General features: G+C 61.8%; 47 protein-coding genes, 1 tRNA gene and 4 pseudogenes. 26 read left to right on the forward strand and 26 right to left on the reverse strand.

Going from position 1 to position 56871, the window contains the following annotated elements; genetic code table 11:
• Positions 1-116: 116 nt before the first annotated feature.
• Positions 117-515, forward strand: a complete 399-nt coding sequence (locus QE395_RS02190; protein WP_306987431.1) for a hypothetical protein — start codon at positions 117-119, stop codon at positions 513-515.
• A 139-nt stretch (positions 516-654) separates the two neighbouring features.
• Here the strand turns inward: QE395_RS02190 and QE395_RS02195 are convergent, their stop codons facing one another.
• A complete protein-coding gene (locus QE395_RS02195; protein ID WP_306987432.1) occupies positions 655-1548 on the reverse strand; it encodes a LysR family transcriptional regulator in 894 nt (297 codons plus the stop codon).
• 112 nt (positions 1549-1660) lie between these two features.
• On the opposite strand from QE395_RS02195, the gene QE395_RS02200 reads away from it, so the two are divergent.
• The 8 genes from QE395_RS02200 (at position 1661) to QE395_RS02235 (ending at position 7345) form a co-directional block, all read left to right on the forward strand.
• Positions 1661-2719, forward strand: a complete 1059-nt coding sequence (locus QE395_RS02200; protein ID WP_306987433.1) for an alpha/beta hydrolase — start codon at positions 1661-1663, stop codon at positions 2717-2719.
• Positions 2716-3924 (forward strand): MFS transporter, encoded by a 1209-nt coding sequence (locus tag QE395_RS02205; protein ID WP_306987434.1) that lies wholly within the window; start codon positions 2716-2718, stop codon positions 3922-3924. Before QE395_RS02200 ends, QE395_RS02205 begins: the two co-directional genes overlap by 4 nt.
• Positions 3925-4061: 137 nt before the next feature.
• Positions 4062-4409: a cyclophilin-like fold protein gene (locus QE395_RS02210; RefSeq protein WP_306987435.1), complete on the forward strand. Its 348-nt coding sequence runs from the start codon at positions 4062-4064 to the stop codon at positions 4407-4409.
• Positions 4410-4451: 42 nt separating this feature from the next.
• The gene (locus QE395_RS02215) at positions 4452-4892 is read left to right on the forward strand and encodes a cupin domain-containing protein (RefSeq protein ID WP_306987436.1); all 441 of its coding nucleotides are present in this window, start codon (positions 4452-4454) and stop codon (positions 4890-4892) included.
• Position 4893: 1 nt separating this feature from the next.
• Positions 4894-5385 (forward strand): cupin domain-containing protein, encoded by a 492-nt coding sequence (locus QE395_RS02220; RefSeq protein ID WP_306987437.1) that lies wholly within the window; start codon positions 4894-4896, stop codon positions 5383-5385.
• Positions 5363-6151 (forward strand): carboxymuconolactone decarboxylase family protein, encoded by a 789-nt coding sequence (locus QE395_RS02225; protein ID WP_306987438.1) that lies wholly within the window; start codon positions 5363-5365, stop codon positions 6149-6151. Before QE395_RS02220 ends, QE395_RS02225 begins: the two co-directional genes overlap by 23 nt.
• Positions 6152-6200: 49 nt before the next feature.
• Positions 6201-6578, forward strand: coding sequence for an antibiotic biosynthesis monooxygenase family protein (locus QE395_RS02230; RefSeq protein WP_306987439.1), 378 nt, complete (start codon positions 6201-6203; stop codon positions 6576-6578).
• Between the two features lie 311 nt (positions 6579-6889).
• Positions 6890-7345, forward strand: a complete 456-nt coding sequence (locus tag QE395_RS02235) for a BLUF domain-containing protein (RefSeq protein WP_068852063.1) — start codon at positions 6890-6892, stop codon at positions 7343-7345.
• 372 nt (positions 7346-7717) lie between these two features.
• Here QE395_RS02235 and QE395_RS02240 read toward each other — a convergent pair whose 3' ends face one another.
• From QE395_RS02240 to QE395_RS02260, 5 genes and pseudogenes are all read right to left on the reverse strand, one after another.
• Positions 7718-8614 carry a plasmid partitioning protein RepB C-terminal domain-containing protein gene (locus QE395_RS02240; protein WP_068852060.1) on the reverse strand — a complete coding sequence of 299 codons (897 nt, stop codon included), beginning with the start codon at positions 8612-8614 and terminating at the stop codon, positions 7718-7720.
• Positions 8611-9528, reverse strand: coding sequence for a ParB/RepB/Spo0J family partition protein (locus QE395_RS02245; protein ID WP_306987440.1), 918 nt, complete (start codon positions 9526-9528; stop codon positions 8611-8613). Before QE395_RS02245 ends, QE395_RS02240 begins: the two co-directional genes overlap by 4 nt.
• Positions 9525-11093, reverse strand: a complete 1569-nt coding sequence (locus QE395_RS02250; protein WP_306987442.1) for a recombinase family protein — start codon at positions 11091-11093, stop codon at positions 9525-9527. Before QE395_RS02250 ends, QE395_RS02245 begins: the two co-directional genes overlap by 4 nt.
• 171 nt (positions 11094-11264) lie before the next feature.
• Positions 11265-11432, reverse strand: a pseudogene (locus QE395_RS02255) (dehydrogenase); the annotation flags it as partial.
• Positions 11433-11636: 204 nt separating this feature from the next.
• A pseudogene (locus QE395_RS02260) lies at positions 11637-11993 on the reverse strand (DUF4126 domain-containing protein); the annotation flags it as partial.
• Positions 11994-12170: 177 nt separating this feature from the next.
• Between QE395_RS02260 and QE395_RS02265 the strand changes: the two are divergent.
• Complete coding sequence (locus QE395_RS02265) at positions 12171-13334, forward strand: zinc-dependent alcohol dehydrogenase (RefSeq protein WP_306987443.1); 1164 nt, start codon at positions 12171-12173, stop codon at positions 13332-13334.
• Between the two features lie 99 nt (positions 13335-13433).
• Here QE395_RS02265 and QE395_RS02270 read toward each other — a convergent pair whose 3' ends face one another.
• Positions 13434-13928 carry a hypothetical protein gene (locus QE395_RS02270; protein ID WP_306987444.1) on the reverse strand — a complete coding sequence of 165 codons (495 nt, stop codon included), beginning with the start codon at positions 13926-13928 and terminating at the stop codon, positions 13434-13436.
• Between the two features lie 327 nt (positions 13929-14255).
• Between QE395_RS02270 and QE395_RS02275 the strand changes: the two genes are divergently transcribed.
• The 3 genes and pseudogenes from QE395_RS02275 to QE395_RS02285 all read left to right on the forward strand — a co-directional run.
• Complete coding sequence (locus tag QE395_RS02275; protein ID WP_306987445.1) at positions 14256-14546, forward strand: hypothetical protein; 291 nt, start codon at positions 14256-14258, stop codon at positions 14544-14546.
• Positions 14547-14604: 58 nt separating this feature from the next.
• The gene (locus QE395_RS02280; RefSeq protein ID WP_306987446.1) at positions 14605-14781 is read left to right on the forward strand and encodes a DUF3606 domain-containing protein; all 177 of its coding nucleotides are present in this window, start codon (positions 14605-14607) and stop codon (positions 14779-14781) included.
• A 13-nt stretch (positions 14782-14794) separates the two neighbouring features.
• Positions 14795-15072: pseudogene (locus tag QE395_RS02285) on the forward strand (DNA polymerase ligase N-terminal domain-containing protein); the annotation flags it as partial.
• Positions 15073-15283: 211 nt separating this feature from the next.
• Here the strand turns inward: QE395_RS02285 and QE395_RS02290 are convergent.
• The 3 genes and pseudogenes from QE395_RS02290 to QE395_RS02300 all read right to left on the reverse strand — a co-directional run bounded on the left by QE395_RS02290 (position 15284) and on the right by QE395_RS02300 (position 17126).
• Positions 15284-15832: an isochorismatase family cysteine hydrolase gene (locus QE395_RS02290; protein WP_306987447.1), complete on the reverse strand. Its 549-nt coding sequence runs from the start codon at positions 15830-15832 to the stop codon at positions 15284-15286.
• Positions 15833-15847: 15 nt separating this feature from the next.
• A pseudogene (locus tag QE395_RS02295) lies at positions 15848-16486 on the reverse strand (DUF6766 family protein).
• A 142-nt stretch (positions 16487-16628) separates the two neighbouring features.
• Positions 16629-17126 (reverse strand): DUF892 family protein, encoded by a 498-nt coding sequence (locus QE395_RS02300; protein WP_306987448.1) that lies wholly within the window; start codon positions 17124-17126, stop codon positions 16629-16631.
• Positions 17127-17736: 610 nt separating this feature from the next.
• Here QE395_RS02300 and QE395_RS02305 point away from each other — a divergent pair.
• Positions 17737-18159, forward strand: a complete 423-nt coding sequence (locus tag QE395_RS02305) for a BLUF domain-containing protein (protein WP_306987449.1) — start codon at positions 17737-17739, stop codon at positions 18157-18159.
• Positions 18160-18683: 524 nt separating this feature from the next.
• Positions 18684-19148: a BLUF domain-containing protein gene (locus QE395_RS02310; protein WP_306987450.1), complete on the forward strand. Its 465-nt coding sequence runs from the start codon at positions 18684-18686 to the stop codon at positions 19146-19148.
• Between the two features lie 497 nt (positions 19149-19645).
• Here QE395_RS02310 and QE395_RS02315 read toward each other — a convergent pair whose 3' ends face one another.
• Entirely contained in the window at positions 19646-20407 is a 762-nt protein-coding gene (locus QE395_RS02315; RefSeq protein ID WP_306987451.1) for a hypothetical protein, read from the reverse strand.
• An 883-nt stretch (positions 20408-21290) separates the two neighbouring features.
• Complete coding sequence (locus QE395_RS02320) at positions 21291-25406, reverse strand: autotransporter outer membrane beta-barrel domain-containing protein (RefSeq protein ID WP_306987452.1); 4116 nt, start codon at positions 25404-25406, stop codon at positions 21291-21293.
• Positions 25407-25830: 424 nt separating this feature from the next.
• On the opposite strand from QE395_RS02320, the gene QE395_RS02325 reads away from it, so the two are divergent.
• Positions 25831-27372, forward strand: coding sequence for an arylsulfatase (locus QE395_RS02325; protein ID WP_306987453.1), 1542 nt, complete (start codon positions 25831-25833; stop codon positions 27370-27372).
• 1025 nt (positions 27373-28397) lie between these two features.
• On the opposite strand, the gene QE395_RS02330 is transcribed toward QE395_RS02325, so the two are convergent.
• The 3 genes from QE395_RS02330 to QE395_RS02345 form a co-directional block, all read right to left on the reverse strand.
• On the reverse strand, positions 28398-28751 hold the full coding sequence (locus QE395_RS02330) for a hypothetical protein (RefSeq protein WP_306987454.1): 354 nt from the start codon (positions 28749-28751) through the stop codon (positions 28398-28400).
• A gap of 923 nt (positions 28752-29674) precedes the next feature.
• A complete protein-coding gene (locus QE395_RS02335) occupies positions 29675-30694 on the reverse strand; it encodes an AAA family ATPase (protein WP_306987455.1) in 1020 nt (339 codons plus the stop codon).
• A 3653-nt stretch (positions 30695-34347) separates the two neighbouring features.
• Positions 34348-34440 (reverse strand) — tRNA-Ile (locus QE395_RS02345).
• 658 nt (positions 34441-35098) lie between these two features.
• Between QE395_RS02345 and QE395_RS02350 the strand changes: the two genes are divergently transcribed.
• The 5 genes from QE395_RS02350 (at position 35099) to QE395_RS02370 (ending at position 39853) form a co-directional block, all read left to right on the forward strand.
• Positions 35099-36157, forward strand: a complete 1059-nt coding sequence (locus QE395_RS02350; protein ID WP_306987457.1) for a TIR domain-containing protein — start codon at positions 35099-35101, stop codon at positions 36155-36157.
• A gap of 923 nt (positions 36158-37080) precedes the next feature.
• Positions 37081-37833, forward strand: coding sequence for a HipA family kinase (locus tag QE395_RS02355; RefSeq protein WP_249833174.1), 753 nt, complete (start codon positions 37081-37083; stop codon positions 37831-37833).
• Positions 37818-38669 carry a DUF3037 domain-containing protein gene (locus QE395_RS02360; protein ID WP_093534722.1) on the forward strand — a complete coding sequence of 284 codons (852 nt, stop codon included), beginning with the start codon at positions 37818-37820 and terminating at the stop codon, positions 38667-38669. Before QE395_RS02355 ends, QE395_RS02360 begins: the two co-directional genes overlap by 16 nt.
• Positions 38670-38911: 242 nt before the next feature.
• Complete coding sequence (locus QE395_RS02365; protein WP_176472595.1) at positions 38912-39391, forward strand: hypothetical protein; 480 nt, start codon at positions 38912-38914, stop codon at positions 39389-39391.
• Between the two features lie 192 nt (positions 39392-39583).
• Positions 39584-39853, forward strand: coding sequence for a DUF333 domain-containing protein (locus QE395_RS02370; RefSeq protein ID WP_095363109.1), 270 nt, complete (start codon positions 39584-39586; stop codon positions 39851-39853).
• A 191-nt stretch (positions 39854-40044) separates the two neighbouring features.
• Here the strand turns inward: QE395_RS02370 and QE395_RS02375 are convergent, their stop codons facing one another.
• From QE395_RS02375 to QE395_RS02385, 3 genes are all read right to left on the reverse strand, one after another.
• Positions 40045-40824 carry an alpha/beta hydrolase gene (locus QE395_RS02375; protein WP_306987459.1) on the reverse strand — a complete coding sequence of 260 codons (780 nt, stop codon included), beginning with the start codon at positions 40822-40824 and terminating at the stop codon, positions 40045-40047.
• Between the two features lie 138 nt (positions 40825-40962).
• Positions 40963-41745, reverse strand: coding sequence for an SDR family oxidoreductase (locus QE395_RS02380; RefSeq protein ID WP_095363033.1), 783 nt, complete (start codon positions 41743-41745; stop codon positions 40963-40965).
• A complete protein-coding gene (locus QE395_RS02385) occupies positions 41742-42071 on the reverse strand; it encodes a nuclear transport factor 2 family protein (protein ID WP_095363032.1) in 330 nt (109 codons plus the stop codon). The genes QE395_RS02380 and QE395_RS02385 overlap by 4 nt, the downstream gene beginning before the upstream one ends.
• 101 nt (positions 42072-42172) lie before the next feature.
• Here QE395_RS02385 and QE395_RS02390 point away from each other — a divergent pair, with 101 nt between their 5' ends.
• Together QE395_RS02390 and QE395_RS02395 are read left to right on the forward strand one after the other, a co-directional pair.
• Positions 42173-43117, forward strand: a complete 945-nt coding sequence (locus QE395_RS02390; RefSeq protein ID WP_095363031.1) for a LysR family transcriptional regulator — start codon at positions 42173-42175, stop codon at positions 43115-43117.
• The gene (locus QE395_RS02395; protein ID WP_249833173.1) at positions 43114-44079 is read left to right on the forward strand and encodes a hypothetical protein; all 966 of its coding nucleotides are present in this window, start codon (positions 43114-43116) and stop codon (positions 44077-44079) included. Before QE395_RS02390 ends, QE395_RS02395 begins: the two co-directional genes overlap by 4 nt.
• Before the next feature lie 247 nt (positions 44080-44326).
• Here the strand turns inward: QE395_RS02395 and QE395_RS02400 are convergent, their stop codons facing one another.
• Positions 44327-45280, reverse strand: a complete 954-nt coding sequence (locus tag QE395_RS02400) for an alpha/beta hydrolase (protein ID WP_249833172.1) — start codon at positions 45278-45280, stop codon at positions 44327-44329.
• Positions 45281-45398: 118 nt separating this feature from the next.
• Positions 45399-46319, reverse strand: a complete 921-nt coding sequence (locus QE395_RS02405; protein ID WP_068854140.1) for an MBL fold metallo-hydrolase — start codon at positions 46317-46319, stop codon at positions 45399-45401.
• 173 nt (positions 46320-46492) lie between these two features.
• On the opposite strand from QE395_RS02405, the gene QE395_RS02410 reads away from it, so the two are divergent.
• The 3 genes from QE395_RS02410 (at position 46493) to QE395_RS02420 (ending at position 48282) form a co-directional block, all read left to right on the forward strand.
• Complete coding sequence (locus tag QE395_RS02410) at positions 46493-47263, forward strand: oxygenase MpaB family protein (RefSeq protein ID WP_095363027.1); 771 nt, start codon at positions 46493-46495, stop codon at positions 47261-47263.
• A 445-nt stretch (positions 47264-47708) separates the two neighbouring features.
• A complete protein-coding gene (locus tag QE395_RS02415; RefSeq protein WP_306987461.1) occupies positions 47709-48029 on the forward strand; it encodes a BrnT family toxin in 321 nt (106 codons plus the stop codon).
• Complete coding sequence (locus QE395_RS02420) at positions 48022-48282, forward strand: BrnA antitoxin family protein (protein ID WP_217977531.1); 261 nt, start codon at positions 48022-48024, stop codon at positions 48280-48282. The genes QE395_RS02415 and QE395_RS02420 overlap by 8 nt, the downstream gene beginning before the upstream one ends.
• A gap of 53 nt (positions 48283-48335) precedes the next feature.
• Here the strand turns inward: QE395_RS02420 and QE395_RS02425 are convergent, their stop codons facing one another.
• The 6 genes from QE395_RS02425 to QE395_RS02450 all read right to left on the reverse strand — a co-directional run bounded on the left by QE395_RS02425 (position 48336) and on the right by QE395_RS02450 (position 56868).
• Positions 48336-50894 carry a TonB-dependent receptor gene (locus QE395_RS02425; RefSeq protein WP_306987462.1) on the reverse strand — a complete coding sequence of 853 codons (2559 nt, stop codon included), beginning with the start codon at positions 50892-50894 and terminating at the stop codon, positions 48336-48338.
• 344 nt (positions 50895-51238) lie between these two features.
• Positions 51239-51433 (reverse strand): hypothetical protein, encoded by a 195-nt coding sequence (locus QE395_RS02430; protein WP_093534700.1) that lies wholly within the window; start codon positions 51431-51433, stop codon positions 51239-51241.
• Positions 51434-51448: 15 nt separating this feature from the next.
• On the reverse strand, positions 51449-53842 hold the full coding sequence (locus tag QE395_RS02435) for a hybrid sensor histidine kinase/response regulator (RefSeq protein WP_210131127.1): 2394 nt from the start codon (positions 53840-53842) through the stop codon (positions 51449-51451).
• Positions 53835-54308, reverse strand: coding sequence for a response regulator (locus tag QE395_RS02440; RefSeq protein WP_217535648.1), 474 nt, complete (start codon positions 54306-54308; stop codon positions 53835-53837). The genes QE395_RS02435 and QE395_RS02440 overlap by 8 nt, the downstream gene beginning before the upstream one ends.
• A complete protein-coding gene (locus QE395_RS02445; protein ID WP_306987463.1) occupies positions 54305-56542 on the reverse strand; it encodes an ATP-binding protein in 2238 nt (745 codons plus the stop codon). Before QE395_RS02445 ends, QE395_RS02440 begins: the two co-directional genes overlap by 4 nt.
• Before the next feature lie 161 nt (positions 56543-56703).
• Positions 56704-56868 carry a hypothetical protein gene (locus tag QE395_RS02450; protein ID WP_167693307.1) on the reverse strand — a complete coding sequence of 55 codons (165 nt, stop codon included), beginning with the start codon at positions 56866-56868 and terminating at the stop codon, positions 56704-56706.
• Between the last annotated feature and the right edge of the window lie 3 nt (positions 56869-56871).

Here is a 56871-nt window from a genome sequence, read left to right on the forward strand (position 1 = left end):
CCTAGCCCGAGACGTCCGCTTCTGGCCGAAAGCGGACGCCCCGCTTGGGACGGGGTCGCTGGTCCCGTGGTAACGTCCGCTTCCGACCCAAAGCGCACTTATGGACTCGTAGACTCATGGAGCCAAGCAAGATCGATCCGGCGTGGCCAAATGCCCTTCGTTGGTTTCTCAGTCAGGGACTGGCCCGGTTCACGCCATGGCACTTTTTGTCCGACGCTTCTGATTTTGCATTCGCTTCCCGCGCATTCCAGCGCGAGGACGTAAGCGGCGGAGAAGTCTTTGTTTTCGCCAGTCGACAGGATTGCGACGACTTCGCGGGGCTACTAATAGTTGATGGCCGCATCACAGATCGGGTCGTGTACTTCCATCCTGTTTTTGCCGACAGCAGCCAGCCATCGCCTAGGACATGGAACATCGTTTGCGACGCCTACGAAGACGTGTTCGAGTTCGTCAAGGCGAGGGTGATTGAGGATATGAAAGAATGGGCGCTGTTCGAAGACGCTGCGGATCTTTGAGCAACGTCCGCTTCTGGCCGAAAGCGGACCTTGGAGGGCGTGGCATTAGGGATGCATCGTGGGTAGGGCGGGTGTCCATTTCCAGCCGAAGTAAGACACATGCGGGGAACTAGGGTCGCACCCCGCATCGTCCTGCACATCAAACATCCAGCTTCAGCCAAGCTACCAGTGCCGTGAATGCGGGCGAGGGCTGCCGGCGGTTCGGGTAGTAAAGATGGTAGCCGGGGAAGGGCACGCACCACCTGTCCAGCACAGCCACCAGCCTGCCCTGCGCAATGTGCTCGGCTACCATCGGCTCCGGCGCATAGGCCAAGCCCAGGCCGTCCAGTGCGGCATTGATTACGTGGGTCATGCTGTTGAAGACCAACGGTCCGTCGCCGCGTACGGTGAATTCCTTGCCCTTCTCTTCGAACTCCCAGGCATAAATGGCGCCGTTTGGGCGATGCCGGATGTGCACGCAGCGGTGTCGGGTGATGTCGGCGGGCTTCCTGGGCTTGGGATGCTTCTGGAAGTAGCCGGGAGATCCAACCACCACCAAGCGCCAATCCGGTCCGACCCTGACAGCGATCATGTCCTTGCTCAGCGCTTCTCCGAGCCGGATGCCGGCGTCGAAGCGCTGCTCCACCACGTTGGTAAAGCCGTAATCCACGTAGAACTCAAGCGTGATGTCCGGGTACTCGGCCAGGAACCCGGCAAGCCGTGGCCGGATGATGGTCTCCATCGAATCATCCGTGCAGGAGATCCGCAGCGTTCCCGCCGGCCGGTCGCGCAGGTCTCCCAGCGCTTCCACGCTGGCACCGATAGCCTCGAAGTGCGGCGCGATGGAGCGCATAAGGCGCTCGCCCGCCTCAGTGGGAGAGACGTTGCGGGTGGTGCGGGCCAGCAGGCGAATGCCCAGGCGCTCTTCCAGCAACCGCATCGAATGGCTCAGCGCAGAGGGCGTTACCCCAAGGCGAACGGCGGCCTTGGTGAAGCTCTGCTCCTGGGCCACCACCAGAAAGGCTTGCAGATCATTGGTCTTCACGGCGCTCATGGACCAATTGTGAGCTCAACTCAACAATGCTTCAACTTTCAGCCGGCTTATCGCGGTAGCGGGCGGAGCCTATCGTGGCGACCTCAGTCCCCCCAAACGAGGCCGCACTCGCATGAAACCGACCACGTTGCTGCTGGCGCTGCTTGCCAGCTACGTACTTCCGCTTCCCGCCATGGCTGCCGATACGCCTGGGGCAGCACGTCCCGCCGGGGCAGACAACTTCTACCGCAGCCCCACGGTCACTGGTGAGCGCGTCAGCTTCCACAACCAGTACCAGATGGAAGTGGTGGGCACGCTGTACCGCCCTCAGGGCCTGCCTCGCGGCAGCGGCGCCCCCGCCGTGGTGGTTGGCCATCCAATGGGCGCGGTGAAGGAGCAGAGCTCGCAGCTCTACGCGCAGAAGCTGGCCGAGCAGGGCTTCGTTACGCTGACAATCGATCTTTCCTTCTGGGGAGAGAGCGCCGGTGCCCCGCGGCACCTGGTCGCGCCGGAAATCTATTCTGATGACATCAGTGCGGCCGTGGACTTCCTCAGCACGCAGTCCTTTGTGGACCCGGATCGGATCGGTGGCCTGGGTATCTGCGGCAGCGGCAGCTTTGTGATCAGCGCCGCCAAGATCGACCCGCGCATCAAGGCCATTGCCACGGTGAGCATGTACGACATGGGGGCGGCGGCACGGCAAGGGCTGAACAACGGGCAGTCGCTGGAACAGCGCAAGACGGTAATCCAGTCCGCCACCGACCAGCGCTTGGCCGAGTTCAAGGGCGGGGCAGCCGTGTACGTGCCTGGCACGGTGAACAAACTCGATGCCGATACACCTGCCATCCAACGCGAGTTCTTCGACTTCTACCGCACCCCGCGCGGCGCCCATACGCCAAAGGGCGAGACGGCCGAGCTGACGACCCAGCCGCTCTTCAGCAGCCTGGTCAAATTCATGAACTTCTATCCCTTCAATGACATCGAGACCATCTCGCCCCGGCCGATGCTGTTCATTTCTGGCGACGCCGCGCATTCCCGCGAGTTCAGCGAAGACGCATACCAAAGGGCGGGCCAGCCGAAGGAGCTCTACTGGGTGAAGGGTGCGGGGCACGTGGACCTGTATGACCGTACCAACCTGATTCCCTTCGAAAAACTGACGACGTTCTTCCAGCACGGTCTGGCCGGGAAATGAGCCGCACCCACGTGAACGCAGATCGCGCCAACTGGGGGGGCGTGCTCGCGATGACGCTGTGCGTCTTCGCGTTGATCGCCTCCGAATTCATGCCGGTGAGCCTGCTTACTCCCTTGGCGGCAGACCTGGGCGTGACCGAAGGGCTTGCCGGGTACGGCATTGCCATCTCGGGAGCCTTTGCGGTGCTGACCAGCCTTTCGATCTCCCGGTTGGCGGGCAACATGAACCGACGAACGTTGCTGCTGATCCTCACCGCGTTGATGGCGGTGTCGGGTGTGGTGGTGGCCCTGTCTCCGAACTATCTCGTCTACATGACGGGGCGTGCACTGATTGGCGTGGTGATCGGTGGGTTCTGGTCACTGTCTGCCGCAACGGCCATGCGGCTGGTGCCCGCCCCAAAAGTCCCGCGCGCCTTGGCGATATTCAACAGCGGCAACGCGCTTGCAACGGTAGTTGCGGCGCCATTGGGCAGCTATCTAGGCGGCATGATCGGCTGGCGCGGTGCTTTCCTCTGCCTTTTGCCGGTAGCTGCCATAGCCCTCGCCTGGCAGTGGGTTTGTCTGCCCTCCATGCCCGCGGAGAGGGGGCGTTCACAAGGCGGGCTGGTCGCGCTGTTCCGGCGGCGTGTTGTGGTACTTGGCATGCTTGCCTGCGGTGCCTTCTTCATGGGGCAATTTGCCCTGTTTACCTACGTGCGGCCGTTCCTGGAGCGTGTGACCAGTGCGGGAACGTCTGCTGTACCGCTGGTGCTGCTGGCTATCGGCGTAAGCGGCTTCGTGGGCACGCTCGTCATTGGCGTGTTCATCAGGGGTGGGCTTTACCGAACGCTGGTGACCATTCCAGCCTTGATGGCGCTCATTGCTGTGGCCTTGGTTCCACTGGGGCCCGAACTTTGGCCGACCGCCGCACTGCTCTCGGCATGGGGCCTGCTGGCAACGGCCGCGCCGGTGGGCTGGTGGAGCTGGCTGGCCCGCACTTTCACTGACAACGCAGAGGCCGGCGGCGGGCTGATGGTGGCGGTGGTGCAGTGCTCCATCGCACTCGGTTCGACCGTGGGCGGACTGCTGTTGGACAGTCTCGGCTTTGCCAGTACGTTCCTGGCCAGTGCTGGCCTGTTGCTGTGCGCCGCGCTGCTCGCTTATGCCACGGCGTCCTACCGGACGACCACGTCGGGGCCGGTGGTCGCTGTGGAGGCCCGGGGCTGATGAGGTGCGTTACATCGATCACAGGAACGCTGCTTTGCCTCCTGCTGGCATTCGGGGCAGTAGCGGCATGTTCTGCCGAGCCCATTCATCACGCCATTGCAGCCAGAAAGGTAGAGTCAAACCCGGAGATTCATTCAATGAAGATTCGACTGATCATCAACGATCAGATGCTGTCGGCCACCATGGAAGACAGTATCCCGGCCCGCGAGTTCATCGCCCAGTTGCCACTGACGCTGCAGCTTGAGGACTACGCCGCGACCGAGAAAATCGCGCAGCTTCCCCGCCGTCTCAGCGTGGCGGGTGAGCCGGAGGGAGTTACGCCGGCGGCGGGCGACATCGCCTTTTATGCGCCGTGGGGAAATCTGGCGATTTTTCACAGGCCCTTTGCGTACTCGAAGGGTCTGATCCGACTGGGTCGAATCGAAGGAGGACTACAGGTCCTTCGCACGGAAGGGCCGCTCGCGGTTCGGATTGAGTCCGACTAGCCGTTGTTTGCATACCCAACACACCACAAAGAGGTGAGCTACATGGAAATCAAACGCCTTGGCACCCAAGCGTCCATCAAAGGATCGACGGACTGGTTTACGGGCACGGTCCGCGTCGATCCGCTCAATGCCGCCCCTGCGCCATCGAGGGTATCCTGCGCGGCAGTCACCTTCGAGCCGGGCGCGCGCACTGCGTGGCACACCCATCCGTTAGGGCAGACGCTTATCGTTACTGCCGGCTTCGGTTGGACACAGTGCGAAGGCGGCCCGATCGTAGAGATCCGCGGGGGGGACGTGATCTGGTGCCCGCCGGGTCACAAACACTGGCACGGTGCATCGCCCACCACCGCCATGACACACATCGCAGTCCAGGAGGCATTGGATGGCAGGAACGTTGACTGGCTGGAGCATGTGACCGAAGAGCAGTACCTAGCCGGACCTCCCGCTGCTGACGCACCGGCCCGCTCCGACGGAGGCGGCTGACATGTTGGTTCGATCTGCGGTTCGCGGGCTCTTGGCCCTCTCTGTCTGGGCGCTGCTTGGCCTTCCCCATAATGCTCAAGCTGCGGCGCCCGAACAGCAAATCACCACAGCCGAGAATCAGGCTTCGATGAATGGTCCTACGGAGTACTTCACCGGCAGAGTGCGCATCGACCCGCTCTGGCCCGCGGACCCGGGCATCACCGCCTCCGGCGGGCTGGTGACGTTTGAGCCGGGTGCACGATCGGCGTGGCACACCCACCCTGCGGGCCAGCGGTTGGTGGTCACCTCTGGCGTCGGGCGCGTGCAGGAGTGGGGTAAGCCCATTCAGGTCGTTCGTTCCGGCGATGTAGTGTGGTGCCCGCCGGGGGTGAAGCACTGGCATGGAGCTGCCCCCGGTATGGCGATGACCCACCTCGCCGTAACCGGCGTGCGCGATGGTCAGAACGTAAACTGGTTGGAGAAGGTGACCGATGCCCAGTACCAAGGCGATTGATTGGAAACGGCGGTCCAGTCGTCTCGCCTGTCTGATGGGTGCGGCGATGTTTGCCTCCGGTCCGGGACAGATGGCTTTCGCCTACGAAGGAGCAGCTATGAACGTCAAATCAAACGGGGGTTCTACCACCGAACTGGACACCCGCCAGCAAGCCATTATTCCGATCAGCGCCTCAGCAGCGGCCGGCAACATGGAGAGCCTTCGGGGCGCGCTGAATCAAGGCTTGGACGCGGGACTGAGTCTGGCCGAAGCACGAGAGATCCTCGTGCAGGTTTACGCCTATGCGGGCTTTCCGCGGAGCCTGGACGCATTGAGCGAACTGATGAAGGTGGCGGAGGCACGCAGGCAGAGGGGCATCCAGGATGAAGCCGGGCGCGAGCCCGGCAAGCCGATTCCCAAGGGCGACGCGTTGCTCGCTGCAGGCACCGCGAACCAGACCAGGCTGGCTGGTGGTCCGGTCTCAGGGCCATTGTTCGATTTCGCACCGCAGGCAAATGAGTATCTGCGTACGCATCTCTTTGGCGACATCTTCGAGCGCGACAACCTTGATTGGCAGAGCCGCGAGCTGGCCACGGTCAGCATGCTGGCTGCCATGTCCGGGGTGGAACCCCAGTTGCATTCTCACATACGAATCAGCATGAACATAGGCGTACGCCCTGAGCAGTTGTCCAGGCTGGCCGATGTTCTCGAAGCCCACTCCAGCGTGGAGGCTGCCGAACGTGTCCGCGTTGGTATTCAACGCCAGCTCAACGCTCAGCAGGATTGATCTTCGGGAAAACTCTGCGCCGAGCGGCACGCGCACATTGGAGGGTTGATTGAAAAGGATACTCATCGGAATCTTGATCGGCATGGCTGCGTGCTCCTTCAGTGTTGGAGCTGAGGAGGTGCAGATGACACGGCTGTCAATGATCACCGTAAACGCGGAGCATCTCCCTGCTTATCGAGACGCCCTGGCTGAAGAGGTTCGCGCCTCAATGGAGATTGAGCCAGGCGTGCTGTCGTTGTACGCCGTCTTCGACAAGGACGATCCGACCAGACTGACGATTCTTGAAATATATGCGAGTCGGCAGGCATACGAACAGCACGTGAAGAGTCCGCATTTCCTCAAGTACAAGAACGGGACGCTGCACATGGTCAAGTCCCTCGAGCTGGTTGATGTTGATCCTCTTCTGCCGGAGCTGAAGATTAAGTAGCAGTGAACCTTGCTGCGCGGACGTGTGATACGCCAAGGGCTATCTTTCATTCACGGCATTCCGCCGTCAGTACACCGGCCCGACAGCCCTCCATTGACCGATTCATTGAAAGTGACCGGAGTCCGCTACTGGCCGAAAGCGGACGGTGGGCGTGGCAGGTCGCTGCGTTGGATCCGCGGCTATGCATTTCATCCTACGAGCGCATCAGTGCGTGTGTTTGCCACTAGCAGGGCTCAGCGAAGTGCCGGCTGTAAGGTGGTTGTTGCGCGCAGTGGTATTGTTTGGACCTCGGACAGCTAACGGGGAGCAGGATGCCTCTACATGCCATTGCCTATTGGAGCCAAGTCGTACCCGACCTCACTCTTGACAAGGTGGATCACCTCGCCCGGGATGCCATGGTGCATAACCTGATCATGGACGTCACGGGAGTCCTGCTGACCGACGGAAACCGGTTCCTGCAGTACCTTGAGGGTCCCGAAACGGCGGTAAAGCAAAACTACAGGCGAATCACTAACGCCCGAAGCCATACCAGAATGGTGGAGCTGGGACGCAGCACGGGGAGGCAGAGGCGGTTCCCATCCTGGCCCCTGCGTTGGCTCCTGGTTGAGCCCGAAGATATCAGGCTTGCCATCGTCAGCGATTGGCGGGGCTTGGCCCATCGGAAGGAAGTTGATGTGTTCCAAGTACGCGCCGGCATAGAGCGCCTCACCCAACTGATTGACCCCTTTCTGGGGATTGAGATACCTGATTTCGGCGATCCTGTTTGAGATGGCGCTCCGCAGCCCCACCGTCTTAGGGGATGCATGAGAGCTTGTGCTGCGACGGGGCACAAATGGTCGGGCTCTCCCAGCGCAATAACGGAAGAGGGTGGTTTGTCGACCTGTGCACCCATCGCTTGGATGAGCGCGGCATGCACCCACTTGTCGTGCACCCCTTGGTTTCAACGCGGATGAACGATCGCAGCATCTCATCCGCAAGGGCAGCGAAAAATCGGGTCCAAGTATCCGCTGGCACAGCAATGTCGGATAGGCCCCCCGACCATAACCTCATGTGCGCCGCTCGCAAGCGCCGGGACGGCTGCCTTCAACAGCCCGAGCCAGGAGGCCCAGAGCGACCCAGAACGACCCGAAACTGAGCCTCTATCCTGGCAAATTTTTGATTTCAGAGAGCTTTTGTAACTGCTGAAGGTGGTCGGGGCGTCGCTTGGCCAGCCACCTAACAACCGCCGGGTTGTTAAGCAAGGAGCTTCCGACGTGGGTTTTGATTATTTCCAGTTGGAGGCTTGCCGGGCCAAATCCCTCCTGTAGCGTCTCGGTATCTGCCTGCAATGCGGCCAGCTCTTGTTCCAAGCGCTTCAGTGCCTCACTTGGTGTGGCATCTGTCTTTCTTTGGGCGGCTTCCGGAACCAGCTGGTCTGGGGAGCTGTTGCGCAGGAGGGCCACTGCCAGTCGAGTCGAGTAGGTGTTGAGATTCACCATGGTTTGCGCCACATCGATCTGCCGCATCGGCTTCATCTGTCGAAGCACGTTGAACATCCCTGAGGTTGCCGGCTTCTCCGCCAACAGGACAATGGCTTCAGGGCAGATGCCGTCGAGGAGCCTGAACTTGGCCCGGATGGTGTTGACTGACAGGTCCAACGCCTCGGCGAGCTGGGCAACCGACACCCCGCCCTCGGCGGCCTTCAGGATCATCTTGTGCGCCTGGATCACCGATAGGCTATTGACCCGCTTGTTGTAGGTGTAGCCCTCGTCGTCCGTGGAGATGAGGCACAGTGCCTTCGTTACCCCTAGATCTCTGAGTGCCTCAAGCCGCATATGGCCATCCAGGACAAGAAAGCGGCCGGGCTGGTCACGGTCCGTGGTGACGATGATTGGCTCAACAATGCCGATGGTCTCGATGGACTTTACGATTTGACGATACTTCACGGAGGCCTTGGCACCGCCAGGTAACGCGATGGCCGCCCTGAGCAAGGAAAGGTCCACGTCGACGCAGTTCTTCTCGAACGCTAATCGCAACCCTGTCCCCTTGGCGCTCATCGGCGGGCTCCCTTTGCAGGGACGAGGTCCGCGAGAGGGCGGGGCACCGTCGTTAACTTCTGCGCCTGAAGAAGCGCGACGAACTCCTCGTCGGCATACAGCTCCTTAAACACTTGCCTGGCAACGAGCAGCGATTGCTGCACATACTCGGACTTCATCTGGATGCGTTGGTGGGCTTCCACGTCTCGCTTGTAGAGCTTGGCAAGCTCCTCGCGACCCATGGGCTTACGCGGAGCACCCTTCACAAAGTCATTCTTGGCCTGCTTACCGCTCCGGTTCCGATGCTCTAAGATCTGGCGAATCCGGAAAATTTGCTTCCCTCGGAGGTCGCCTTTTTCATAGGCGTCTTGAAGAAGCTGCTGTGTCTCAACATCGGTCGCTCGAGCGATGCCTACAGCCAAGTGAAGCGGTATGTGCCCGGCTTCGGCAGCAGCGAGCAGGCGCTTCTCTCCCTTCTGCAGGAGCGTGGTCACATTGTTGACCCAGGATGGTGAGCATCCCAACTTCTCAGCGACCTGGGAATCCGAGTAACCGCGCTCCCGGAGGAGGCGCACATGCTCTAAGGTTTCCGCGGCGCGGGGAGTCCTTCGGGCTACATTTTCCACGATGCTCATGACGTGCGCGGTGCTTTCATCCACATCGATGACGAAGGCCGCGATTTGCCGATGCCCTAGAAGTCGGCAGGCTTCCATGCGCCCCTGACCGCAAACCAGCGCGTAGGGTTGGCCGTTTGGGCTCTCTGGCCTGCGGCGGACGGTGATCGGCCGCTTAAGGCCAATCTGCTCGATGCTCCGAACGATAGCCTTATGTGCACGATCGTTGCGGGCGCGCGGATTCGCGATTGCGATATCGTCGATTGCCAACATCACAACTTCCGATGAAGTCGAGTGATTGGACGGAGGGGACTTCTTCATGCGCTCTCCTTCAGCGGCGCTCGGCCGGCCAGGTGATAAAAGTTGTGGAGATCGTCCGTGCGATACAGGTCCAGCCACAGCCCGTTGTTGTCCAGCCTCGGCTGATCTGATTGACTAAAATCCAGGGAAGGGAAGACGTAATAGTCGTAAGGGACTCGGTTGTCAGCGCACAGTCGGGTGACGAGGGTTACGTCGGGCTGGAGGCCGTTCTCGAACCTCATCCGCCAGCGCATTGAGCCTGCCGGGGTTGGCTTGCATGGAGCGACTACGAGTGATGCGGTGAACTCGCCGTTGACCAGCAGCAGGCCTGTATTGCCATGGGGCTGCACGTGCCCGCCAGCCGCTTCGATCTGGCGGCTCATGTTCTCAACTATAGTTGGGTGCATCTTCCGCAGAGCACGATTGATCTCTAAGTAGGCGTAGTCTCGGGCGGGCGTATAGCCAACCAATCTGTAGGCGCGCAAAAGGCTGCCGAAGCGGGAGCGGAATGCCGAGCTAGACGGGAGGGCTTCCTCTTCGTCGATCATCAACCCAGACAGTGCGCCGTGCTTAGCCAGCAGCTGCCGAAGCATCCCTAAGAGCTGGTCGTCTTCGTAGTGCGAGGAGCGCTGGGCGATGATCTCCCGGACCTGGAAAAACGTCTCGATCGGAACGAGGGCTGGGAAGGCGTCAGCTTTCCGCACCCATTCCTCTGGTGGGTTCTTGACATGTTGGGCTTTTAGCTTGAAAGAAGTCCGGTTGTAGATGTTGTTGCCGATGTATTTTTCGTTAGTCAGGATCTGGTGAACGACGCCACGGGACCAAGGCCTTCCGGTCTCCGTTGCAACGTTCTCCCGGTTGAGGATGGCCGCAATGACACGCTCCGGATTGCCTCTGAGGAACAGGTCGTATATGCGGCGGACGACAGAGAGCTCGTCCAGGGGCCCCGGCACAAGGATGACCCGGTCGGTTTGGATGCTCTTATGCTGACCCCGGGCCAAAAGTCCTTTGGGCTGGCGCTGTTCGTCCAGCAGTTGGCGCCTTAGGCCGTAGCCGGCTGTCCCGCCCTGGCGATACCCGTGTTGGACTATCGTGCAGGCACCGCGGAACACTTTCACCGAAAGCTCTCGGCTGTATTCGGCCGCCATGCCCCGCTTGAGGCCGATCATGATGGCAGAGGGCAGGGAGCCGTCGTTCTGGAAGGGCTCGGCGCAGTAGACGATCGCTACGCCCCGCTTTTTGCATGCGTGGACGTAGCTCGCTGCTTCATCCGGATCAGGAAACCTCCCCCAGCGGCTCACGTCGTAGACCAAGACGAGTTCAAAATCGCGGCCGGGTCCTTGGACATCGTCCAGTAGCCGTTGCAGGCCGGGCCTGCCCTTCAGGGTTAGGCCGCTCTTGCCAGCGTCTTCGTAGGTCCGAACGATTTCAATGCCGTGCGCCTTCGCGTATTCGGCGATGGCCGAAGATTGGTTCTCAGTCGAGTAGCGTTGGTGCTCGGTCGACATGCGCACGTACTGCGCCGCGCGAAGGCCTCTGGCCCCGTTTTGTGGTTTGCTTACTTCCGTGTTCTGTTCCAGGGACACAGAAACGTCTCAGTCAGGCCGATAGATCCACTTGACGCTAGGCCGATGCCTTGACCATCACGTGACGGTCGGACTTTGGGTCTGAAGCAGATCATCTTCGTGAGCCTAGAACTGAATTCGGGCCGAGAACTGGCAACTCGCGCTGAAGAGGGCGCCTATGACATTGCGCGAGATGCCACTGTCTCCGCCGGTAATCAGAGCTTTCTTGCCCTTCAGAAGGCCGTGGCCGACGTAGCTCTCTTCACCGTGGTCAGGCCGTGGGTCGAGCTTGTCGGTCTTGCCAGGAAACGACTGCTGCTGAGCCTTGAAGGGCGGCTTCGGGTAGTTTGGCACGGGCATCGAGGGAGCCTCTCTGGGGTGGAAGAAACGCCAGTGTGCGAATGTGCGGGTAAACGTCGCGCCCCTGCGATGTGGATGGCTTGTGCAGGGCCCTGACAACGCGAATCAGCGACGTCCTCTCCGTTTGGCGCCCCTTGCGGACTGAGTGATCAGCGCGGCACTTCCCACGGCAATGGCATCTTCCACGGCTCCGGTGCTGGTTTAGCCGTAGCGGGCAATCGCGCGCATGCGCAGGTTGAACGTCACGTAGGCCATACCCACGGCAGCACCGGCTCCCAGCAGCGCGCCCAGCTTTCGCTGCCGATGGGGAGCCAACGCCGCGCCGGCAATCAGCCCAGTAGCGACGCGCGCCACCATGCCCGCCGGCACGATCCGATCGGGGGCCGTTTTCATCTTGTCGCCGATGAGCTCACCGCCTGCCAATGCAAGCATGCCCGCCGACGCGAGTTTGTTGGACAAAAGGCGCGGCGCCCCGTTATCGACAGGCAGATTGCCGCCGCGCGCAGCGTTCGTCACTGCGGCCACGGGGGTCATCGCGCGCATGCCGGCTACTGCTCCCATCAATGTTTAATGCATCAGGGCCATGTGGTTCTCCTGAGTCGAAAATGTGCATGGTGGTCCTGTAACCATGAGCACGGCGTTTTGGCGGGCTCCACATCTTCACTACATGGCAGTCACTGACGGGGGACACAGTGACGAGTATCTCTAATGGCACCGATCACGCCACGAGGAGCCCCAATGCGCGCGTTGACCTACCACGGCAGCAAAGACGTCCGGGTGGACACTGTCCCGGATCCGACCCTGGCTGCGCCGGATGATCTGATCCTGCGCGTTACCGCGACGGCCATCTGCGGCTCGGACCTTCACCTTTACCGCGGAAAGATTCCTGACCTTCATACCGGCGATGTGCTGGGCCATGAATTCATGGGGGTCGTGGAGGAGGTGGGCAATGGGGTAACCGATCTGAGGCCGGGCGACCGGGTCGTGGTGCCGTTCGTCATCGCCTGCGGAGAGTGCTTCCACTGCAAGCTGGCTGAACACGCAGCGTGCGAGACAACCAACACCGGCAAGGGGGCGGCAGTGAACCAGAAGGGTATTCGCCCGCCGGCGGCACTTTTCGGCTACAGCCATCTATACGGTGGTGTTTCAGGCGGCCAGGCTGAATACGTGCGCGTTCCCAAGGCAAACGTGGGCCCGCTGCGCGTGCCGGATGCGCTGCCCGACGAACAGGTGCTGTTCTTGTCGGACATCCTGCCAACCGGCTACCAGGCCGCGCTCAATGCAGGCGTCAAACCGGGGTCTACTGTGGCCATCTTCGGCGCCGGCCCGGTCGGACTGATGGCTGCCGCGTGCTGTCGCTTGTTGGGCGCTGAGACCATCTTCATGGTCGATCATCTGGCCTACCGGCTGGCCTTCGCCGCGCAGACCTACGGCGTAACCCCGGTGGATTTCAGTCAGATCGAGGACCCGGCGCAATACATCATCACCCAGACCAATGGGCGCGGCGTGGATGCATCCATCGAAGCAGTGGGCTTCGAAGCCGAAGGCAGCGCGCTCGAATCGGCGTTGACCACGCTGAAGGTGGAAGGCAGCAGCGGGGTTGCGATCCGCCAGTGCATCGCCGCCACCCGCCGCTGCGGCACGGTGAGCATTCCCGGCGTCTATTCCGGCTATCTGCATGGCTTCCTGCTTGGCGATGCGTTCGACAAGGGTCTGACCTTCAAAATGGGCCAGACCCACGTGCAGGGTTTGATGCCCGAACTGCTCGACTACATCGGGGAAGGCGCGCTCGACCCTGGAGTGATCATCACCCACCGTCTTCCGCTCGAAGACGCCGCCCGCGGCTACGAACTGTTCGACCGTAAGGAAGAGGACTGCCGCAAGGTGATCCTTATCCCCTGACAAACGAGACGGGCTGGCGGCGGCCCGCTCTGCTGCGAGCAATCTCTGAACTCCACCCGGCGAGGTCTCCCTGACCGCCGGGTTGCGGGCCGGATTCGCCTAGGCGCGGTAGGCGAGGCAGCGTCGGAACTCAACGAGGGCGGGAAGCACCGTAAGAAGTAGCGTCGGCACGATGGCAAACAGCCACATGGCGATCGGAGCCGGTTCAAACACCAAGCCAGCTACCGCGTGCGTATCAGGAAGGGACCAGTAAAAGGCGCCGATAGCGATCCAAGGGGCCAAGTCCAGGACGCTATGAATGTGTTGCTCCAAGGGGCGAATGGCTCGGGTGGGATAGGCCACGCGTGTATCCCAATAGCCTGTGATGGCATGCAGGCACATCAGCGCCAGAAGGATCACGAAAAGCGGTTGAGATGCTCGAAAGGAGAGCCACAGGAGCGTTGCCGCCCCCAGGATCGCGATCTGCGCCAAGTGCAGCGTGGATTCCTTCAGTCCCGATGTGGATTCAATGCTGCTGGCTCGGTGAAGCAGAAAGTCCATGGCCCCTGCAGCCAGCCAAAAGAGATAGAGGACGTGCCAAGCCGTCACGTCCATGGCTGAGTTGATCCTTTGACGTCCCGGACTCGGTTGCAATCACTTTTCATCGTGACTCCCGTGTAGCGGATCCAAGGTTGGCCCGACAGAAGATAATAGGTGACCGCCGCTCACGGCGGTGTGTATTTTCTGGCGTGCGTACCGCCGATCCATCCATGAACAGCAACTCGCTGCAAGCGGCCCAGTCATTTGACGTTCCCTTGACGCCGCAGTGACGCGACGTGCCCTCCGCCAAGCGGATATTTGTCTTCAAATATCTACCAGGACGATCTTATGAGTGCTTACCCACAGTTTCGGGCCGCAACGCCCCGCGTGACCCGGATGGAAATGGCGGATCTCTACGTGGGCGATGCCACCACCGCGGTTCAGCTGGACGCGGTCCCCTGCGAGACGTGGATCCAGAACCTGCGCGTACTGGTCAGCCGGTCCACTGAGCTTGACGGAGCCCGAGTGGAAGTGGAGGGCTCATGGGTCCACTTCATCGGCGTGCGGAAAGACGTTGGCCCCGTTGCCGCACATCTTCTGGAGCTCATCGCGGCTGCAGGCGAGATGGCCTACGCACCCGCCGCCGTTCGGTCGCCCACCTTCAGCGCCACCCCAGCACGCGCGGCGCAGTGACCTGGCGCCGGCAATTGCTGGTCGCGAAAACAATCTAGAACGCAAGGACGAGATCATCATGACCGACGACAAAAAGAACGCTGGTAGCCCGGACCGCGATCGCATCAACGTCAACGAGGACCATGAGCTGCAATATTGGACCAAGGCACTGGGCGTCAACGCCGAAGAACTCCGGGCGGCGGTGAAAGCGGTGGGTCCTACCGCAGCCGCAGTGCGCAAGCACTTGGGCAAGTAGCGCGGGGCAGGGCATGTCCCTCAGTGAATACCGCCGCAAGCGGAGCTTCGATAAGACCAATGAGCCGGGGCCTGGCAAAGCGCTGCCGCAAGGGCAACGGGCGATCTTTGTAGTCCAGCTGCATCACGCCAGCCGGCGCCATTACGACTTCCGTCTCCCAGGTAGGAGACGCCCCTCAAGAGCTGGGCCGCTCCCAAGGGACCCAGTTACGACCCCAAGGTCAAGCGAATGGCCGTGGAGGTGGAAGACCATCCCGTGGACTACGCCGGTTTCGAGGGGGACATTCCGAAACGCCGCGCCGATATCCCCGAGCCCGCTATAGACCCCGGAGCAGACGCTTGGCAACAGGGGAGGGTGGTCCAGCTTCAAGACCCGACGGGTGTGCACGTTCACGGCGCCGGCAGCAACGTCAAGGCGCCTTCCAACCCAGACCAGAACGCAACGTCCAATGGCTCAACCGAACACTAGCTGCTGAGTCGGCAAGGGGTTTGAGAAACATCCTTCAGCGGCGCAGGTAACTCGCCAGCTTGAGGACACTAGCCGCCTTGGAGTCACCCAGCAGCCGCAATGCGGTCGTTCGTCTGGAACCAATGCCAGCCACCGCTTCCTGCACCACAATCGTGTGGTATTCCCTCGCATTGCTGTCGAAGCACGTAGCGGCGATGCATGACTCGGCGGTCATTCCTGTAATCACGAGCTCGCTTACGCCCAGCTTGGCCAGGAGCACGGTAAGCGGGGTGGCGAGGAACGCAGAGTGCTTGGGTTTTAGCACGAAGTAGTCGCCAAGCTGCGGCTGCAGAAGTTCAGCGATCGCTGACGACTCGCCTTCCGTCGCCAAACAGAGACTCACCAGTCCTTTGAAGTCCATCTGCCAGTTGGCAAAATTGTCATTTGCATAAATCACCGGGTTACCTCGCTCCCGGAAGCGGCGCGCGAGGACGGCGATCTGCCCGGCGGCCTTCAATGCGTTGGGCTTCACCTGGTCAGCTTCGGGGAAGTCAAACAGAGTGAACATGTCGATGATCAAAAGAGCAGGGATGGGCTGACTCATAGACGCTCCGGATCTTCAATCGCCCGTCTGACTGTGCGGTGCAGCCAGCGGTTTCGACTGGGGCGAGTCTTTCTGACGAAGGAAAATGGTCAAGATGACCAGCGCGAGCACAGCCAAAAACTCGCTCTGCCAGTTCTGGAACGACTCGAACCAGAAGCTGCTGCTCCAAAGGTGTTCCCAGCACGTCGGCGTGGGCTGTCCAAGGGCCATCTGCTCGTCGACCTCCGCGCGTCAGCTGCCCGCAAGGTGCAACGAGAAGCTCAACAGGAACAGCGCGCCGAAGGTGATCGCCAAGGAGTGGCCGTATAAGGTCTTCCAGAGCCCGCCTCTGCGAACGGCCCAAGGGGTAGGGCCAGCCTCAATGCGCTCCTCTTCTTTGGCGTCGTCCAGTGGTCGGGATTCAGCAGAGCCCTTCTGACGCAGGCTGACAGTCAGCAGGACATACATGCCCATCTGAAGGAACTCGCTTTCCCAGTTCTCAAACGTGGCGCTGACGAAGTGCCCGCTCTGCAGGTAGTCCCACAGGTCCAGCGGCGCTCGGTCTGCGTCAGCGAGTTCCTGGTTGTGTGCCAGGAAGCCGGTCCACACTTGCCCTCCCAAGAAGCAGAGAAGCAAAAGGAGCAGCACGATCGATAAACCGTTACGTTTCCACATTCCCATACGGCCCAGAGTTAAGCTAGCTGCCCGACGTTAGTCCCGCCGGTGGAGAAATCCGGTGAAGGAGCGGCAGCCAGTGCCGCTCCCCGGATTACCGGCTGGGTCAGGACGCTTTCTGGTCGCGTTCCATGGTCCTACCTCACGCCGCTTGGGCTGCCTTGGCATTTCCACCGGACTTCGCCAGGAGCGTCAACTTCTCATCGGTTGCCTTCTCTTCTTCCAGGGTCTCAAGAAGAAGCGGGAGCGCGTCCTTGTATCCGAGCTGCTTGGCGAGCGCCGCGATGGTGCCATACGAGGCGATCTCGTAGTGCTCCACCTTCTGGGCCCCGCCGATCAGCGCGGCATCGCGCACCGGGCCCTTCTCAACCGAATCAATGACTTCTTTGCCTTCCTCAACCAGCCCTTCCATCGCGGCGCACTTGATGCGCTTGAGGCGGATGCCCAGCACTTCAACGACCTGATCGATGCGCTCGATCTGTCCCTGTGTCTCTTCCAGGTGGGTCTCAAAAGCAGCCGCCAGATCCGGGTTTTCTGAGGCTCGGGCCAGGCGGGGCAGGGCTTTTGTCAACTGCTTTTCAGCGCTGTAGATGTCGGACAGCTCGTGAACGAAGAGCTCTTCAAGCGTTCTGATGGCCATCTGGTGGTCCTCTGGTGGGGTGAGCCAATACCTTGCCGCCAGCCTCGACCAAGACGCGTGAAAGTAGACCCTTCGGCGTTGAGAATTTCTTAACCAAGCCATCTGGGCCGCTGAGCGGTGGGCGGTGGGAGAGCACATAATCAAATCGCCTATGCGCTCTCTAAATCAGTCAGGCTCAACCAGGGCCTCTTGCCGGGATGCAGCGTTGCGGCGCAGCGCCGTCCGCATTCAATTCGTGTAACAGCGGAAACGAAGGCGGTCTCCCCCGAAGCGACTGCCCAAGCTAAGAAGCGACTGCCCAAGCTAAACTGGCTTTCAGGCAGCTCCTCCCCGAGCCCATGCAGCTTTGCCAACTGTCACCAAGGGAGTGCCCGCAATGGTTATGCAGGTTGCAAGTAGTGTCCGCCCGCTCAGCAGCGAGACCCGGCGGCTCGCTGGCCAGCAGCATGACCATGGCGTCAGACCATCGGTTCTGGCCAGCGCTTAAACCGTTCAGCTAGTTCAGGTCGCGAGCGACGAAATGGGCGCTCGCTCACGTCGGGTCCTCTACTTTGTCCGCTACGATTCTCTCCCCGGGATAGGAAAACCAGAGCAGCGGAGAACGGTCGGAATGACCCTGCAAGCAATCGCATACGCCAGTGAGGCGGCTATAGATCTGAGCAACGACCAGTTGAACCGACTGGTTGAGAAAGCCGCCGCGCATAACCGTTTGGCGGGCGTGACCGGGATACTGCTTTTTGATGGGTCACGCTTCCTGCAGTACATCGAAGGCCCGGATGATGGACTGTCGATGGTTTATTCGCGGATCGTCAATTCTCGTGAGCACTGCAATGTCGTTGAGCTTGCCCGTGGACGGGTCTCCGAGCGATGTATGCCCTACTGGTCGATGCGGTGGATTTCTATCGTCGATACCCAGTTCCAAGAGGCAGCATTTAGCGATTGGACGAGCCTCGGTGGTCGAGCCTTGGGCTCTCGCGCTGTGCCCACCGGGGTGGAGCGTCTGGCTGAAATTGCAGCCCCCTATATCGCTTAATCCTGCTCAGGCCGAGGATTGCTTTCCGAGCCGAGGCGGGTCGAAAAGAGGTCAAAGCGTGCGTTGCTGATAGCTTGTCTCGCGCCACATGCGGAGCAGGAAAGCACCGTCCCACCCTCGATGGCCACTAAGTCGGGTGGAGCAGTGGCGTGAAACGTAAGACTGCACTTCGAGCAGGTCGCTCTTACCCTCGCGATGGACGTGAACTGCCCGGGGGAGCCTGACGTGGGCCCCGAGACCTCATGGAGATAGAACACCCCAGTATTCGGCATTGCGGTCCCTACCTTCGAACGAACGCGCAGCTTATGATAATTGCTAGTTAAGGGGCGGTAGATGCCACGCCCTCGGCGTGTAGAGCTCAAAGCAACTGCGATCAGGCTTGACCGATGGTCTGCGCGGGCTGGAGTTCCGTCTCAGCGTGGGGGCGCTCGGGCCAGCCTCCGCCGAAGAGTGGATCCTAGCCGTCGGTCGTCCGCTGATGGGATGGTAGGGTCGCGCATCCTGGTCGATCTGGGGGAGGCGGCATGGGAAAGCTACACACGCTCGTTTACACGAGCCAAGTTGGCCTTGGGGCGACCCTTCTTCAGGTTGAGGAAGTGGCGCGTAGCGCCGCCACTCATAACGCAACCACAGGTGTCACAGGCGTATTGCTTACCGACGGAAGCCGGTTCCTTCAGTACATCGAAGGTCTTGAGGGAGCTATGGTGAATGCTTGGTCGCGAATCAGCAGTGCAAGCTGCCATAACAACATCGCCGAGCTGGCGCGCAGCGTAGGCGGGCCGAGACGGTTTCCTTACTGGCCGATGCGTTGGCTGCCTGTTGAGCCCGAAGACCTCCGCATTGCGATGCTAAGTGACTGGCGAGGCTTGCTACGCCGCGAAGAGGTCACAATGTTCCAAGTGCCCACCGGCATCGAACGCGTCAACAGGTTGATCGATCCGTACGAAGGGGTGGACCTGCCCGATTGGTGGGAAGCAGCTACCTGGTGACGGCCAAGTTCTTCGCGCCGTTTTCACGCCTGTCGGCGGAAATTTCCATCCAATAACGGGGGAGGCACCACCCACTGGGTGGACTCCAGCTGGACGCGGAGCGGATCCGTAGGGTGAGGTCGTAATACATTCGGCCAGATGTCATAGATTCGGCCAGATGTCCTGCGGATCCGCGAGGCGAACGTTCTTATCCCTTATCCGGGCCCGGCGTAGGGTGTCCAGAGGAATATCCTCGACGAAGCCGCACCGGCACACCACATGGACCCCACGAAGCTAACGCCCACCCTAGGGCACCTCCTGCTGCCTGATTCCCGCACCCTTTAAGAGCAGTGCGCCGCGTCCCTGAAAGAGTCTGTCCGGCGGAAGGTGCGGGACCGGACGAAATGGTGGGAAAGAGCGGCTCCTAAAGTTGCCTTAACTCCCCCCACACCGCCGGGAAGCCACCCATGCCGCAGAGCGGTGGATGTTCCGGTGCTCAGTGACGCTGACATGGCCAGTTAGTTCGGAGTGTCGGTGCCTTGGGTGGCCAGCTGCGCGCAAGCTTGCGGGTTCTCGGCCGTGCTACATGCCAGCTGCAATGCTTCAAGCGCGGCTGGCAGCCGCCCGGCGGTATGGAGGGCTGACGCCACGGCAGTGCAAAAGGTGACGCTGGGCTGCTGGCGGCACAGCTTGGCCACTTCGTCCAACTCCGAACCAGGCAAGGTTGGTTCGCTGGGCATGTCTTTGGTCAACGCAAATGCCTTGCCCACGGCCCTTGCGCGCTGGGCATCCTCCGCGTGGCGGCAGGCCTCGCCATCGAAGGCGGCGCTGTCTTCCACGCACACCGCTGGGGGGCTGGAGGGGATGCTGTCGTCGGCCATGACCTTGGCGATTACCCACGCGCTGCGAGCTTCGCTGCGGTAGTCCTCGATCAACCGGTTGCAGGCGGCGGAAACGCCTTCGGTGCACCATCGCCTCCAGCTGTCTGCGCCGGCCCACGTCATCTGGCCAAAGCACGTAGTGATATCGGCGCGGCAACTGCCGGGCGCGAAGGTTGAAGCGGCTTGGCAGGCGACGTCAGCTTCGAGCACGTAATGCTCGGTGTCGTCGCTGAGGTTCCCGTTATCGGTACTGACCGCTAGCGTGGTCATCCTGCCGCTGGCCAGATTGGCCGCCAGCAGTTGATCGCCGTTGCGCTGTAAGTGATACGGCTCTGCGGCCTCGCCGGGCAGTTGGCGTTCGCCTTGTACCGCACTGTCAACCCGAAGTACGGGCGCCACTGGCCGGATCCTTGAAGGTGCCACAACGCGGCGATTGTGCGGCAACGGGCAGGGCCAGCACGGCCAGCAGTGGGAACAGGACAACGTGCCAGCGGCAAAGGCGGCCGGGGGAAACGGCAAGAAGCACAGTATCAACCTTGATCAGAGAAAAAATAACGCGAGGCGGACCTTCGCCGGAACCAGAACTGCACGTCGTTGCGCAGTAAGCACAGGACCAGCCTGGGACTTGCGTCACCCCGCAGCGTACGTTTCGGCCGGCAGCAGGATAGGGTCTTCGCTCTGGGGTGCCAAGGGGGGAACGATCTGTAAGATTGGCCCGCAAGGGGCTGGGTATCCGCAAACCCTTCTTGATTCGCTGATCTCTGCAGCATATTCAAAGCAGAGCTTGGCCAACTCCAATTCGAATCCAGTGGAACTACGGCTATCGAACTAGGGCATCCGCGCTAAGGTCTTTCCTGCCAACGCCGTGCCCCAACCAACAACCAAGCCTCTGAATCGGTCAGGATGTCGTTGACAGGCGCCATCCTACATGCGTGTCCGCTTTTGGCCGAAAGCGGACATGCGGGTACCCCAAGGCGATTGGGGACCGTTATCGGGGTGGCACTGTGTCTGATTCAGTCTTCCGGCAGGGCCCTTCGCACCGGCACACGAAGCAAGGGACGTCGTTCCTTTCGCTGCCCCAAATAATTGCGCGGTGTGGAGAGGTATCGGCGGTGGCGAACCAGCCTCCATTACCTCCGCCACGCCACGCGCTCTCGCCGCGAAGAGTGCACCACGCTGCTGCTCAACCAGGAGTTGGGTTTTCATCCATGCGCATGGACGCCGGAGGTATCGAGAATGCAGTTCCGCGAATGCCGGCCAGTGCATGGCGGGCGAGCGCGCATCACCAATTCCACCGCATCCCCAGTTTTCCGTTCCACGCGGTTTCATTGCCGTCGAAGCTCCGGCTATAGTCAATGTCGGCGAAGAGGTAGCCGGTCTGCGAGACTTGCCAGGTGCCTCCCACGCCAACTTCAGCCCAGCTGCCGCCTAGATCCACCGCGAACGGCAGGTAGCCGCTGTTGGTAGCGAATTCCGCACGGGGTTCACCGCGAAACTCTCGCCAGATATTTGCCCGCAGCCAGGCGTTACTGGCCCGACGCTGGCCGTTTTTGTTGTCGCGCTGTCCATTGCGATTGAGACGAGCGCCGATGCGTGCGACTAGTGAATCGCCGTCGGTGAAGCGCACTTGCGCGATGCCGTCGTTGAGGTCGTCCACGTCGACGCGCTGCCAGATGACCTGGCCCTGCGGCTCCAGCCGCCAGCGTCCGTCTTCGATTGAGCGGCCCTCGCCATCATTGAGGATGAAGGGCCAGCCGCCCTCCAACGACAAAGCCAGGCCTTCGGCGTCGACGAAGCTGTCGTCAGTCCGCAGTGACTCCACGCGCAGGTCGTACCAGGTGTACTGGCCAACAGCATCCAGATAGGCGCCCTTGTCGTTGAAGGCGGTCCAGTAGCCGCCTATCGAGCCCGCCTTGAATTTGTCGGTGCCCGCGTGGAAACGGTACTCCAGGAAGTTATGGCGTACTTCGCCCTCGCCCTTGCCGTAGGCGAGATAGAAGCCGGCGTGCTTTCGGCTGTCGTCGTCGCTATCGATGTGGCGATACAGGTCGAGTCCGACCTGCAGGGCTTCGAAGCGATAGTCGAAGTCGGGCCCCCGACGGCCGTAGACGCCCAAGCGCCCACCGTCGTGCTCGCCATCGTGGCCGACGTAACGCATCCAGGCGCCGTTGACGCCACGGCGGTCGGGATCGAGATCGTCGCGCTGGCGCAGCAACTCCTCGTCGCCAACGCGCTCATGCAGCGTGTCGATGAGTGTGCGCCCGTAGATCTGCGCCATCGCCGGCACGGCCGCGATCAACGAGACCTCCTGCCGGATAGCGGGGATCGGCGGCGGTGGCGGATCCGGCGGAGGCGGAGGCGGAGGCGGTGGCGGTGGCGGATCCGGCGGCGGCGGCGGCGGAGGCGGAGGCGGTGGCGGTGGCGGATCGGGCGGCGGTGGCGGTGGCGGAGGCGGCGGCGGTGGTGGACATGGCGGTGAAGGTCCGCCCGGCACCGAGCAGTCGATCACCGAACGCAGGTACCAACTGTTCTCGACATCGGCAGTGGAGGCGGAGGCGGCGCCGCCACGGTAGAGGAAATACTCATACGGCCCGGCCAACACCGGCGTGGCCAACGCGAAGTTGTTGGCGGTGGAGGTGGAGTTAATCGTCTGCACCACGCGAATGCCATCCGCGACGGTGAGGTCGCCCCGGCCGACGGTGTTGCTGACTTCGATGAAGCCGGGGCCGCTACTGCTTCCGTTGACCACGATCAACTGGTCGGACGGCGCACCGTCGCTCGCCAGCCAAGTGTTGAGCGCGAGCGACCCGTCGCCGCTGTAGTTCGAGACGGTAAGGGTCTTATAGTTGGAAGCGAGCGAAGGATCGCCGACGGGGGGCGCGAATTCGATCCGGCTGGGGTCATTCACCAGCGTGGTGAGGTTGGAGCTGCCGGTCATCCTCCACAGCGTTTCGACCAGGGTAAGGTTCGACACGCTGCCATCGGCGGTGAACGCGGAGCCGGTCAGCGTGCTGCCCGTAGCGGTGATGTCAGCTGCGCCGGGATGGGGGGGCACGGGGGCGCCGGGCGGAAGCGGCGGCGGGTCCATGGGCAGGTTGCCGTCGTCGTCCGGGAAATCGGCCGGGCCACGGACACCTGGCTCGCTGACCGCCAGCAGCGGGAAATTGCTCAGTTCGCCGACCCGCAGCCACTGATCGGCGCCGGTCACGGTGGTGTTGGTCAACCCGATCCTGCCGTTGCCAGCGACACCCACGGTAGGGCCGCTGGTATTGGTCAACTCGCTGGCACTGAAGTAGGCCTCCGAAACGGCCGTAGGTGTGCCAACCAAGAACAGCGCCATCGCATCGGTCCCGGTGGGCGCCACTGTAGTCGCCTGGCCGACGATGCGGCCACCGATCACTGAGACCGCGCCGTGTGCAGCCGCGCCGCTGGGCCTCAGCATCACGTTGTCCATCTGCACCAGCGTCGGGTTGTCACGTGACAGCGCGCCGTGCGCACCGGGGCCGGAAGTGGTGATGGTCAGGCTGTTGGCGTAGAGCTGCGCCTCGCCTCGTCCCGTAGCCGGGGCCGTTCCGTAATTCGCCAGCACCGCACGCAGGCCAACCGCGTCGTTGCCGGAGGTGGTGATCGGCGTACCGGTGAGGGTGATCTTCGCCAGCTCGGTGGAGATGTCGTTGCGCGCCTGGGCAGACGCGCCGTGGGCGAGCGCGCCGGAAGTGACCACGCTGCCGCGGTTGTAGACCACCGTGGCAGGAAACTGCGCGCCGGTCTGCTCGGTGACGGCGAACACGCCAATGGCGCCGTTGCCCTCCGTGGTGACCACTACATCGTTGACCGTCGCGGTGCCCCCATCATCAGCCCATACGCCCATCGCATAGGTGCCGAAGGTTTGCGCGGTCGTGCCTTGGGCATTCAATGTGCCGCCGGGGTTGCGCGCACCCAGCGCATGCGCGAACGAAGCCTGCCGCACTTGGTTGCCATACGTGGTGATGGAGCCCCCGGTCAGGTTGACGAGGCCGCCCAGGTCCGCCAGCGCGCCCATCGCGTTGTCGGCGCCCCGGGTGACGATGGTGAAATTGCTGGCGACAACGGTGGCCAGGCCAGCTTCGATGCCGGCGGCATCTTTGCCCAGCATGGCAAGGCTCGTCCCGTCCAGAGTGACCGTGGCGCCGTCGAACGAGCGCACGCCGGACGAGGTAGGGTTCGTCGTGGAGATCGTCCCCCGCTCGATATCGATGATCGAGCCTGGGCCTTCAGCCTGGACCGCGGCCTGCTGCGAGCCAGTGGCATTGATGTAGGACGCGGCCACATCCGTATCGACAAGCGAGGCCGACGCTCCGGCCTGGACATACACTGCGACTGATCGCAGGCCACTGACGGTCACCGACGAGTTCTCGAGGCGGGCCACCGAGCCGGTGCCGTCGACCACGAGGCCGGGCGAGCCGTTCAACCCGGCGGCAAAGATCGAACTGCCGCCGTTGAGCGTCAACGAGCCGCCGCCGGTCACCCGCACCGCGGCCGCAGGCGCGCCGATATTGCCCGCTCCGTTGCTCCTGAGCGTGCTTGAGGAAAACTCCGCGCTTGCTCCGTCGTCGACGCGCAGGCCGTTGCCGAAGTTGCTCAGCGCGGTCGCGGTCACGTTGGTGCCGGTGGCCCGGCTGGTGGCTCCCCGCGCCACGATGGCGTTGGCGTAATCGAGCGTCGACAGATTCTGAGCGCCGGTCGAAGTGATTTGCGTGCCGTCGAGGTCGACCAAACCGCCCCCCAGTGCGGCGACGCCGAACGCTCCGCGCGAGGAGGCATCCACGCTGCCGCCGGTCAGCGTCAGTGAGCTTCCGCCGCCTATCGCTTGCGCGCCATGGTTGTTGGTCGCGTTTGTGCCGCCGCGCACTTGGATCTGCGCGTTGGTCAGGTTGATCGACCCACCTACTTCGGCGCTGACACCTTTCAGGTTGGCCGGCGCAGCATTTCCGCCAGGCGCCATCGTTATGGTGGTGCCGGTCCCGGTGATGCCACTGCCCGTGCCGGTGGCACGCAACCCAAACTGGCCGGTGGCGTTGCCGGCGGTCGAGGTGGTCCTTATGACGCTGTTGTTGACGCTGATCACGCCACCCAGTTGCGCCAATGCGGCGGTGGCATTGGCACCGGCGAGGTTGAGACTGACGCCGTCGCCGAGGATGCGCCCGGTGTTCGACGCAGAAAGTCCCGTCGCGTTGGCGGCGATGTTTATCGTGGTGCCGGGTGGTACCGTGCACTCTACTCCGTTGGCCACCGCAGGGCTGGGGCAGGTTTGTGCATTGGCTTGCCAGGCTAAGGTGAGCGAGACGAAAAGCGTCAGACAACGGACGCGCGGCGGCCGCTGGACTGCCGCGGCCCCGAACTTGTACCGAACTCGCATGACGATTCCCTTCTGCCGCGGAGGGACCCGGCTGTGATCGAAGCGACAGCCGAGACAAGCGTATCTTCCGGGTTTTTCGGTGGGGATACTCTCAGTAAATATGCTGAATTTTGCTCACCCATGTCGTGTTCATGCGTAACGTGAATACGGCAACGCTGAAGGCCAGAGCGCGCGCCGCGAAGCGCGCGGTGCAGGTCAGACGCTCGTCGTCCCGGAAAGCGATCGAGCAATCGCCGTCCCAGGCGTTATTGCACAGCCTGGATGCCCATCATGGCTCGCCTGAAAGGCCGGGTGTCGGCACGGATGCGCTGGTCTCAGTAGTATTACCGAGTCACGCCACGTACTAATTCGGCGGCAGTGAGCGCTCGCAGCATCCAGAATCCATCCAATGGCCGGCGTTTTGCCGAGTCAACGGAGCTGCTCGATGGATACCACCAACAAGCCCAACATCATCATGATCATGGCCGATGATGTCGGCATCTGGAACGTCAGTGCTTACCATCGAGGCATGATGGGCGGGAACACGCCGAACATCGACAGATTGGCCAGCGAAGGTGCGCTATTCACGGATTACTACGGGCAACAGTCCTGCACGGCCGGACGCGCGGCCTTCATCACCGGGCAGACACCCTTCCGTACCGGCCTGCTCAAAGTGGGCCTTCCCGCCGCCAAGCAGGGGCTGCAGGCTACCGATCCGACTATTGCTGAGATCCTCAAGCCGTTTGGCTATGCGACGGCGCAGATCGGCAAGAATCATCTCGGCGATCGCAATGAATACCTACCCACGGTGCACGGTTTTGATGAGTTCCACGGAATTCTCTATCACCTCAATGCGATGGAGGAGCCGTACGATCCGGAGTATCCGAAGGACACCGGCTTCCGCGAGAAGTTCGGGCCCCGCAACATCATCCACAGCGTAGCCGCCGACGAGGACGACGCCACGGAAGATCCGCGCTGGGGGCGAATCGGCAGGCAGAAGATCAGCGATGCAGGACCCTTGCCACCGCATCCAGGGATGGATGCGGCTGCCCAGGTGAGCATGGAGGATATCGACGCCGACCTGGTCAAGCGGTCCTGTGAATTCATCGAGCGCTCGGTCAGCGCGGGCCAGCCGTTCTTCCTCTGGCATAACTCCACGCGGTGTCATTCCTGGACGCATCTGTCCAAGGAATGGGACGGGAAGACCGGGTTCGGCCTGTTTGCAGACGCCATGGCCGAACTTGACTGGATCGTGGGGGAACTACTGGCCAAACTGGATGCGCTAGGCGTCGCTGACAACACGGTGGTTCTGTTCACCAGCGACAACGGTGCCGAGATCTTCAGCTGGCCCGACGGAGGCAATCATCCCTTCCGGGGCGAAAAGGGTACCGTGTACGAGGGTGGCTTCCGCGTGCCGATGCTGGCGCGCTGGCCCGGCGTGATCGCACCCGGCGTCATCATCAACGAGATCATGTCTGCCGAAGACTGGATGCCGACGCTGGTAGCGGCCGCTGGCGAGCCGGAACTCAAGGAAAAATTGCTTAAGGGCTACCAAGCAGGCACTACGACCTTCAGGAACCATCTTGACGGTTACAACTTCAAGCCTTTCTTTGAGGGAACGGTATCGCAGAGCCCGCGTCGCGAATTCTTCTACTTCAGCGACAACGCCGATCTGATGGCGGTGCGTTACAACCAGTGGAAGATCACCTTCAAGACCATCGTAGGCAACCTGTTCAGCGGCAAGGAAGATTCAACCAACGTGCCACTGGTAACTAACCTGCGGGTTGATCCGTGGGAGCGCTACCAGACCGAGTCCACGTCCTACGGCCAGTGGTGGGGCGAAAAACTGTGGGTAATGATGCCCGCCACGGGCGTCGTCGGTGCGTTTCTAGCCACCTTCAAGGACTATCCGCCCAGCCAGGTGTCCGGGTCGCTCAGCGTGGATAAGGCCCTGCAAGCGTTAGAAGAAGGGGGCAGAAAGAACTGATAGTTCCGCAACGGCGGCCCCAATGTGCTTTTACTCGCAACGCTGCATGTAGCAGCATCCAGCGGTCCAGCCTATGGGTCAAAGGGTAGAAGATGACGTCTGAGCGTGCACTTGGTCCGCTATTGGCCGAAAGCGGCCTTCTCCGACCGTAGCGGACCAGCGCTAGTGACCCTGCCGCCATGTCCGCTCGTACCACTGGCAATACTGGGAGGAAGTCGATCTCGGGCGGATCGTCTCGAAATCTCCGAAGCGACACTCTCGTGTCCTCCGCTCGGAACTGCCCTTCAATATGAGACCGAACTGCCCGAGGTCCGCAGCCTCGCTTGACCTACCATCGATCCCTCCTGGGCCAGTACGCTATCTGCCCCTGGGCATAGGTTAAGGCGTCCTTGAGCGCCTGAACTCTAGCTTCCGCAACTCCATCCTCAATAAGCGCTTCGCAGGCGCTCTCAAGCGCCCAATACACGGGCGCGGCTCTGTTGATGTAGTGAAGCCAGCTATTGAGTTCACTGGGGGTTGGGATAGTTGCATTGTGCACGTGTCCAGCAATAGCCGCGGACACATCTCGCAATGCCATTGCCACATCCCAAGGCTGATCGTTCGTAGACATCAGCAAGATTCCTTTTTGTAGGTCCTGCGCACGTAGGCAACCTGATTGGGCTGGCTCGTGCCACCTGGCCATTGCCCTAATCCTCCCAAGTCGTCCCGCCGTGGCTGGGCTGAGACGCCATTTCGGAAGCCATACCCTGCACCCGGATTTTTTTTCACGGTGCCTGCCGGATCTCCTTCCGCGGCATTCTCCTGTGTACTTACGATAGCCCCGGCTTGCTCTTGCTCATCTGCGGAACCCCCGGACCGCCAACAGCCGACGTCCAGTCCCGGTAAGGCGCACGACGTGGTGGGCCTGTGGCCTCGCCTTGCCCAGGCGGCTGCCACTGTGGGTTGTACCTTGACTAAGCGACGCTTTCGAATCCAAGCGGTACTCTGCCAACTTTAGCAACGCTTCTCGATCAACGCTCAGCCCGCTAATCCGATCCTTCAAAGCCTTCGGCAGCCATGCAGAGCTTTACGGCTTTTCGGGCGGTTACGATCGATACTCCAGCTGCGGAAGCAACTTCGCGAATCAAGTCCTTGAGCTGCTTGATACGGCCCTGTTGGTAGTCCTCGACAAGGCCCGAGCCGGCAACCATCTGGGCAGCATGCAACTTCGACCGTCCGGAAGCAGTTGCCCAGTCCTTCCTTCGTGCGATGTAAGCCCTAGACTGACAAGGCAACTGGTGCAGAACGTAACCCGTTGAAACTCCCTGCTGCGCACAGAACAGCCTGAACGACACCAAGACCTTCGGACCTTTCAAGGCTCGGGACAGCGCGGCTTCCACTCGAGCACGGACCTCCCTGGAATGCCGCGGACGAAATGTACGCGGTAGTGGTGGGGACGCCGGTCCGTAGAGCTCGCGTGTAGTCTCAGGTGGCTCAGATGACTGAAAGTCGAGAAGTGAAACGTTAAACGCAGTTGCCATTCGCAGGATGCTCACGAGTGAAGGCCTGCTCGTCCCGCTCGTTAATGATGGGATTGCGAGCAGCGGATCTCCCGCTGGAAGTTCCCGGCGGTGACGTTTGAAGAAGAGCCGCATGCTCTGGCGATTGATCGTGACTGTGGGATCGCAAGCGCACGCTTCAATAAGCTCGTAGATCAGATCTTCGCCAAAAGCTGGCCGCTTCGCGGAGGAAAACTGGGGCGAAGCCGCTAAGAGTCCCGCTCCGCACACGTTGCAAACATCTAGGCGTGATCCTGCCCTAGCCAACTGGGGGGACGTACACGCCGGGCAGCGGTCGGTCAACTCGATTCTGTGCGCTCTGCATCTGGTTACTGGTAACATAGCCCACAGTAGGCGGTCATAAAGAGGCTGGTTCGATTTGGAATCCTCCGTATAGCAAGCCGGGCACCAAGCTCTGGACGTTCGTAGCACCCCGATCGAAGTGGGCGATAGGGCACGTGCGATCGGCATCATGGTGCCTGATCTCAATGTTGTCACGCCAGTTGCGTGCCTAAGTGCCACCACGAGCTTCTCGACGTCTGAGCCCATACCGCACAGCGGAGTTCGGCAAGTCGAGTGAGCTATCGATGGGAATCGGTCTGCTGACCCTTGAGAATGCGTGCGCTCCCACCAGGCCCGAAGGTGCGAAGCTAATTGCCACTCCGAACATCCATGTGCTTGAGCCATACGAGTTAAGTAAGAACTGAGGCCCTCCACCTCAACTGTCCCTGCGCCGAGGTGGGGAAGCGAGAAATATTCCGCCATCAGCGGCCCCTTGCCGCGGGCACTACTCGATCCCGTTTCGGCGCTCTCTGGAAGGGCTTTCTGCGCGGTCGTGGAGCGCTCAACGATGGTTGCGGGTCGTCGCCAACATTTGGCTGTGCGGGGAGTAGCTTCTGCATGGCGGCCTCTCCGACCGCGATCTCCTTCGCAATGAGGATGATCTGCTCCTCGAACCTAGTCTCCATGAAGTGCTCCAAGCGAAGCAGCACCTCGCCATTGGAGGACATTTCGCACATGGCTGCATTAATCCAGGCTAGAAGCAGGCCAAGGCATCCAAGCGTGCCAGCCCTGATATACGCGCAGTGCGCGATCAAGGATTGACCATTCTTCCAAGATAGACACTCGTCTAATCCCTTGAGTATGCCTTTGAAGCTGAGTTCGTCATACGTGCACGCTCGATACCTTGCAAATTCAATGACCCTCATTCGTCCGTTCAGATGCGCCGATGAAAGCCCCGCAGTGAATAGCTCATAGCTACCCGCGAGCACTAGAATTACACCCGTTGCGTTTGCTAGGCACTTGAGCGAGTCCAGAATTTCGGAGGGCAACCCGCCTCGGCTCGTCCTCAGAAGGTGATGCGCTTCATCAATGAACAAGTACCGGGTCTGTCGATGCAGAATTGCTTGCTCAAGCTTGATGCGTAGGTGCGTCTCCGATTCGCTTTGGCGGATGACAAAGCCTAAATCCCCGTACATGGGATGACGCAGAGCCTGGAGTGCGCGTATGGTGAAGTGCTTCATAGAGAAGCGGCCGCCATTGGTGGTGGCGGCTTCTACTACAATGGTTGGCTGCGTGTCCCCGACAGTTGTTTGCTTGACCAGACGTTCAGAGACGTCTCGGACCAGTCGGGATTTTCCCACCCGCGTCGGACCGACGAGTAGGACCACGCTTCCCGGCGCACCCATTGAAAGCTGCGTGAATAGCCGTCGCTCCACCTCTTGATATCGCGGGTGGTGTATGTCGAGTCTATGCAATGCTGCTGGAGACAGCTTCCGGGCCATGATCATTCGCTCCAGGTGACAGATATGCTGGGAATGTTTTCTGAGGCTGTGTGATTGTCATCTAGGTCACGTCGGTTCCGTGGAGCCTCGGGTACAATCGTCTCAACGGATGTAGAGCGCCCTCGTCTCGTGAGGTGGCGCGCCAATGATAGATCTGCCTCTTCCGTTGCTTGTGCGAGCTCGGCGCGCCCGTCTAGCCGCAATGTCGAGCGGCAAAGTTTCGCGAGCAAGTTCCTGGCTTCGCTTGGAAGCGAACCCCTCGACCTGCAGGGTACCCACGCGTCATTGACCCGCGCATAGACCACTTCGTCATCCCACGAGTCAAGGCGGACCTCAGCCTTACTTTTCGCTGCCTTGGCAAGTGCCGGGCTCCAGTACCATCGGCCTAGCACATTGATGCCGCGAGACGGGTCTATCGTGTACCACCTGCAAGGCGCATCGACGGACGTGGCGACCAGGAAGTCTAGATCGAGTTCGACTGGAATCCCTGACATGGGGTAGGTCTGAAGCCCGCAGTCCATGATCACATCTGGAGAGTTCAGAGCTTCTCCCCTCAAGTGCATATTCAGCTGGTCAAAGATGGCGCTTTCGAGCTCATCATAGAAGTCGATCAGGTCTTGCTCTGCCAACGCACTGCTTCGATGAGAGGCGGAAGCGGCACGTCCCCGAGCATCGTTTCGTGTCGAGCCAGCCCGTTTCCATAGGATGGACGTCTTTAGTAATCCGAAGAGGCGCTCTAGATCTCCTCCGAATCTTGGCGCCCCGCTTGGGCGATCCTTCTTATGAACGCCGTATATTGCAAGAGTGGATTCGTAGAACGTGGATTGAAAGTCTGACCCGCAGTCACTTGCAATTGTCTCGGGAAGACGCCCGTGACGTCTGGCACAGTCCCGAAGAAGCTCGGAAAGAACCTTCCTGCTCGGCGGTCGGAATCCAACCGTGAGTGCAAGAACCTGGCTGCTGGCGACATCCCTCAGGACGCTGATCCACGGCTTTCGGGTGATCCGCTGATTCCCTGAACTGCGAAGCACCAACGTTCGGTCGCTGAGATAATGGTCGGCTTGTGCTGACTCGAATGGCCGTCGCACAGGCGCGCTACAGTGTCGACGATCCGTAGGCTGCGCAGCGGCGTTAGCTGCTCGCTTTCCGCCTCTGCACAAGGCCATGTGCTCTGGATCTCGAGCCTTCACCCTTGCGACGTATGTAGTGAACGATATCGGGAACTCGGCTTGCGGGAGTCCACCGGCGTTCCTCTTATCGTCAAAGAAGTTCTTGTAGTCGACATAGCTGGCGTACATGGACGGTGAGGCCGCAATGGCATGATGATCGGTTATGCACTCCTGGATGAATAGCTCATGTGCCGGCGTGATACGTGGAGCCTTGTTTCCCGGCCTAGCTCTGGGCATTAGCGCTCGGACGTCGCCATTGCTCTTGCGAAGAATTTGACGGTGGCGTCTTAGAGTTCGTGCCGAGAATGTGGCCTGACATGCGCCATCAAGCTCTCTCTTGCGCTGAAGCATCAGCGAGGCCTGTGAAACGTTGGGCAGTACATCGCAAGTCCCGCCATTCGGCACTACTCTGTGCCATGTCTCGATTACCTCTATCGCATGGTCGAAGCAGCTGGCCGACAGGGCTACAAGTGCGTCGTGTGGGGACGATAGTAGAAATCGATCAAGAGGAGCGTAGAGCCAACCATCATGAATGCCGCGAAGTAGCACTGCCGAGTCAGGTAGATTCAGCTCCCGAGTCAGATCTGCGATGCTCGCGATCAAGACATTTCCAAGGTGCCGCCTGATCCTCGCCTTCCAGTGCTCGGTCTTGGGGGCGGCGGGCCACCGCCGTACTGCCAATAGCAGGTCGATGTTGCTGGACCGGAGCTCGCTCCTGTCGTCGGGGACCCAAACTTCATGTGAAATGCCGAGATCACCAAAGTACGCCTCCGCAGGCGCGTAGTGAAATGCGTCGTCGCCGCCCTTCGTCCAGTCTTGCGCTCTCGTGGTGGCGAGCAACTCTGCAGACGCTTCTGGCTTGCATTCGACTACGGCAGGCCCGGAGGGGCGGAGAATGAGAAAGTCCGGAGTGTGTGTTGAGCGCTGACGTCGTCCAAGCCTATTGGTGATGACCAGCGGAACCGTTGTTGGCTGGTCCCAGTACTCTAGGACATTGATTTGGTCGTACTCGCACATCCGAACAAGTGCGCCTTCGACCGTGGCGCTCTCCGCCTGGATCACATGGCCCATCCGTTGACTGGCGAAACGCAAAGGAGTGTTGCGCGCATTTCCGGATCCGACCAAACGGGCAGGATCGGTTGCGCGGACATGCTCGATGTATGCCCGCCCTGAAGGCGGGAGCTGCCACGAGGCGAATAGTGCTTCGAGTTGCGCTGTCTCAAGCATTGAATAGCCCTCCAACGTTGCCGTCGACGTGACCGGCCATGACCGCCCGTGACGGGGCCTCGGGCACCCGTGCGGAAGTTGACTTACGAGGGAAGTGGTGCTGAGATTGGCGTGCCAGGTGGACAACGTTGGCAACCATTCGAAAGCCCCGACCTCTAATCGGGGCTTTCGTGTTCTCAGCGACCGGATTCGGCTATCCGTCCATCGCTGTCTCACAGGTTGGGAAGTGGCTTTCGGGCAACGTTGCCCGCAGATAGGCGGCCAGGTGCTTGGGGGACGTATAGAGTCCTTGGCGGTTTGGCAGCCGGAACATGTCGATTGCAACGACTCCGCGGCTGCGTGCCTTAGCCAGCGAGTTTGCGCTTCTGTAGCCCAGGATCCGGGCTGTCGCGCAGGAGTCGATCACCAGCCCATACTCTCGTTCGAGCCGGGATTCCAGGGAGCTCAGTGCGGGTGATTGGAGCTTCATGACCGTTCATGACTGCCTTGTTGAACGATCGTAACCATCTTTTCACTTGCCGCGCAAGCGATTTATTGGCTTAAGCCCTTGATTGTAAAGAACTTCTGTTGTTGGGAAGTGATGATCTTTTGTTGCACTAACCAAGGGGCCTGAGAAAACGCTGACCCGGAGTAACCTCTACATGCGTCACTTGGGGGCACGAACAAGTCGCCTCATGGTATGGACGGCCCATGGTGGGCACGGTGTGCGGCCAGTAGAAACAAGCCACGCTTGACGGAGCACCTCCGCGTCGACCAATGCGTGATGCCGCCTGGCTCGCACGTGGGGATGTGCCTCGAAGTAGGCTTCCACCAAGGTGAGCGTCACCTTGTCATGGATTACCTCGGTGACCATCGCTTCCGGGGCCGGACCGCACGCTGATACCTCTGCTTCGGATAGATCGAAGCCTGCCAATACGTACCGTAGGAGCTGAAGGTCGTTGGCGTAGTCGGAGTAGATCGCGGGTGACCGTCCCCTAACGAGAAAGGCCCGTGCACTTCGCGTCATCGCCTCATCTGAGCATGCAGACGGCCCGCGATCGAGTTGCCGGTACACAACTTGGCGAACGAAGTCAGTCGGGTACTCGGGAAGTGTGTCGCGCTCGGCGTAGAAGAACTCCCCATTCTCCGCGACCAAAGCGACGCTGACGAGCTCAGAGCCTAATGTGTCGGCCCATTCGGTATCGAGGAAAAAGCGCATACACAAAGTCCGAGCGCACTCGCCGCGGCGCAATGTGTCATCTGTCCTGGCGAATTAGGTGGTGCCCCTGGCCGGGCTCGAACCGGCACTTGCCGCTTATCTGGCGCTGACGGGATATAAATCCGCTGCTCTACCAATTGAGCTACAGGGGCGTGATCGTTGCGATCACACCGGTATTCGAACGTAGCCTAGGCATGGGCAGGTATTCATCTGGAGTCAGACTAGCACAATCGAATCGGCCGGTTGCTGCGGTCTAGGACGTCGGCTCGCCACGTGGCAGGAGGCTTCTACTGCGCACAGCTCGAATCGGCGGCAACATAGGGGGGGGCGCAGTAACTGTAGCGGAGAGGAGGGCGCTTCATGGCCAGCTGGGGGCGTAGTTTGGATCGAATACGGCGAAGGACATGGCGGCTCCCAATCCGAAGGTGGAAATTTTGATGAATAGAGATCGACCTCCGATTCTGCGCACTCCAGCCGCATCCTGCCCAATCAGGTGCGGCAATCAAGAAAAAGCGCGCACCAAAGTCACCTCGATGAAAAGGCAATACTAACAACTGCTTGCGGCGTAGATGTCTAGTGGAATATGTGTTTGCGAGAGGCAAGGTTTGGAGGAGTTGTTGATTGTTAGCGCGCCCGGGGTCATAGTTCGTTCGCCCCCCCTGCTAATCTGTGCTGGAGTGAAAAAAGATGGCTAAGAAAAGGTTGCCGCTCTCACCAGATGATTCCGCTGACCCCGGATCAAGCAGTGGCCAAACAGCTAGTGCGGCAATCGCGAAGTCGGTCGCGCGGACGAAGGTGATGCAGAGTGACATGCCATCGCTGACCTTGGACCAAGCCCTCCGAGTCCCAAGAGCGATCTGGGATGACTTTGCTGGAAAAAGTGCCGCTCCACATGACATTGCATTTGCAGTGAACATGACGCCGACGAGTGGGCCTTGGCGCACATTGACCGGTGCATCTATAGCGTATGGCTTAACGGAAGGAGGCTACGGGGCCGATTCGATTAAGCTCACGCAGCTCGGGAGGCGAATTGTTGCACCCGAGGAAGAGGGCGACGATGTTCGAGGTCGGGCGGAAGCCGTACTCAAGCCACGCATCATGCGCGAGTTCTTCCAGCGCTACGACCGCGCAAAGTTTCCGCAAGACGGGATCGCTGCAAACGTCCTGGTTACCATGGGGCTTCCGAAGGAACGTGCAGCGGAAGCGGTACAGGCGTTGAAGATGACAGGGACCAATACCGGGATTTTGCGGGAGACAAAGACCGGTCTCTTTGTTGCCATCCCAGCGCCAGGAGAGAATCCCGTCTCGCCGACGGTGGACTCTGGTGCTCACAGCAGCACTGGCGTCAACCATATCGATACTCCTTCGGAAATACAGACGGAGGAACCCGATGTTGCGCGCAGCGTTGGAATGCAAGCCACACGGCCGGTTGATCCCAGCAGCAATAGAGTCTTCATCACGCATGGCAAAAGTCGTGCCATCGTGAACCAGATTAAAGAACTCCTTCAATTCGGGAACTTTGAGCCGGTTGTATCGGTGGAGCGTGAGTCGACTGCTGTACCGGTTCCTGACAAAGTCTTTCACGACATGCGCGAATGCACGGCGGGCGTGATCCACGTCAACAGTGAGGGGGAAATGTTGGATTCGGAGGGCAATAAGCACGTCCACCTTAACCACAACGTTCTCATCGAGATCGGGGCTGCAATCGCGCTCTTCAACAAGAGGGTCATCTTGCTTGTGCAGAAGGGAGTTGCTTTGCCGTCGAACCTTCAGGGGTTGTATCGCTGCGAGTATGAGGGAGATAAGCTCGACTACGATGCGACCATGAAGCTGCTGAAAACGTTCAACGAGTTTCGGGCGAAGACCTGAGTGTTTCGGCATCTGGATCGTGGTCGGGGAGATGCTTGGCGATAGCGACCGCCACGGCGGAGCTCGCTGAATCAAGCTTATGGTTTGAACACGGTGTGGTGCGGCTTTGAGTTTGGAAAAGCAGTGCTTGGCAGACGACATGCGTCGCGGCGACGTTGGCTCAGCCACGGCCGAAGGAATGCGCATTTGTTCAATAGACGGGATCACCTGAAAAGGAGGCGATATGGCTACTGTGACTTATCCGTGCTACTGGGAAAAGAAGGACGCGAAGGGACATTGGTATTGGGTCTACTACGCGTCGAATGGACTTGCTGTCGCTCGTAGTAGTGAATCCTACGTCGCGAAGGCGGATTGTGATCGCTCAATCCAAATTCTCAAGGGATCAGCAACTAGCGCTGAGTTCTACGACAAGTGATACGAGTCGAGATGGTCTCCCTCAGCGGTTGTCACCTTGCGCATCCTGAAGAAGTGCAAGCTCTGTGAAAACGCCGAAGCTACTTCCTGTGGCTGAAGGTCCACTGCCCAACGTGGCCAACCAGCGACCACTGTCACACGGGGCGGAAGGCCGCAGAAGTGTCTCGGTAAGGATTCTTTGGTAGGTGAAAGTGTAAAGGTCGGTCCGGCAATGAATCAGTCAGCCAAGCACAGCGGAGATTTCACCGGAGGTCATGGATTTCTAGTGAAATCAGCGAGTTATCTTCCGCGTCAATCTTGCTTTCGACCCTCGGCCAACTTGTATTAAAGCGTAAAGCGCAAGTTGGCCGGTTTAAGGCCTCTGGAAGCTTGCCGCCCTAAGCGATTCAACCACTTATGGACCATAGATGGTAATTTCGCCGGCTGCGGCCAACTTGTGCTGTAAGCATGTGGCCAAGTCATGGTTGCGCCCACATGTTGACCAGGTATTGGCCGGGTAAGCTGCCGCAATGATCAGACCCCTCACCGTAGTTGAGATCCAGGGCCGAAGTGAGCAGGGCATGACGCGCCCGTTTCACTGCCGCTGCGATGACGGCAACCTTTACTTCGTCAAAGGGCGCGCGGCAAGCCAGCGCAGCCTGATCTGCGAATGGCTTGGCGGCAATCTCGCTAAAGCTTTCGGTCTGCCGATTCCGGAATTCACGATCGCACAGGCAGCCCCCGAGCTTCTGGAACTGCACCCGGAAGGCCGAGACCTGGGGTCTATGCCTCTGTTTGCCTCGCGGAAGGTAGAACACGTGCAGGAGTTCAGCATTTCCCACTTGCATCAGGTGGATGACTGTCTGCAGCGCGATGTGCTGGCTTTCGACTGGTGGATCAACAATGGAGACCGCACCCTTACGGCCTACAGCGGGAACCCCAATTTGCTGTGGAGTACCGAGGCGCGCAAGCTGGTCGTCATTGATCAGAACTTAGCCTTCGATCCGGACTTTGACCCTGCTACGTTCAGTGTGACCCATGTCTTTGCAGGCCAGATAGATCTTTTGAATCAAGATCTTATAGAACCTCAGCGTCTACGCGAACTGTGCGGTCGGGCGCTGGCGGTTTGGGCCGATGCCTGCAAGAATGTCCCTCAAGAGTGGCAGTTCGTGGATGAAGAGCAGACCGTACCCACCAATTTCGATCCAGATGCTGTTCTTGCCCTGTTGAATAGATACTCCCATGAGGACTTCTGGAGGATGACTCCATGGCTCCGAGCCTGATGAATCCTGTTCCCTGCCAGTACGCAATCATTCGCTTTCTGCCTTACGCGGAAACGGGCGAGTTTGCCAATGTCGGCGTGGTGCTGGCCTGTCCGGCGACGGGCTACTTTGACTTCCGCCTGGTTCCCACCCGAAAAACCGGGCGCATCCGCGGCTTCTTTGAGCAGTTGGATCTGAAGATATATCGCGACGCTCTGACCTACATGGGGGAGGAGCTTGAGCGCCTCCGCGCACTGGCTGCCAATGTCGCCATAGGCAATAAGGAAGCTGTGCGCCAACTGTTCATCGGATTGGTGCATCCACGTGAGACTTTGCTGCGATTCGGTGAAACCCGGGTCGTGATGGCAGAGGACCCTGATGCAATGCTCGGCCAGTTGTTCGCCAGGATGGTTGAGCGTGATTTCGCAAACAAGGATTATCACGACAAGTTGGTCGAGCGAGGCGTTCGCGAGCTGCTGCGCAAAGCGAACCTTCGGATGTATTTCAACGAAGCAGTGATCGGCAACGAAGATCTGCACCTGAACGTCCCGTTTGCTCACAAGCGTGGCGAGAATGTGCACCTTGCGATCAAGCCCCTCGACCTCGCAAAGGATGAAGCCAGCAGAGTCTTCGATACCGGTGGTCGTCTTGTCGACCGCATCCAGCGTCTCAAGAAGCACAATCTTTTGCCGCCCGATATGCTGGTTGCTGTCCAGCGGCCCGACGGTAATGACCAGCGCATCTTGGGAGCCATCGATGAGATCGAAGGTGATCTGAGAAAGGCGGGTGTAGAGGTGGAGCGTGCGGACAACATTCGCGCCATTACCGCGTTTGCTAAGGCGGCTGCCCTTCACTGATCGCGTCGACCAGTGCGTCGCAAAAGACCATCGACTACGGAATGCAGAGCACGCTTCCAGCCTGCCGTTGATGCGCCGCGCACAGTTTGAGGCGCAGCGCGTTGACTCGGCTGTCTCCCAGCGTCAGCATGGCATCGTCACCGCAAAATCGGTGACCGGGATTTGCAGCCCGAAGAGCAAGGCGCATCAGCGCCCAGCCCGTTGCAGGGCGCTGGATCTCAACTCAACTGAGGAATCCCGCCATGTCATCCGAAAATCTCACCGCGCCCACGCGCACATCCGTTGACTTCACCCACTACTTCGGCCAAATCGCCGATACGCTGGAGTGGGGGAGCTCCACCTGGCTTACGTTCGAAGAACATCTGACTGCCAACGACACGCCGTTCGAGGCGCTTACGCTCAGCGATGTCATTGGTGCCATTCACTCTACCCGCAGCGCACACCCTCACGCACCGGGCACCTTGGTCAACCGGTTGATCGGCGTGGACGATGTATCCAGGACGGATCTGTTCCGGGTCATCCGCGAGCTGCTGCGCATCTATGATCTGCGTATCGTCGAACTGCTGGCACTCATCGACATCCTGGAGCACTGCCCGGGAACCGTGGAAGACCTGACCATCAGGAACCTGCTGGCGTTGATCTCCGTTGTGGATGTCTACAACTCGCCGCTTACGCCTGCGGCTGTTACGGAGGCCACCAAGGCGGCTGCGGCGGTGCACTAGGGCCTTGCAGGTGTCCGTGAGTGCCCAGGGGGGGCGCGGATGATGGAAATGCGGCCCGCGCATGTTGTTGTCGCGGGCTGGGTGGAGAGTCGCCGGACCAACGGTCCGGCGCTACCGGTGTTGCTGCTACAGAACGTTCACAACTCCGGTTCCACACTGCCTGAGCCAATAGGGCAGTACTGGAGATGGCTCATGCGTCGCATCAATGTTGCCGTGCTCGCTGCTGCCATCGCGGTCGCCGGAGCAGCGGGGTGTTCCCAGCAGAATCAGGAGGCGCGCGAGAATGGCGTTCCTGTTGGCATGGCCAACCCGGCGTCCGAGTACTGCGTGAAACGCGGTGGCAAGGTCATGATCGAGAAGGACCGGGATGGCAATGAGCGGGGCATCTGCCACTTGCCGGACGGCAAACGGATCGACGAGTGGGAACTGTTCCGGCGGGACGGCGGGCAGAAGCAGCGCTAACGCCGGTCCAATCCGAATTTTCAATCAAGTTGGCTTAAACGATAGGTGCGACGTATCAACGACCTATAAAGTCTTACTAAGTTTTATAGCAACTTGATAGCAAGGCCATGCGGGCGCATCAGCATCGCAGGCAAACGCCGGACCAACGGTCCGGCGCACCCGGTACCTCGCGACCGTTGACCGCAAGCGCCCTACTTGTAGTTCTTGCCGACCTCTTTGGCCGCACGATCAATCGTATCGGCCACCACCTTGGGCTGGGTCATGAAGACGGCATGGCTCGCAGGCACTTTGGTGATCTGCGCGTTGATGCGTTCGGCCATGTGGATCAGCATCGCCTGATCAAACGCCTTGTCTTCAGTGGCGATCACCGCCCAGCTCGGCTTGGTGCGCCAGGCCGCATGCGTCACTTTAGTGCCAAACGCCGACATGTTGATCGGCACCTGCGAATCGCGCAGGAATGCCGCGTCCGCATCGGTGGTGTCATGCGCAAAGCCTGCCTTGAACTTGTCGGGCTTGATGAAGCCAAAACCGTCGCTTCCTGTTTCGATCACGAACTCAGGCGTGGGCGCAAAACCGGTGTACAGCTGCGCCGTAGTCTCGCCCGCATCCGGCGCCAGCGCCGAGACGTAGACCAGCCCGGCAACGTTGTCGTGCACACCCGCTTCGGTAATCACGGTGCCGCCCCACGAATGCCCGACCAGGATGGCCGGCCCATCCTGACGATCCAGCACGCGCTGGGTGGCCTTCACGTCGTCAGCGAGCGAGGTCAGCGGGTTCTGCACGATCGACACGTGGTAGCCACGCGCGGTCAGGTCGTCGTACACCCCGCGCCAGCCGCTGCCATCGGCGAAGGCGCCATGCACCAGCACGACGTTGTGCACCGGTTGGTCGCGAACGGCGTCGCTGGCCTGGGCGGGGGAGAGGGCGGCCGCCAGGGCGACCGCGAACACTGCAGGGATGAGCTTGAACATGGACGACTCCTCGGGACGGTGGGATTGCGGGGGCGGCGTTGGCCGGCAGGGCTACTTTGCCGGCCACACGCGCACGATCGGTCGCATAAAGTCCTGATAACTTGATCCGGCGTCCAAATCACCCCGGACCTGCGTCCCTCACACCGTAGGCACCGTCCCGCCGTCGATGGTGTACTCCGTGCCCGAAATCGAAGCCGCACGCGGCGAGACCAGGAACGCGATGAGGTCGGCCACTTCGCGCGGCTGCGCCGGTCGCCCCAGTGGGATGCCGCCCAGCCCGTCCATGACCCGTTTCCTGCCGCCTTCGTAATCGGTCTGTGCTTCGGCCGCGATACGTTCGACGAAGGCGACGGAAGCTTCGGTTTCAATCCAGCCCGGCGCGACCCGCACCACCCGCACGCCCTTCGGCGTGACTTCCTTGGACAGTGCCTTGCTGTAGGTGGACAGGGCGGCCTTCGCGGCGGCATAGGCGGTGGTCGCCTCGGGCAGCGGCAGGGTGCGCTGGATCGAGGTGACGTGCAGGATCACGCCGGATCCCTGCGCGATCATCGCCGGCAGCAGTGCGCGATCCAGCCGCACGGCGGACATCAGATTAAGGTCCAGCGCGTTGGCCCATTCGGCATTATCCAGCGCGGCGAACCCGCCGGCAGGTGCCGATGAGCCGCCCACCACGTTGATGAGCGCGTCGATGCCGCCGAGGTGGTGCAGCGTTGCCTCGCCGGCCTGGCGGGCGCCTTCAGCGCTGGCGAGATCTGCTTCCATGTAATGCACACCCTTGACGGGCGCGCGCGGCAAGGTACGCGCTGTTGCCAGTACATGTGCGCCCAGCCCCGCCAGCAGCTCGACCACCGCCGCGCCCAGCCCGCGCGTGCCGCCGGTAACCAGCACGCGCTTTCCGGTCAGTTCCAGATCGAAGCTCATGCCGCGATCTCCAGCCGGGCGATCTTTCCGCGCTCGAGGGTGAAGGCGTAGCGCAGGTCCAGCGGGCTGCCGGGAAAATTGCCTGCCACGGTGCTGGTGACCAGGTAGCTGCGGCCATGCTGCTCCAGCGCACGCGGCGTGGCGGTGTAGCTGTAGCGGGCGGCGGCATCGGTCTTCCACGCCTCGATGGCCGCAGGCCCGGCATGGGTATGGCCCTCGTCCAGGACCACCCCATCGCGGGTGAAGCATCGGGCCACGGCCGCGGCGCCCTGGCTGTCGGCGTGGAAGTAGGCGGCTATCGGATCGGGCAGGTTCAGATCAGTCATCGCAGTGCTCCTGTGGGTTCGGGGTGGAGCAAGCGTGAGCCGTTCTGGAAGGTAAGAGAATCGCCTATGATCCGATCAGACCATGTAGGGAACAGTGCACAATGCGCGGCGCTGAATTCGCGGAACTGAAGGCCTTCGTGGCGGTGGTGGATCGCGCCAGCTTTGCCCGGGCGGCCGATCACCTGGGCCTGTCCCGGTCTGCCCTGAGCCAGGTCATCCGCCAGCTGGAATCGCGCCTGGGCGTTCGCCTGTTGAACCGGACCACCCGCAGCGTGTCGCCCACCGAAGCCGGGCGCCGGCTGCATGAGCGCATAGCGCCGATGCTGCGCGACATGGACCAGGCGGTTGCCGAAGCGGTCGGTGCCAACGCGCGCGCGGCGGGCACGCTGCGCATCAACACGCTGAGCATGGCGGCGAAGAAGGTGATCGCCCCGCGCCTGGGCCGGTTCGCGCAGGCGCATCCGGAGGTGGTGCTGGACATCGTGATCGACGATGGCCTGGCCGATATCGCCGGTGAGGGCTTCGACGCCGGGATCCGGGTGGGTGGGCGCCTGCAGAAGGACATGGTGGCGGTGCGGCTGACGCCGGACATCGAATTGCTGGCGGTGGCGTCGCCCGACTACCTCTCCAGGTCTGGTGAGCCCAGAACACCGGATGACCTCGGTAACCACGCCTGCATCAACTGGCGTTTCCCGGGCAGCGGAAAGGTGGCGGGATGGGAATTCACTAAGCGGGGCAGGCGCGCCGAGTACGTCGGCGAGGGCCCGCTGATCTCCAACCACCAGGACATCGTGGTGCCTGCTGCCCTGCAGGGGCTGGGTATCCTGTACGCCTACAATGACGACGGCATCGCCGAGGCCCTGCGCGATGGAAGGCTGCGGCGCGTGCTGGCCGACTGGTCGCCTACGGTGCCGGGCCTGTATCTGTACTATTCCAGCAGGCGCTACCTGCGTCCTGCGCTGCGCGCCTTCATCGACTGCCTGCTCGACCGCGACCTTAACGGTGACGATCATGCCTCGCCTTCCCAGCCCCCCGGAGTTCCATGAGCGCCAGCATCAGCGCGTTGTCGCGCATGGCCACCCTTCTCTTCGTCGTGCCGCTGCTCCTGGGAGCGTGCGGAAGGACCAGTCGCGAGACAGTGCTCTCCGCCGATCCGCTGAAGGTCGTGGCGGTGACGCAGAGTACGCTGGACATCAATGTCAGCGAATACCGGAAGTACACCCGCTATGACCTGTACGTGGACGGCGAGAAGCTGTCCGACGGTGGCTTCGCAGCGCTGCTGCAGGACCCGGACGCACTGAAGGATCCGGTCGTGCACAGCGACGTGGTGGTGCTGGATGAATCCTCCATCCTGCTGGCATCGCACAACGACACCGGCGCCCGCTGCTGGGCGACGCGGCTCTCCGCCAGTGGCGGTGAGGTGCATCTTCAGAAGATCATGAAAAGCAGCATCGACTGCGCGCCCGACCCGGCGCCGCCGGGATGGTCGGCGTTTTACGATGAGGGCAGCAATCTGCTGTTGGTCCGCCACACGCCCTTCCATGTCTACCCTATCGCAGGGTACTGGTACGTGCTCTGGATCCAGGGCGATGTCGTCGCGGTGTACCAGAAGGACCGAGAGCAGGAGCGCCTGGTCGTAAGGCTGGCACGCATGTCGTCCCAACAGGCGCTGGCCGAGCAGATATTGCCGATGGACACTTACGCCGAGCCCGACCTGATGAATGCGTCACCGCAATTGCGGCAGCAGTGGCTGATGGATAACTTCGCCGTGGCCACGGCTCCTGCCGCGTCGCTACAGCTGCGCGCAGACAACCGGCTCCAAACCATATCGCCGGAGACATGGGCCGAGTACAAGGAGATCGATCGCCTCAACCGCGAGGAGGATGCGCGCGATCAAGCCGCTGCCGCAGCCCGCGAACGGGCTTTTTACGAAAAAGTGCTGAAGGAAGAAGCGGAAAGGCAGAAGCCGGCAGTGAACACAACGCCCGGATTGCCGACTCAGCGCTGAGCCTGCTGCATGCGAGGCAGCGCAATCTGGTTTGCGGCACGGCGATGCTCAATCATGCGGATCAGTAGGTGATTCGTATCTGTGCCATGTCGTCCGTGGTATCGCCCTGATTTCTGTCGGGTCACTCTGGGACGAGCGCGTCAGCATCGCCATAAGCGCTCACCCTGCGTTTGCGTAGGCAAAAAGAAGGCGCCGGACCTTCATCCGGCGCCTTGCGTAACACGGCGGCCATTGGCCGGACGCGACATTACTTCTGCTGAAGGAACGCCAGCAGATCCTGGTTGACCCTGTCCTTGTGCGTCTCGGTCAGCCCGTGCGGCGCGCCCGGGTACACGATCAGCTTGGCGCCTTTGATCTGCTTGGCCGACATGCGGCCGCCGACATCGATCGGCACGACCTGGTCGTCGTCGCCGTGGATGATCAGTGTCGGGACGTTGAACCGCTTCAGGTCCTCGCGGAAGTCGGTGGCCGAGAACGCGGCAACCGAGTCGTAGGTGTTCTTGATTCCGCCCAGCATGCCCTGCGCCCGCCAGGAGTCGATCAGCGCCTGGCTGGGCTTGGCACCGGGACGGTTGTAGCCGTAGAACGGACCGCTTGCCACGTCGCTGAACAACTGCGCGCGGTTTTCAAGCTGGCCCTTGCGCAGGCCGTCAAAGACCTCGACCGGTACGCCGCCGGGGTTGTCGGCGGTCTTGAGCATGAAGGGCGGCACCGCGCTGATCAATACGGCCTTTTTGACCCGGCCGGTGCCATGTCGGCCGATGTAACGCGCCACTTCGCCGCCACCGGTCGAAAAGCCGACCACCGTGATGTCTTTCAGGTCGAGCGTGTTGATCACCGTGGCCAGGTCGTCGGCGTAGTGGTCCATGTCGTTGCCCTCCCACGGCTGGCTTGAGCGGCCATGGCCGCGGCGATCATGCGCGACCACGCGGTAGCCGTGGTTGGCCAGGAACATCATCTGTGCATCCCAGCTGTCCGAATCCAGCGGCCAGCCGTGGCTGAAGGTCACCACCGGGCCATCCTTCGGGCCCCAGTCCTTGTAATACAGCTGCACGCCATCGGCCGTGGTGATGGTGCTGGGGGTGTGGGCAATGGCGGTGACAGCGGCGGGGTTCACCGGTGCAGCGGCCTGCGCGGCGGCACCGGCCTGGACAGCAATGGCCAAGGCGGTGGTGGCCAGGGTACGGGTAAGCGTGTTCATCGGGTGGTCTCCTGCAGAGGGAAGGGGATGCGACAGGCGCTACATTGGACCCCTCGGGCGGACTCGGGATGGCTGAAAGTCCCTGAAATTTGACCGAGAGTACAAAGCGTCAACGAATTCAGAAGTCCCAGAACACCGGCACCCAGCGGAAGACGTCGCCATCGGCCGAGACGCGACCGACCGACGGGAACGGCAGGTGGGTGGCCACCAGCATCTCGCCGGTACCGGCCAGCTCGTTGAGCAGGGTGATGCGCACCTGCGCGGCGCCTTCTGGATCGTGTTCGAACCCGTTGTGCCAGTTCGGCTGCTCGAAGCCCACTGCGAAGATGGCGTCACCAGCAAAGGTCAGGGCCTCGCCATTCGAGTTCAGGCGCACCACGCTGTGGCCGGGCGTGTGGCCGCCGGTGCGGTGCGCGGTGACGCCCGGCGCAATCTCGTGCACCTCGTCAAAGGTGCGCACATAGCTGCCGTACTCGGCCAGGAAGTGGGTAGCGGTGGCGCGCAGCGCATCCGGGAAGCCCGGCGGCATGTTGGTGCGGGTGAAGTCGGGCGCCTTCCAGAACTCCACTTCGGCGGCGGCCACGTGGATGCGCAGCTCCGGGTGCAGTTGCTCCTTTACGCCATCCACCAGCAGGCCACCGATGTGGTCCATGTGCAGGTGGGTGATCACCACGTCGGTGATCTCGCCAAGGTTGATACCCGAAGCGCCCAGGCGGCGGATCAGCTGCCCGGCGCGCGGCAGGTTCAGGTCAGGGTCCATTCCCAGGCCGGCGTCGATCAGGATGTTACGGTCCCCGCTGCGCACCACCATCACGTTCAACGCCCAGTCCAGCGCATCCGGCGGCAGGTACATCTCTTTGAACCACGGCGCGCGCTCGGCGGCGGAGACGTTGTGGCCGAGCATCTGGGTGGGCAACGGCAGCACGCCATCGCTGACCACCAGCACGTCGATATCGCCCACCTTGAGCGCGTACCGTGAGGGAACCAGTTCGTCGAGCGCGGGCGGGGGCGGGGCTACGGTGTTTTCCAGGGTGAACATGAGGAAATCTCCTTGGCGGGATCCACGGCAGGGGCGCCGTGCGGAATCAGCCTAGGGAAGGGCGCGCGCGGCCAGTAGATCCGCGCAGGGGCTCACACTGTTGCCGATCACGCAGCAATGCCGGCGCGTTACGGGTGACGGCGAACCCACACGCGTGTGTCTAGACTGGGCCCATGCCCAATCCCCCACCTGTCCGCCTGGCCGATATCAACATCGAGTCCTACATCTTCTTCGGTGCAGGCGCGGCGGTCGCGTGGCAGCTTGCCGACCCCGGCGTGGGGCGCGGCGTGGCCCGCCACAGTCAGACATTGAGACGGCCGTTCTCAAGGCTGCGGGCCACCATGAGCTACATCTACGCGGTGTCGCTGGGTACGGACGAGGACCGGGCCACCATCGCCCGCCATGTCAATCGCGCGCATGTGCCCGTGCAGGGCGAGGGCTACAGCGCATTCGATCGCGACCTGCAGTTGTGGGTCGCGGCAACGCTCTACCGCGGCGGGCTGGAGATGTACGAACTGTTCGTTGGCCCGGTGCCCGAAAGCAGCCGCGAACCGTTGTATCAAGAGGCGTGGGCCTTCGGTCGCACGCTGCAGGTGGCAGACGAGCAGTGGCCGCCCACGGCCGATGCCTTCGATGCGTGGTGGGAGAGCCGTCAGCTGGAGCTGCGCGTGGACGAGGAAGTGCGCGCCTATCTGCATGCCGTGCTGGAAAACGGAGCCCCGTGGTACCTGCGCCCAGCGCTGCCGCTGCAGGCGTTCGTGACGCGGGCGATGTTGCCACCGCACCTGAGACAGATGTTCGCATTGCCATGGACGCCGGCAGACGAGAAGCGCTGGCAGCGCTTTCGTCGTTGGGCACCGCGTCTGTATTGGCTGCAGCCGCGCTGGCTTCGGCATCTGCCGGCGCGGTACTTCCTGCGAAAGCTCAGGCAGCTTGGGAAATGAGCGAATCCTGAAAGCCGCTTGCCTCCCATGGCGGTTCAATGCTTCTTCGCCGTGTGTGGCGAGAAACCCCGAATGCAGTCGTTGGCAACGGGTTATGGCTGTATGAAGCAGAGAGGATGCGTTGCGGACGCGGGTTCGATTCCCGCCAGCTCCACCACATGTGCACCAGCCTTGGTGCCCAGCTGAAGGGGCTGCACTGGTTTCGACGTGGCGAGCAGTCAATGTGGACAGCCCGAGAGGCGACCGACGTAATCGGCGCAAAAACTGTAATCGCCAATGCTGATTACTACGATCAGAACGAACAGGACACCCTGCTCGCAGCCTGATTCACGCAAGCGCACGTGATTACCGAACGCGCAACCACCCCGTCAGCAACGGCGGGGTGGCTTTCTTTGTTCCTAGGCTGAGCGCAGTTGACGCTGCCTCGAGAAGCCTACCTCCAGACTTGCGCTCGGTAATTATTGTGCATACAATAAATGCGCCATCCATCACTTACGATGCCGCGAAAAGCAATCGAAATATCGAGGAGCGCGGCCTGTCCTTCGAGTTGGTACGGGCATTCGATTTCGAGACGGCGCTGTTCGTTGTCGATGACAGACAGGACTACGGAGAGATTCGCTATCTCGGGTTTGGATGGGTGGGTGAGCGCCTACATGCGTTGGTCTTTACCAGAACGTGCGACGGGATTCGAGTCATCAGCTTCCGCAAAGCCAACCAGCGAGAGGTCAGACGCTATGAACAAGCACAGAAACGCCGAAATGCCTGACTCCGAAAATCCGGAGTGGTCGGATGCTGACTTCAAGCGCGCAGTGACGTTGGATGACCTGCCGGAGCCGTTGCAAAAATCGTTGCGTGGCCGCCCCAAGGCCATGGAGACCAAAGAGCGGATAACGATCCGGCTCTCAGCGGAGGTACTCGAAGCATTCCGGGGAACTGGCGCGGGCTGGCAGACCAGGATCGACGCAGTGCTGAAAGACTGGGTGATTGCGCATAAAGGCAGCGGTGGCGCAAAGGCGTAGTACGTCTGAACATGGGGTGCCTGTGCTGGCACCCCATGCCAGTCTCAGCCCTGTCAGAACTTCCAGCCCACCCGCGCGTAGTAGAAGCCGCCGTTGAAGCCGTACGGTGAATGCACCGGGTACTCCGCACCTGCCACGCCGGACCACGGGTTCTTGGCCGGGGTGCGGTCGAACAGGTTCTGCGCGCCCAGGCTGAAGTACAGGCCCGAATCGAACTTCCAGCCCACTTCGGCATCCACGATCAAGGCGCTGCCGCCGTAGATCGGCAGGCCGCCGTCCGCTGCGGAGATCACGCCGCTGTCCAGGTGATCCTCATACCACGAGCTGTAGTAGTTGAAGCGCAGGTTGGCGTTGAAGACCTGGCGCTGGTGGTGAATGCTGAAGTAACCCTTGGTCTTGGGCAGCGACTTCTCCAGCTTGTACACGCGCGCTTCGTCGATGAAGTCCGGGTCGAAGCGGTCGACCTCGGTCCGGTTCCAGTTGGCGGCCAGCGAGTACGTGGTGTCGCCCCCGAAGTGCGTGCTCTTGAAGCTGGTGACCAGGTCGACACCGGTGGTGGTGGTATCAAACGCATTGCCGAAGTAGGTCACCTGCGAAATCGAGGCCGCTTCGGGGTTGCCGCCGGCCACCAGTGCCGCGCGTTCTTCCGGGGTGACCGCGAAGCTGGTGCTCAGCGCGATGCGGTCTTCGACCTTGATCTGGTAACCATCCAGGGTGATCAGCCAATCGCCTTCGGTCCACACGGCACCCAGCGAAACGTTCTTGGATTCTTCCGGGGTCAGCGGCTGGGCGCCCTTGAGCTGGGCGATGGGATTGGTCGGCGGCAGGGTGGCGATGTCTTCCAGTGCGGTGCCGCCGAACACGGTGCTGATCTGGCTGATGTTCGCCTGGCCGGGGGTCGGGGCACGGAAGCCGGTGTTGTAGGCGCCGCGCAGCGCGAAGTGCTCGTTGAAGTCGAAGCGCGCGGTGACCTTGCCGTTGGTGGTGCTGCCGAACGAATCGAAGTCTTCGAAGCGCAGCGCGCCGGCCAGCAGCAGGCGCTCGGTGACCTGCGCTTCCAGGTCTGCATACGCGGCCCAGTTGCGGCGGTCGAAGGTGCCGGCGGTACGCGTGCTGAACCCGTTGAAGCCGTTGGAGCCCAGCGCGAAGCCCTGTTCGGTCAGCGGACCGATCGCGGTGGACGGACCATCGCCAGGACTGATCTCGAAGCTCTCTTCGCGCCACTCGGCACCCACGGCCAGGCGCAACGGTTGGCTGGTGAAGCTGGTGGCGATATCGCGGCTCACGTCGATGTTGGCGCTCTTTTCGGTCTGCGTGTTGCCGCCCGGACGGAAGTACAGGCCGGCCGGCTGGTCCGGGCCGAGCGAGGCATTGACGGTGTTATAGATGATGAACTCGATATCGTTGCGGCCCCACGACCCGCTCACGTCCCAGTACCACTCGCCCCAGTTGCCCTTGGCGCCGGCGTACACGGAGCTGTCTTCCAGCTTGCCGCCGAAGCGCGGTGTGAAGCCGCCCGGCAGGCTGGACAGGAAGGTGTAGCAGTTGGCCGGCAGCGCGGCGACCGCACCGCTCACCGTGCTGTACGGCAGCAGGTTGCCACCGCCGTCGCGCAGCGCGATGGTCGGGCAGGCGCCTGCACCGGTGAGGTTGCCGACCAGCAGCGTGTCGCCGCCGTCGTTGGAGTACACGCCCGAACGTGCGGTGGGATCGCGGAAGTAGAAGCCGCCATCCACGTCGCGCTTGGCGTAGTTGCCGAACAGGTAGAAGTCCACGCTGTCGGTACTCAGGCCCAGGTTGGCGACCAGCTTGAGGTCGTCGTCGACCTTCGGCGAGCCCCACACCTGCGCCGGCTCGCCCACGCCCGGGTAGCCGGCGGCGATGGCCGCGGCGGCATCATCGCGCTGCACGCTGCGCGAGGTGTCGTCGACCTTGCGCCACTCGGCGGTCAGCGTGGCGAAGCCGCGCTCGGTGAGTGGCAGGCCGATCTGCGCCGAGTACTGGGTGGTGAGTCCGTCGCCCTTGTAGTACTGGCCGGTGAACACTTCGGCCGTGCCGCCTTCGCGCAACTTCTTCAGGCCGAAGTTGATCACGCCGGCAATGGCATCCGAACCGTATTGGGCGGCGGCGCCGTCGCGCAGCACGTCCACCTGTTCGAGGGCGAGCGACGGAAACACGGAAAGGTCCGGGCCCTGTGCGCCGTCGGACAGGCCGTGGCCCAGGAAGGTGATGACCGCCGCGCGGTGGAAGCGCTTGCCGTTGACCAGCAGCAGGGTGTTGTCCGGCGGCAGGCCACGCAGGTTGGCCGGGCGGATCAGACTGGCCGCGTCATCGATGGGAATGGTGCTGACGTTGAACGAGGGGACCAGCACTTTGAGCTGGTCGAGCGCATCGGTGGCGCCCTGGTTGCGGAATTCTTCGCCGCTGATGATGTCGATGGGTACCGCGGACGAGGAAACGGTGCGGGGCTTGGTGCGGCTGCCCAGTACTGAAACCGTATCGAGGGTCGCGGTTTCCGGGTTGGTCGAAGCATTGTCGCTGTTCTGTGCCACTGCGGCGGAACTGGTGAGCAGCAGTGCGGCAGCGAGTGCCGCCTTTACTGAAGATGCCAATGGCGAAATTGCTTTCGGAGCGTGAACACACTTGCCAATGCGGTCGTTCATGCATGCACCCTGCAGTCTGGTTGTGGTTGGGTCGTTCTCGTTACGTGCTCATCCGGTCGTTCTCCTTGCGTGCCAGCGGACCTGGTGCGCTGCACAAATACTTAACAGAACGTAAACAATACTGCAACGTATCTTTCGTTTTGACCTCATTCGTTCAAGAGACGTGAGGCAAAACGGACCCTTATCCGCCCCCGTTGAATGCGGCAAAGTGGAGAAAAGTGTGATTGGGATCTCATCCGCAATGAGATCGGTGCCGCGATTCGGGACAGATCTGGCCTGTCAGCCCGCTGGAATCAGGGCGCTTCCAGCGATGCCTGCAACGCGGCCGCGAGGGCCGCGTCGCCGCTGACCAGGTCCACCCAGCGCAGATCCAGCCCCTTGCGGTGGCCTTTGCGCACCAGCTTGAGACCCTCGGGGTCGAGGGTCAGGGTGTACGACTCATCGCCGATCTGGACTTCGCGGCGCAGGGGTTTGTCGAGCGGCGTCATGGGAACGGTCTCGTGTCATTCGTCCTGCAGCGATCCGCGGATCGAGCGCGCCAGGTCGCTGCGGGTGAACGGTTTGCCCAGTATCGCGATGTTGCGACCCACGGCGCCGCTGGCGTCGATGTCGCGCGGGTAGCCGGAGGTGAACAGCACCCGCAGCGCCGGCTTGTGCGCCAGTGCGCGCTTGGCCAGTTCCCAACCGGACATGCCGGGCATCACGATGTCCGAGAACAACAGGTCCACGTCCACGTCGGTGCGCTCGAGCAGGCGCATGGCCGAGGCGCCGTCGTGTGCTTCAAGCACGCGGTAACCCAGCTGCCGCAGCGTGTCCACGGTATACGCGCGCACGTCGTCGTTGTCCTCGGCGACCAGCACCGTGGCCTCCTCCTGCATCTCGTAACCGCCCAGGCCCCGGTGCTCGGTCTGGCCGGCCTGCGGCAGCTCGGCTGCCGAACGCGGGAACAGCAGGGTGATCGACGTGCCGGCACCGGGCGCGGAATCCACCAGCACATGGCCGCCGGACTGCTTGACGAAGCCGTACACCATGGACAGGCCCAGGCCAGTGCCGCGCCCTACTTCCTTGGTGGTGAAGAATGGTTCGAACACGCGGGTCAGCGTCTCGGCGGACATGCCGTGGCCCGTGTCCTTGACCCGCAGCATTGCGTAATGGCCCGGCGGAACGTCGGGGTTCTGCGCGGTGAAGTCATTGTCCAGGTGGGCGTTGTCCACTTCGATCACCAGGCGGCCGCCTTCCGGCATGGCATCGCGGGCGTTGACCGCCAGGTTGAGCACGGATGCCTCCAGCTGGCTGGGGTCCACTTCCACGCACCAGATGTCCGGGTGGTGCACGATTTCTAGCTGCACCAGCTCGCCCAGCGAACGGTGCAGCATGTCTTCCATGCCGCGCAGCTGTGCATTGAGGTCGACCGGCAGGCTGCGCAGGGGTTGCCGGCGCGAGAACGCAAGCAGCCGCTGGGTGACATTGGCCGCGCGCATCACGCCCTTCAGGGCGTTGTCCAGCGCGCGCGTGGAGCCGTCCGCCACATCGCCCAGACGTTCGGTGAGCAGCTTGGCGTACTCCACGTTGCCGGCGATCACGGTCAGGATGTTGTTGAAGTCATGCGCGATGCCGCCGGTGAGCTGGCCCACGGCTTCGATCTTCTGGCTCTGCCGCAGTGCTTCCTCGGCCTGGCGGCGCGCGGTGGTTTCCACCGCCTCGGAAACCACGGCGGTGATCGTGCCCTGGTGGTCGAGCAACGGGCGGAATGAGAACTCGAAGGTGCGTTTGCCGGTGGGAAGCAGCAGGTCCAGCTCATGCCGCGAAGCGTTGCCTGCGGCCGCCTCCAGCACGGCCTGGCAGACGATGGCCGGCACGCCTTCGGTGCTGGCGAACCAGGCCGATTCGCAGTACAGCGCGCCGCGGACATCGTCCTTCGTGGCCAGGATCGCGGCCAGCGAGGCGGAGTTGGTGTCGATGATGTGCCCATCGAGGGTCAGCAGGTTCTGGTGCTGGAAGCTGGATTCGAACAGCGCCTGCAGGCGGCTTTCGCTGCGGTGCAGGGCAGAGGTGCGTTCGTTGACCTGGCGCTCCAGTGATTCGTTGCTGGCTTTCAGCAGGGCCTGGGCGTGCTTGAGCTCGCTGATGTCGCGGGCCATGGCGTAGTAGCCCATGACCGACCCGTCGGCATCCAGCTCGGGTACGAAGTCCACCTGGGCGTAGCGCGGTGCGCCGGCGCGGCGGTGGGTGAGCGCCTCGAAACTGACCTTCTGTCCGGTCAGGACCTTGTCGAAATGCTCCTGCAGCAGCGCGAAGCCTTCATCACCGACGAGCTCGCGGGCGTGCAGGCCGACCACGTCTTCCGGCGCCAGGCCATGCCATTCGACGTAGGCCTGGTTGGCGAAGCGGTAGTGGTGCCCGCGATCGAGATACGCAATCAGGGCCGGCAGCGAATCGGTGATCAGGCCCAGCCGACGGTGGCTTTCGTGCAGCTCGGTTTCCACCCGGCGCAGCCTGCGGCGCTCCTGGGCTTCGTTGATCGCGCGCAACACGGCCTCGGGCAGGCGCTGCAGGCGCGACTTGACCACGTAGTCGCGGGCGCCGCGCTTGAGCGCCTCGACCGCGAGTTCCTCGGTCAAGGTGCCGGAGACGAAGATGAAAGGCACTTCGGGCGCGACGTCGGTGGCCAACACCAAGGCCAGGTCGCCGCTGAAACCGGGCAGCACATGGTCGGCCAGGATCACATCGAAGTCGTTGTTCGCCAGTGCATCGCGCATTCCCTGGTCCGACCAGGTGCGCTCCGCAGTGAAGGGCAGGCCGGCGCGGCTGAGCTGAAGGGTGATCAGCTCCGCGTCCAGCGCGCTGTCCTCCACCATCAGAATGCGGATCGGCTTGCCGGTTACATCCTCAGCCATCTTTTCGACTCTTCGCGCCAAACAGTGTGCCGTGCGGCGGCGGCTGGTTGGTGATGCCCCAGAACATGCCCAGCCCCTGGATGGCTTCCAGGAATTCCTTGAAATCGACCGGCTTGACCACGAAGGCGTTCACGCCCAGCTCGTAGCTGCGGATCAGGTCCTGCTCCTCTCGCGAGGAGGTCAGCATCACCACCGGGGTGCTGCTGATCGCGGCATCGCCGCGGATTTCCCTGAGTACTTCCAGCCCGTTGAGCTTGGGCAGTTTGAGGTCCAGCAGCACCACCACCGGGCCGCCGTGCATGGCGCCCTCGTACCGGCCCTCGGTACGCAGGTACTCCAGCGCCTCCACACCGTCCCGCACATGGGTGACATCGTTCAGCAGCTGGCAACGGGCTAGTGCAGCCATCGTCAGCTCAGCGTCCTTCGGATTGTCTTCCACGAGCAGAATCGGCCGCAGATCTCTCATACTTTGTCTCCAGTAGCAAAGGGAATGGTGAAATAGAATTTGGCGCCCACTCCCACCTGGCCTTCCGCCCAGGTCCTGCCGCCGTGGCGGGTGATGATGCGGTGCACGTTGGCCAGGCCGATGCCGGTGCCTTCGTACTCGTCAGCATGGTGCAGGCGCTGGAACACGCCAAAGAGCTTGTCCACGTAGCGCATGTCGAAGCCGCAGCCGTTGTCCTGGACGTAGAACACGTTTTCGGTATCGGTGCGGTAGTGGCCCACTTCGATGACCGTGTTGGGCGTATCGCGGGTGAATTTGATCGCGTTGGAGAGCAGGTTCTGCCAGACCAGGCGCAGCATGCCCGGGTCGGCCTGAACGCGCGGCAGATGCGGCACCACCCAGTGTATGGCGCGGCCGTCGTATTCCATGTCCAGCTTGTGCCGGACGTCCTCGACCAGGGCGGTCATGTCCATTGCGATCTGACCCATCGTGGACCTGCCCATCTGCGAGAAGCTGAGCAGGTCGTCAACCAGTGTTCCGGCCGATTGTGCGGATTCAACGATGGTGTCGAGAAATCTCTTTTCTGAATCGTTTAGCCTTTCGCCGGCCGAGGCCCACAGCAGCTCCGAATAGCCCACGATGTGGCGGAACGGTGCGCGCAGGTCGTGGCTGACCGAATAGGAGAATGCCTCCAGCTCCTTGTTGCTGCGCAGGAGCTGTTCGTTGAGCGCGGCCATTTCCTCGGCCTTGCGCAGCACGATGTCGACGATGGCGGTACGCAGTTCCAGCGCCGCGTCGCGGTCCACGTCGTTCCACGGCAATGATTGCTTGCGTACCGTTTCCTTCCAGCCCTCGAACGAGGTGCGCGGGGACAGCGGCAGGCCGGTATCTTCCTTGCGAGGGTCACCGCCCCAGCGCACGGTACGTACGACCTCCGGCCGGAACCACAGCACGTAGCTGTCGTGGATCTGGGAAATGGAAATGGCCAGCACGCCGCTGGCGACGTCGGCGAAGGCATCGGCCGGCGCCCATTCCAGCGGCAGCCGGTCGGTACAGACCAGGTCCCCGTCATGCTGCTGCGCGGTCAGCCACTGCACCAGCGACATCACCTGCGGTTCGTCAGGACACTCACCGTGCAGGATGCACTCGCCGCGATGCACGATCGCCGCGCCGGCGGACTGGGTCAGCGCAAGCAGGCTCTGCTGGTCCCGGCCCAGCGCGGCCATGAAATCCTGGTCGCCGGCCATGCGGCCGAGCAGGCGCACCTGGATCGCGCGGCGGGCGATGCGTTCTTCGACCACGGCCGCGCGTTCCTTCAGCGTGATCTGCAGCGACAGGATCTGGCCGATGAACTCGCAGGCGGTGCGCACATGGTAGGGAACACGCTTGGGCGCCTGGTTGTGGCAGGAAATCAGCCCCCACAGCTCGCCTTCGCGCAGCAGCGACACCGACATCGATGCGCCCGTGCCCATGTTGCGCATGTACTGCAGGTGCACCGGCGACACGCTGCGCAGCATGGAGGGGCTGAGGTCGGTTGGCGGGGCATCGGCGTTGGCGGCGTCGCGCACCAGCGGTACGGCCTGGTAATCGCTGTCGGCGATCAGGCGGACGCGGTTCTGCCGGTACAGCGCGCGCGCCTGCGCGGGGATATCCGATTCGGGGAAGCGCAGGTCCAGGTAGCTGGGCAGGACCCCGTTGCCCTCCTCGGCAACGACCGCGCCATTCCATTCCTTGTCGAACTGATAGACCAGGGTCCGGTCGAAACCGGTCAGCTCGCGGATCTGCACGGCAGCGAGCTCGCACAGCTCCTGCGTGCTGGCTACCCGCTCGATGGCACCCATGAAGCGGCGGATCGCCGGGTACAGGTCTTCAAGCGAGCCCGGTTCACCGGACACCGGCTCCTCAAGCTCCACGATGAGATCGTTGCCGGTCCGATGGGCCAGCACCTGGTGCCTGCCATGTTCACCGATCGTGTGTGTGCCGAGGAACTGCGAGGTGTCCGGCTTGAGCGCCTCAAGGGTCGGTCGGCAGGCGGCCAGCGTGGCGCCCAGCACCACATCCACCGTCTGGCCAAGCGGGTCGCCGAAGGTCTCGATCAGGTCCGGGCGCGACAGCGCGCGTTCCTTGACCCGCAGGGTCGCCGGGTCGAGGACGAGGATCAGGCCGTAGGGTTGAATCGCTCCCGGAGTGCGTATCGGCTCTCTGGCACAGCTGTTGAGATCCAACGCGGGTTCACTCACTTTCCAGGACGACATTCGTTGACCCCCACCGGGTACCGTAATCAAAAGACGCTGCTCAACCACTGGAGCAGCCCTGTATCGGCGGGCACGGGGGTCCACGCCGCCGTCAGGGGCCCACCGGCATAGCTTCGCATATCACTGCTCCCCGATCCGTGAGGAACGGAGGCGATGGCGGCTCAGGGCTTGGCGGGGCGCTCGTAGTCGTCCGGCGTGGCGGTGGTGTCCTGCTCGGGCATGTCCTTGTCCTTCCACTTCGCATCATCGTTGCGCAGCGTGTCGGGGGTATGGGCTTTCTGCTGGTCGTCCTTGCCTTCCAGCGGATTGGAGGAGGGGGTTGCCATGGA

Source organism: Stenotrophomonas sp. SORGH_AS_0282 (genome assembly GCF_030818125.1).
In the GTDB taxonomy this organism is placed as follows: Bacteria; Pseudomonadota; Gammaproteobacteria; order Xanthomonadales; family Xanthomonadaceae; genus Stenotrophomonas; species Stenotrophomonas rhizophila_A.

What these genes read in the sequence shown, in the direction of transcription:
- QE395_RS02430 (WP_093534700.1), bottom strand. Translation starts at nt 51,433, where the DNA reads ATGACGCCGCTCGACAAACCCCTGCGCCGCGAAGTCCAGATCGGCGAT.
- QE395_RS02380 (WP_095363033.1), bottom strand. Translation starts at nt 41,745, where the DNA reads ATGAGCTTCGATCTGGAACTGACCGGAAAGCGCGTGCTGGTTACCGGC.
- QE395_RS02190 (WP_306987431.1), top strand. Translation starts at nt 117, where the DNA reads ATGGAGCCAAGCAAGATCGATCCGGCGTGGCCAAATGCCCTTCGTTGG.
- QE395_RS02225 (WP_306987438.1), top strand. Translation starts at nt 5,363, where the DNA reads ATGCCCAGTACCAAGGCGATTGATTGGAAACGGCGGTCCAGTCGTCTC.
- QE395_RS02435 (WP_210131127.1), bottom strand. Translation starts at nt 53,842, where the DNA reads ATGGCTGAGGATGTAACCGGCAAGCCGATCCGCATTCTGATGGTGGAG.
- QE395_RS02280 (WP_306987446.1), top strand. Translation starts at nt 14,605, where the DNA reads ATGACCGACGACAAAAAGAACGCTGGTAGCCCGGACCGCGATCGCATC.
- QE395_RS02355 (WP_249833174.1), top strand. Translation starts at nt 37,081, where the DNA reads ATGATCAGACCCCTCACCGTAGTTGAGATCCAGGGCCGAAGTGAGCAG.
- QE395_RS02200 (WP_306987433.1), top strand. Translation starts at nt 1,661, where the DNA reads ATGAAACCGACCACGTTGCTGCTGGCGCTGCTTGCCAGCTACGTACTT.
- QE395_RS02335 (WP_306987455.1), bottom strand. Translation starts at nt 30,694, where the DNA reads ATGGCCCGGAAGCTGTCTCCAGCAGCATTGCATAGACTCGACATACAC.
- QE395_RS02360 (WP_093534722.1), top strand. Translation starts at nt 37,818, where the DNA reads ATGGCTCCGAGCCTGATGAATCCTGTTCCCTGCCAGTACGCAATCATT.
- QE395_RS02390 (WP_095363031.1), top strand. Translation starts at nt 42,173, where the DNA reads ATGCGCGGCGCTGAATTCGCGGAACTGAAGGCCTTCGTGGCGGTGGTG.
- QE395_RS02235 (WP_068852063.1), top strand. Translation starts at nt 6,890, where the DNA reads ATGCCTCTACATGCCATTGCCTATTGGAGCCAAGTCGTACCCGACCTC.
- QE395_RS02320 (WP_306987452.1), bottom strand. Translation starts at nt 25,406, where the DNA reads ATGCGAGTTCGGTACAAGTTCGGGGCCGCGGCAGTCCAGCGGCCGCCG.
- QE395_RS02195 (WP_306987432.1), bottom strand. Translation starts at nt 1,548, where the DNA reads ATGAGCGCCGTGAAGACCAATGATCTGCAAGCCTTTCTGGTGGTGGCC.
- QE395_RS02325 (WP_306987453.1), top strand. Translation starts at nt 25,831, where the DNA reads ATGGATACCACCAACAAGCCCAACATCATCATGATCATGGCCGATGAT.
- QE395_RS02205 (WP_306987434.1), top strand. Translation starts at nt 2,716, where the DNA reads ATGAGCCGCACCCACGTGAACGCAGATCGCGCCAACTGGGGGGGCGTG.
- QE395_RS02275 (WP_306987445.1), top strand. Translation starts at nt 14,256, where the DNA reads ATGGCGGATCTCTACGTGGGCGATGCCACCACCGCGGTTCAGCTGGAC.
- QE395_RS02215 (WP_306987436.1), top strand. Translation starts at nt 4,452, where the DNA reads ATGGAAATCAAACGCCTTGGCACCCAAGCGTCCATCAAAGGATCGACG.
- QE395_RS02375 (WP_306987459.1), bottom strand. Translation starts at nt 40,824, where the DNA reads ATGTTCAAGCTCATCCCTGCAGTGTTCGCGGTCGCCCTGGCGGCCGCC.
- QE395_RS02395 (WP_249833173.1), top strand. Translation starts at nt 43,114, where the DNA reads ATGAGCGCCAGCATCAGCGCGTTGTCGCGCATGGCCACCCTTCTCTTC.
- QE395_RS02270 (WP_306987444.1), bottom strand. Translation starts at nt 13,928, where the DNA reads ATGGACGTGACGGCTTGGCACGTCCTCTATCTCTTTTGGCTGGCTGCA.
- QE395_RS02300 (WP_306987448.1), bottom strand. Translation starts at nt 17,126, where the DNA reads ATGGCCATCAGAACGCTTGAAGAGCTCTTCGTTCACGAGCTGTCCGAC.
- QE395_RS02440 (WP_217535648.1), bottom strand. Translation starts at nt 54,308, where the DNA reads ATGAGAGATCTGCGGCCGATTCTGCTCGTGGAAGACAATCCGAAGGAC.
- QE395_RS02290 (WP_306987447.1), bottom strand. Translation starts at nt 15,832, where the DNA reads ATGAGTCAGCCCATCCCTGCTCTTTTGATCATCGACATGTTCACTCTG.
- QE395_RS02265 (WP_306987443.1), top strand. Translation starts at nt 12,171, where the DNA reads ATGCGCGCGTTGACCTACCACGGCAGCAAAGACGTCCGGGTGGACACT.
- QE395_RS02400 (WP_249833172.1), bottom strand. Translation starts at nt 45,280, where the DNA reads ATGAACACGCTTACCCGTACCCTGGCCACCACCGCCTTGGCCATTGCT.
- QE395_RS02450 (WP_167693307.1), bottom strand. Translation starts at nt 56,868, where the DNA reads ATGGCAACCCCCTCCTCCAATCCGCTGGAAGGCAAGGACGACCAGCAG.
- QE395_RS02410 (WP_095363027.1), top strand. Translation starts at nt 46,493, where the DNA reads ATGCCCAATCCCCCACCTGTCCGCCTGGCCGATATCAACATCGAGTCC.
- QE395_RS02245 (WP_306987440.1), bottom strand. Translation starts at nt 9,528, where the DNA reads ATGAAGAAGTCCCCTCCGTCCAATCACTCGACTTCATCGGAAGTTGTG.
- QE395_RS02420 (WP_217977531.1), top strand. Translation starts at nt 48,022, where the DNA reads ATGCCTGACTCCGAAAATCCGGAGTGGTCGGATGCTGACTTCAAGCGC.
- QE395_RS02445 (WP_306987463.1), bottom strand. Translation starts at nt 56,542, where the DNA reads ATGTCGTCCTGGAAAGTGAGTGAACCCGCGTTGGATCTCAACAGCTGT.
- QE395_RS02210 (WP_306987435.1), top strand. Translation starts at nt 4,062, where the DNA reads ATGAAGATTCGACTGATCATCAACGATCAGATGCTGTCGGCCACCATG.
- QE395_RS02350 (WP_306987457.1), top strand. Translation starts at nt 35,099, where the DNA reads ATGCCATCGCTGACCTTGGACCAAGCCCTCCGAGTCCCAAGAGCGATC.
- QE395_RS02385 (WP_095363032.1), bottom strand. Translation starts at nt 42,071, where the DNA reads ATGACTGATCTGAACCTGCCCGATCCGATAGCCGCCTACTTCCACGCC.
- QE395_RS02370 (WP_095363109.1), top strand. Translation starts at nt 39,584, where the DNA reads ATGCGTCGCATCAATGTTGCCGTGCTCGCTGCTGCCATCGCGGTCGCC.
- QE395_RS02305 (WP_306987449.1), top strand. Translation starts at nt 17,737, where the DNA reads ATGACCCTGCAAGCAATCGCATACGCCAGTGAGGCGGCTATAGATCTG.
- QE395_RS02240 (WP_068852060.1), bottom strand. Translation starts at nt 8,614, where the DNA reads ATGAGCGCCAAGGGGACAGGGTTGCGATTAGCGTTCGAGAAGAACTGC.
- QE395_RS02405 (WP_068854140.1), bottom strand. Translation starts at nt 46,319, where the DNA reads ATGTTCACCCTGGAAAACACCGTAGCCCCGCCCCCGCCCGCGCTCGAC.
- QE395_RS02365 (WP_176472595.1), top strand. Translation starts at nt 38,912, where the DNA reads ATGTCATCCGAAAATCTCACCGCGCCCACGCGCACATCCGTTGACTTC.
- QE395_RS02310 (WP_306987450.1), top strand. Translation starts at nt 18,684, where the DNA reads ATGGGAAAGCTACACACGCTCGTTTACACGAGCCAAGTTGGCCTTGGG.
- QE395_RS02220 (WP_306987437.1), top strand. Translation starts at nt 4,894, where the DNA reads ATGTTGGTTCGATCTGCGGTTCGCGGGCTCTTGGCCCTCTCTGTCTGG.